This is a genomic window from Pseudomonas sp. QTF5, assembly GCF_000512695.2.
Taxonomy (GTDB): domain Bacteria; phylum Pseudomonadota; class Gammaproteobacteria; order Pseudomonadales; family Pseudomonadaceae; genus Aquipseudomonas.
On the sequence record NZ_AZRW02000013.1, the window covers coordinates 57,112 to 114,782 of the forward strand.

The following is a 57,671-nucleotide window of genomic DNA, read 5'->3' on the forward strand; positions in this document are numbered from 1 at the left end:
GCTCGGTGAGGTTCGGTTCGTACGAATAACTGATTTGCTCATTGGCGGGCGTCGTCCGCGTTGCGATCTGCATCTGGCCCCCGATATAGCTGTAACGCTCGACCCGTGGACCAACGCTACGATGGGTCTGGCGCAATAGCCCGTCAAACCCTTGTGTGCCAGCGGATATCGGATTCTGGTTGAGGGGAGTCAATTGCAACGTGACGGGTAATTCACTCGTGCTGTGTTCGGCAAAGGTACGGCTGATGATGGTTTTATCGGGAAGGGTGGTGGACTGCATCCGATCCCAGTCGTCATGTTCATAATCAGTCGTGCGCGTGAGGCTGCTATCCAGTGTCTCGCTTTGTTGGGTAAGGCGACCTTGGCCATCGTAGACATAGTTGGTCGTCGATAAGATCGGCACCTCGCGACGGCGCAACAAAGCATGGAGGCTTTGCGCTACATCGGGCTGCTTGCCCTGTTTATGAGCAACCAAAAGGTGATCGTACAAAGGTTGAGCGTCGAGCCGTTGAAACGAATCCGGTTTGCCGAAACGGTTGTACTCTGTGATGTTCAAAGCGCTGATTCTGGGAGGTTCTTCAGGGCTCTCCTGCCAGCTGCGCACGACCGGTCCGTTCTTGCCAAAGGGGGATGAGTCCTCGACAGTAGCGACACCGTCAGGCCCAATCGTGCGAAGCGATTCGCCCCAATCGTTGAAGGTATACCGGGTAATCAGCTTCAACGGTTCAATACCATTTGGCCAAAAACCTTCGGCACTGCGTATCGGCACCTCAACGTTTGGCCAGTCAAACACCGTCTCAGCCGTCATATTGCCCAAGGCGTCGTGCTCCGCCTCGTAGGTCTGCACGGGCTCTACAGGCTCCGGCTGGCCCCCGGTCGCGGGCTCAAGCTGGCCCCGGTAAATCACCCGATCGAGGCCGTCGAACCGGGTGAAGCTTTTCACCTTCCGGGCATCGGTTACCACTTCCTCGGCGGGTTTCCCACCGATTGAGGCGGTGTACTCAAAGCAGCGGGTGGCTTCAAACGGCGTACCCGGGGATACCGTCTCGCTGCTCACACGTCCCAAGTCGTCGTACCGGAAAAGCGTTTGCACGTTGTCTAAATCTGCCGAGAAAACTGTTTGGCCGCTGAAAAGGGATCGCTGCCGCAGGATCCTGGCCTGAGCCTCATGCTTGCCTGCTTCATGATCGAACCCCGTCAGCGTCTCGATTGTTTGCAGCAATGTCTCGCCGGCCAAATCGTTGCGAATTTTGCAGTATTCGTAGTTAGTTATCGTGGCGTGGCCATTCATTACATTGGCTTGGCTTTTGACACGACCGTGGAGGAAGTCGTCTGCCGGATCAATAAAGTGGGTGGTGATGCTCTTTTGCAGTTCCGTTTCCTGACCGTCATCGATGCGATAACTGGTTTCGCTATCGACTGCCAACCAGTCCGCCATCCCGCTGCTTGCCAACGCCGGTAGCGCGACGTAGCGATAACGCTTTCTCAGGGTCACTCCCCCACCCTTCACCAGGGACGAGGGAAACACCGTTGTTTCTTTTAGGCTGCGCTGAAAGCCGAGTGGATCGCCGGGCCAATCTTCGTCTGCATCGTTGTAATAGACGTGTGTAGTGGTGATGCCATTCGTGTCAACCTGTTCAACCAAATTGCCATTTTCATCGTAAGTCGTCAGGGCTTGCTCAATGCGCAACTTGGACACATCGTTGTCCATTTCCCAGCGTGTTTCGACTTTTCTGGGCAACTGGAACTGTGGCGGCTGATTCTCAAAGTGAACATTTTCGGCGAAATAAGTTGTCAGAACCCGCTTGACACAATGGTTCTGGGTGGTGACTTCTTCCGTGAGCAGGTGGAAACGGTTGAAGGTTCGCACCACGTTGCGCACCTCTTTGCCATCAGCGACAAGTTTGATCGTGGTGCCGTAATTGTAGGTGTGAGTGACGTTGTACAGAGAGTCCATCCCTTCTACTACGCTGACGGTCGCGCCGTTGCCGAGGAAGTTATGGTGGTTGTTCTGAGCGGAAGAGTAATAGAGGTAGGTCGTCTCCATCACTGGTTGTCCGAATCCGGGAAAGGTGCAGTGACGAGTTACCCGCGGAAGTTTCTGATCTGAGTTACCGGGGAAACTGTGCCCGTCATCGAGGTATTCAACGGTTTCACGGCCGCCGCTTGGTGTGTTGACCTCCGTGATGTGGAGCACGCCATATTTCGTTTCATATCCCAGATGCCAGTAACCTCCCGACGCTGGCAGATGGATGTACTCGAGCCGCCCGCTATTGACTTCCAGTCTGTAGTCGGCGCGCGGTCCTCCGTCAGAACCGCCGTCAGGGTGTAAGAGCAGATTGACCCTCGTTCCAGCATCATTGCGCACAATCTTCAGCACGACCCCCATGTCATCGCTGATGGTATTGAGCATCTGAACACCCAGGACCGAAACATAAGTCAGGGAAATCTTGTGGCCGCTGGGGGCATAAATCTCATGGGGCAGCGCCACTTCGTTTTCAATGCTGCCGCCGGTTTTAAGGATTTCGACCAGGCCGGTTCTATGAGTGACACGGTAGGTGCCGCCCCCCTCATCTGAAAAATGAAAGGTGTCGAGTTTCTTTTCCTTGAAAACCGGAGTGCCGTTTGGCGTGCTTCCGGTAACTTTGAAGCGTTCACCTGTGTTGAGAGACAGTATTTTTTTGCCAGGCGTGAAATGCGTCAGGTTGGTGTCCCAACCCATACCGAATCCTGAATTGGTGGAGTTCATCGGGCTGAAGACCAGCGCAAAAGCGTAGCCAGGCCCGCTGGCTGCGTTGCACTGGATCTCGGGTATCTTGATCGACAAGGTGTACTGCCCCGTTCGTTCGTCGACTCCGTTGTCCAGGAAACTCGAGAAAGACGCTGCCTGTGATTGAGCGGGAAGTGAGGCTGTCATGATTTATCCCTCAACAACTTAAGTGCGTTCTCTGCCTTTTCACGCTCTTCGATCAACTGAGCTTGTGAAGGTCCGATTTGTTCTCTCGTCAACTTGGTGCAGCGGATGCGTGTTTTGCCATTTTCATCGCCCTCGTGTTGCCGTCCAATCATGACTTCGTTGGGGGGGCACTGCATATTGGATTCACTTTCTACTTGTTCATCCGACCATTCACTGCGGATCAGATTTAACGGTTTATTATTAGCATCGACTATGGACGCACACCGGTAGGAGGTGGGTTTTGTTTCGTCGTGCATATGATAGCGGCCATACAAAACTTTATTTCCCGGGCATAGATAGTAGGAGTCCTCTTCGCTGCCAACTTCGACTTCTTGCTTGTCAGTCAGTGTAAAGGGTGGCTCAGATTCCGCGGTGCCGCAGAGATATAGGGTGGGTCCATTTTCATCACCTCTATGTTCTCGAGCTAACATGACCTGGTCGCCTGCGCAAGTAAAATCCGAGTTACTCTCCTTTTCTACTTTGTTCCATGCTTCATTGGGGATAATCCTCACAGGCTCTCGTTTAATCACTTCGGGCGATGAAGCCGTTATTCTTACGCACGACAGTTTGTCGCGGATAGGCGCATTTTGATTCAGGCGTTGTTTAGCTTTCAGCTCCAACCCCCGGTCGATTATTCGTGGGGGCTGAAAGGTATCAATTTCATCAACTTCGAATAGACGAGTCGTAGAGTGTTTTTTGTTTGTTTTAAGTTCAAACCAAAAATTATTGCTGAACTCATCATCCCGTCCATCGAGCTTCTTCGAGCACGACCTGTCATCTGTCAGTAATATTGTTGTTGCTGACGGTAATTCGACGAAGGTTATTTTGAAAGAATTGTTATCCGAGCAGGGGGATTCTGCGTTCGGAAACTCATATTGCCATGTTTGTCCACTTTCTGCTGGTGGGGCGGGTAGGGTGCATGTAGCGCCATCTTTGTCCTCAATGATAATCGACCCTGCAATTGCTTCGGTGGTCATGGAAAAAGACGCCATGAGACTGACGTAAAAGCCAAGACCGCCTAAAGTTGCTGTTAGTGCACGCATTTATTGAGCCTCATGCTGGAGTTGATCGGTGTGATGGGCCATTTGGCAATCAAAACATTCGTCAGAGGTATACTGAAGCCGAACAAATGACTACCAAAGAGTTGCGCACTTATGGTAGGTATGCCCGTTCTCGTCACCGTCATGCTTACGCCCGACAAGAACCTGATTTCCTGCGCATTCAAGCGAATGGTCACTTTCTGCCTGACCAGCCGACCAAGCACCTGGTGCAACCTGCAACTGCCCCATTGGACCGTTCAAAAACGCGCATTTGTAACGAGTGTTACCGTTTTCATCCCCATCATGCTCGCGACCAACCATCACCATATTCGTAGGGCAAACGTACTCACTCCCGCTCTCTTTGATGTTATCGGATGTAAGTGGCTCGTCAGTAGTTACTGGTTTTCCGAATTGGGAAAGGGTTGCGCACTTGTAGTGAGTATTTGCATTTTCATCCCCAGAATGCTTTCTACCGATCAGCACAGTATCCACTGTACACGTAAACCTGGATCCTGATTCTTTAATTCCCACAGTCCACTCTCCCGGAGTGACTTCAGCTTGGTTTTTGGGGCGCGCGGAAGAACCAGTAGTCGGTGAATGGCTTTCTGGCGAGCAACCAACGATCATGACCATTGACAACAAAGACAGTGTCGCATGGCGAATAAGTCGAAGCGGAATATGGCTCGACACAAAATTCTTCATGATGAATCCTCATTTAGATCTTTAATGCCGCGTTTGAGCGGCGGAATTAAATCGTTGTCTCTTGTTCTAGTTGAAGCGTCGTTCATTTCGAATGACTGCCTGGCCGAACCGTTAGTAGTGCTGCGACTTTAGTTGAATGTCTACGCCCAGCTAATCGCGCAACCCTTCTGAAGATAACCTTATCAGCGATTTCACAATACGTAACCTATCAGTTCTGATAGTGGTCTTGTTCATGGCAGCGGTGTACAACTTCGCATCAGTTGTTAATTTTCATGCGCAGTCAAACGGTGGCTAGTTATGGCAAGGCTCAAGGCTCCCACAATTCCAGGCGCCAAACATGGCGAATGGGACGGGCAATGGATTGATCTTCTTGAGTTGGGAAGCGCTAATCTGTTGACTTATATAAAGTACGACAGCATTGCGGTCGGCGATGTGTTGTGGCCCAACTGGCGCGGTTGCAGCGCCGAAGGGGAGGCACAGGATCACGCCCAGGCGCGCGTCGATGTTACGGAAGAAGATGGATATACCCCGGAACTCGGCATGCCCGTGGAAATCCCAAATGAACGGCTGATTTCCCTCGACCAGGGATGGATATTTTATTCTTATGCCGTAGCGGATGGTGAAGACCCCAATGATCGTGGACCGGAGTCGGCGCGGATTTTCTGTTACGTCGGTGAACGACGTACAGCCACGCAACAATTGCCTGTTCCGCAAATCAGGGAGTCACACGATTTGCGCCTGGCTATTGATGCGATCACCTCGGCTGGTGCCACTGGCGTTGTTCCGCCTTATCAGGCCATGAGCGTAGGCGACGAAGTAACGTTTACCTGGCAAGGCTACTATCAGGGGCTGCCAGAACCACCTTGGATTTCACCTAAAAGGTCGATCGAAACAGCGGATATCGGGCATCCGTTGGTGTTCATGATTCCTGAGGCCGACGTGCTATTCAGTGACAGTGCCGAGATCAGCTATAAGGTTGAATATGTTGGAGACCTGGGCCAGGACAGCGTGTCCGAACCACAAATGATAGAAGTTATCGAGCACGATGATGCAATGTTGCTGCCTGCGATCAAGATCAAGGGACACGACGGTGGGCCGCTCAACCCGGCGGATTTCCTTGATGGATTGACGCTGCAAGTTGAACCGGTCTATCCGGGAATCCAGATTGGCGACGGCGTTTTGTTATATTGGGGCGAGGGCAATCAACCACCGGGTGTTATCAAGTACGCCAAAGCCGACAGGTCGACGATTGACAGCGGAGTGCTCGAACTTCATCTCGAACATAAATGGTTAATGCCCTATGTGGGCAAGGTAATAACCGCCAGTTTTCAATACGCCCGTGGTGGCGCCGGGCAATCCGGGCAACCGTTGGCATTGACCGTGAAGCGGCCATTACATCTGCCTATGCCTCATGTTGTTGATGCAAAGGCAGAACAAACGGGTAACGCGTGGTGGCTGGCCAATACCAGTGGCGCCTACGTAGAAATACCTGATGATGCGCAAATAGATGGGGCTCAGGTCGAAGTGCACTGGTACGGCCACCAGGTCAACGGCCGTCATATCGCGCCAAGTCCGGTCGCCGGATACGAACGTCGTTACTTTATCCCGAGCACTGCAATCGCGGCCAATATGTCGAGTGACGACAGCAAGCGTTTTCCCGTGTTTTATCGAGTAACACTGCCTGATGAGAGCCCGGAAGATTCTGCGCGACTGAACTTGCGCATCGAACCATTGGATTCAGACCGTTATCCCGCCGTCCAGTGCCGACAAGGCACGTCTACCGTGAGACTGCGGGATGTAACTAATGGAGCAGATCTTTACTTGGAGAGTTCCCAGCCAGCGATACCCGTATGGCCGTTCATGGCGAAAGATCAATTATTGACGATCAGTGCTACGGGTGTCGCGCATGGTAGCGGCGAAGCCGTTGCGACAACTGTAAGAAATGCCATGAAAGTGACAAGTGATGAATTTATTTTGAAGAAAATAGAAGAAATACTGAATTACTCGTTCCTTAACGGCTTGAAGCGCGACCAGCAGTTTAGTCTTATTTCCAAAGTCAGCTTTGATGGCGGCGAGACATACCAGAGTTTCAAATCTACATACCTGACGTTGACAAATTGAAAAATTTGCTCCGTCCCAATGTTTTCATACGGCGAGGTTAGTGAAATGAATAACGACACGATCAATGACGTTTCACCTGAGGAAATTCTTGAATACTTCAAAGTCAAACCTCGCTCATTGGGATGGGATGCAATCCTTTGCTATAACCGAAAGGATACGAATACGGTGTTGTTGCAGGAATACATCCTGCGTCACAACACAGATAACCAAATGGAGCCGATTACATTTCAGGTTAAAGATATTGAGACGCCAACCTACAAAGCCTACATCTTTGAGTACCGGTTCGATACGCCAAGGCTTTCATTTGAGAATACCAATATTGCAAATTCCCGGGCGAAACTTACGTCGAAGGTGATCGGTGGCACGCATGTAACGTTTGAAATGGCCACTGGCGCAAAAGAGTGGAGTGTTGTGAAGATTGGTAATCATAGCCCGCTTGTGCAGACCAACCTGGAAATGCAGATAGACCTCACAGTCGCCAAGGGGCAGATAGATGGCGAAGGCCGTGTTGTACTGGATATTTCAAAGGGCATCGATAACACTTATACCTTGCAGTACAACGACACTGACGACATGCGCAAAACGGAAGGTGCGGAATTTCAGAAAGCTTTTGCGCGGCTTCCTGTAGAAATTCGAGAGTGGGAGTTAAACCGGGTGGAAGTGGACCCGACTCACTATCTGCAACCCCAGGAGTTTTATATCCGCACCCATCAGCCTGTAAGCGCAAGGGTTAAAGGCGCCTCTAATGCCGAGGAAGGTGCCGTTCTTGTTTTTATCACCATGAAAGGCGGAAAAAACGGAACTACCCCTGTCACAGATGCTGATTTGCCCTATCTGATTCCTGATGGGCACTCCGCAACCCTGGTATTAGGGCATAAGTTCCTGATGGAAAAAATTATCACTGAAGGGTGCAAAGGGATCATCAATACCGAGGATGAGTACAAGATTGAGTTGGAAGGGCCAGAAGAAGGGTTCACTGAAAAACTGACCGTTACAGATGGGTCTCGGCGCACAAACGGTTTTGGGGTCGATTCAGTAGAAGGCCTTACCAGTTTCGAACTGGTGGAACTGGTTTTGGGCTTGGGCAAACAAATTTCCGACATTCTCCCTGGGGATTCCCAGTTTTATATGGATTTCAAGGACAACAAACTGAAACTAACTTGGACGGGAGACGAGAAACAGCCCGTGAACGTGGTCGCGCAATCCGGTACTAATTATAAGGACCCTATTGGAACTCGATGGGCAATGGTTAGGGAGTTTACATTTGAACTGGATGAATCCGGTTCGTTGCGAATGGTAGTGAACCCAGAAGGTGATGAGTTGGCCATCCGAGTCACGCCTGAGGAATATGTAAAGTATGAAGACGTCTCGCCATATTTCGAAGGTATCCATGGAGCCGTCCATCCAAAACTGTTAGCTGAGTTGAATGAAAGCATGACGGCTTTTTTGAACATGTCGAAAGAGATCGATATTTTCAGGTTGAATAGCCTTCTTTTCCGCAATGAGAACTCCGTGAAACTCCAACGAGCAGAGTTTCCAGGTGACGTGGTGACTTTCGGTCAGGTTGGCCCAACGCTGACCGCGTTCACCATTGACCATGATCTGCCGGAGTGGTCAACGGATCGACTGGAGCCAATGATTGGTGTGGGACAAACCCTGAAGTTTGTCACCGTTCCATCTGTCGATGCGACTTGGTCCGTTGAAAACATTGACGGTAATACTGGCGAGACCGGAACCATTGATCCTGCGACTGGCGTTTATGTCGCTCCATCGAAAGATCAGTTCGAAGGAAGGTTTCTTCGAGTAAGGGTTAACGCCGTACAAGGTGAAAACACCAGTTCCGCACTGGTTAGCGTGCTGGTAGACGAGATGGACTTCGCTCCGCAGATCCAGATAGTCGGCGCTGGCAGCGCCCAGGGGCGAGCGCTCAGAGCGGGGGCATTGGGCGGGGAAACATTGACATGGAGCGTGTCCGCGGAAACTGCTGCAAGAGGTGGTCGTGTTGAGCCGGTTCCCGAAGGGGAGGAGGGTGATCACATTTTTTACGTAGGACCACACCAGGAGGGGACACTATTCACTGTGGACGAAGTTATCGTCACAAACTCAATCGGGAGGAGCCAAAGTTCATATCTCTTGGTCCATCATGTGCCTGCCCTATTAACGATAGGCATTGAGCAAGAACTGCCGGATAACAAAATTAAGATAGCAATGATGGGGCCAGACGGACCAATCGTGCAACTACCGGAGTACCCGTGGAAATGGACTGTGCCTATTGGAGCGGGGACAATAGATGAAATGGGTGTCGTGACTTATGATCCTGACGGTGCGTTGCCATTCATTATTGTTACTCTTGAAGTGCCACCGCAGTATCCTGGCCAATCGCCGAGCACAGCGTTTAAGTTGCTACCGATCCCTTTATTCACAGTTCCGGAGACCCTTCGACTTTTACGTGATTAATAATTAACCTCTGAATCAATTACCAAGATGAGTAGGCGTTAATGAAAACTTCACTGAAAGATCTGTTGGAAAATATGAACGGGCGCTCGGTATGCTTTGGTTGGGCTGCGGTCGCAGTATTCAGCCGCACTGCGCTCAATCAACTATTAGCGGACCAATACCTTGATGGTTTGAATGCATCTCGCTTCTTGCCGCCCATGAGTGGTGAGTTGTCCTTAACCCCGGAGAATACTGAGTCTGCAACGTTTGAGTCCATCGTATTTGGCAAGCCAGTATTATCTTTCGAAAAATCCTCGCTGGCAGGCTCCACTGCGTCTTTGACGATGAATATTATCGGCGGTTCGTACACGGTGATACATTCCCCCGTCACAGCGGCGCCCATGCTGTTTTCCCATATGCCTATAACGGAGGACATGGGCTATTTCGTCAAACTCAAAATCAGCTTGATTCAGGTGACCGGCAACGTCGATCAACGCGGTCGAGTTATGTTTGAGGTCGATGCCAATCCAACAGCCGAATCAAATCTGGGGAGCACTGATAGCATCCGGAAGAAAGTTGCAGAATACATAAGGTCTTATTTATCCAATCAACCAGATGATTGGCGAATGTTCGAGTTGGGTTTGCTGGATTTTAACGGTAATAATCCACTTAGCCCGACCCGATTTGTCATCCGCACACAAAAGTCCGTGGAAGACGAAACTGATCCCGATGGGCTGGTAGCAGTGTTTATGAACGTGAAGGCGTTGGACGAGGCCGCTGCGACGCCTATTGAGGGTAGCGGGTTCCCCTTCCTGATTCCTGATGATGTTCTCCAGGGCAAACCGTTGTATTCCGCCGCACTGGTTCTCAATTACCAACTGCGTTCGTTCGTCACGGACGAACAGTTAGATGTGCTCGGCAGTTTGTTGTTTCCGGGCCAAAAAGTGTTCATCGAAAGGCCGGGCGAACAGGACAGGCACACTCCCCATGATCTATTGATATTGGGCAATGTCGTCGCCGAACCCGAGCGGGTCACGATCACACCTTCGTTCATTAGTCTAAAAGCCGGCGCGGAACAGCAGTTTACCGCACGCCGTAGCGACGGTACCGTGGTGAATAACGTTGAATGGAGTGTCAGCTGTCCAGACAGTCCGCTTTCTGAAGGGGCGATGTCCATCGGGGGTTTATACAAGGCCTCCGAACGATCGAAGATGAGTAATGAGCATCAATTCACCGTGGTCACCGCGCGTTATACAAGCGGTGCGCGAGAATATGTTCATTCGGCCCAGGTGATAGCGGTATTTGAAAGCATGGCGATTTCTCCTCAAGTCGCCGTTCGGGGAGTAGGCGCTACCGCGCTTACAGTTGAGCTGGCAGTGTCGACGTTAAGCGGTGGGGATCTAGTATGGCCCACGCTTTCCCCGACTCAAGGCGAGTTGACGGTTATTGACAATAACCATGCGCGGTATACGCCGCCGGCTACTATAGATGGGACCAGCGATGTACAGCGAATTATCGTCACGGACAAGCTTACTAAGGAAACGATTGAGGCTACGGTTGTCTTGCTGGAATGGGAGCATAAGATACAAATAAATCCGTATTTTATTCCCTTTAATTCATTGAGGCCGGTTCAACTAGAGGTCGTTATGGGTGGCCCGGCAGATTATTATGACTGGGAAGTGATAGGGGAGGGTAACGGCACAATTGAAGACGGTCTATTCACTCCGCCCGACAATCCGCTGTCACCAATCAGTGTCGTACGATGTTCGGAATCGAGGTTTGGCCAGCCTATAGCCTTTGGATTCAGCATCATTCGTCTCAGCGAACGCCAAGAAGATCACCCTAAATGGGCTGCGCTTGAGAAATTTTCAATCACCGCTCCCGGCAACCTTAACCGGTGTTTCGCTAATGGCTTCCAGCAAATCGTCGTGGTTGTCGAAGTTGAAACGCAACCCGTCGAGGTCGATCATAATGTGTATGTAGATATCCCACTCAGTGATCTCGAACTATCCACAATGAAACTGGTTGATAAAATATCCGGCGCTGAGGTGCCGTTTCTGCACTTTAGTCAGGAAGGTATTGAATATGGAACCGATAGCTGGGCAGCCAGTAAAAAAAGAAATCGATTTAGGCTGTTCAACGTTTCGAACCTTCCGTCTGCTGATTTTTTGCCATCGACAGCGCCAAAGCATAATCGTACCCGGTACAAGGAATTTTACATCCATCTGGCGGTTGAAGGCAGTCGTACGTTTTATGCACAGTTCCAGGCTGCTAACGGAGCTACCTGGCGTTCAATTGATAAGACGTATGAAAATAATCAAATCGAAGTTACGGGAGTGCAAAGACTTCCAGTGACGGATAGCGAATATTCTTTCGTCGCGCAGCGCATTTCGAAAGACCCGGATGGACATGACGCAGAGCCGTCGCCTGATTATCCAAACGGCGACAATATGAGTTTTTATCGGTATTCCGTAGATTTCTGGTATTTGGAATACCGCCGCGCAGGTATACCGGTCGGATTCGCGACGATGAGTGTAGAAGGTAACGTGTCATCGATTCAGTGGGAAAGTGATCAGGTTGACGAAACGTACTGCAGTTATACCGGATGCGCGTTCAACCCTGCCAACTACACCAATAGCGACAGCCCGGTGGCTAAAAATATATCTTTTGATCCCTATCTGTGGGCGCTCATGAGGGACGTCTATCCTACAGAACTCGACACATCGTTTCGGGGGGGCAACCCGCCGGGGCCAGGGCAGTTAATGGTCAGCCTGCATCGCGTTCACGACATGCCTTATTGGTACGACAAAATGGCAGAGGGGGACGAGCATAAACTTTATCGGGCTCGACTGGACCCGGCGATGATATTTGTAATGTTGGATGAAGAGGGTAATCGGCATAAGTTAAGAATTGGATTTGATGCCCCCACGCTTGACGAAAGCCGAAATCGATTGGTATATAAACCACAATAATATTTGCTGGCGGGTTACCTGCGCTTATTTAACTTAAAGAAGCGTCCTGCATAATTATGCCTGTAACGGGCCGGAGAACTGTAAATGACTACTTCCAGTAAAGTACATTCCCAAGCGTTTGGCTTTATGAGCTATCTGTCGTCCGGTGTCGATGAACGAACAGGCCAGTACACGTTATCGATCAATGTGCCAGAGTTTCAGGCTAACGAACTCAATGGTCCCGGATACCCGTTGGGGCTGGTTTTCAATCCAATGAATACACGTAATTCCGGATTCGGCGTTGGCTGGGATTTGCGTTTCACGCAGTTCACACCGGATAACGGTATTCTGGCCTTAAACACCGGTGAAACCTATAAAGTCACCAGTACTACCGGGGGCATACCATACTTCAAGGAAAAAAAACTCGATAGTTTTCATTTTCAAAATAACCTGGACGGCACCTACCGTGTCGCCCACAAGTCAGGTTTGATTGAAATACTGAAAACCGTGGGGGGTAGTGGCAACCTGGTTGCATTGCCCCACGAAATCGAGGCCCCGAGCGGGCACAAAATCCATCTGGCCTATGACCGTGTTGATCAACTGCTCGATTCGATCAGTGACAGCAACGGCGTGTTACTTCGTGTTCAGCGCAACGAGGCTGGAACGCGAGTCAATCTGCTTGTTCACCCTGATGGCAGTTCTGGCGGTGCGCTTGCCAACTATGAGTTGGAAGTCAACAGCGGAAGGCTCGAAGAGATACATCTTCCTTTCTCCATTGGGGGCTCGTGGCGTTTGAAGTACGAGTTGAAACACGATGTACTTAGCATCAAGGAGGTTGATTCGCCGGTCGGCGGGCGCGAAATCATCGAATACCTCGACGACGGGCACGGCATCCCGAGTTTACCTGGCGAACCAACGCTTAAAATCCCACGAGTGACACGTCACCGCTCGATTCCGGGTTTTGACCAGCCTGAAATCGAAATGACTTACCTTTATTCCTCCAACGACCAGAATAATGGCCATAACTTCCTGGGTTACGGGGCGGAGGTCAGTGTGGAGGTGGGTCTGGACCCGCTTTATAAAGTGAACTACCTCTACAATTACGGGACCACAGTCAATCTGATCGTTGATAGCAAAGTAGTTCGCAGCGTGGTGCGTACCTTCAACCGTTTCCATTTGCTCAAGGAAGAAGTCACCACCCAGAATGATTGCGTTAAACGGGTTTCAACAACCTATCATGATGTGGACGCCGAGTTCGAGCAGCAACCTGCACAGTTTCAGCTGCCGAAGAAAGTCGAGAATCGTTGGGAGTTGGCAAATGACTCGACCAAGTTGCGCACTGAGGAAGTCCTTACCAGCTACGACCTGTACGGCAACCTGACCGAACAGACCGAAGCCAGCGGCATCAGGACTACGTTTTCTTATTATCAGAAGGATGACGTGCCTGGCGATCCTGAAGGCTTCGTGCGTTCCCCAAAAGAAACCATTGTTTACCCCGCATCCGGTGCCTCCGGCAATGCCCAGGTGCTGTGCACACGCCATACATACCGACTGCTTGCACCGTTAACGGGTAGCGCTTCCAATGGCTGGCTAGTTCCCGATAAGGAGTTGCTGCTGGAGTTGCAAGGCAGCAACGAAATCGAGCGCCAATGCACGGAGAATTTTTACAACAGCACTCCAGAGAACGCATTCCTCCACGGTCGACCGTCCAGCCAACGACTGACGCTGAACGGAAAGACAACTTCCACAACATTCGCCTACAACAGGCTTGATAGTGCTTTGGCTGGCGCATCGGTGCTGGAGATCGTTGAGACCCTGACCGGTTTCGACCATCTGGTTGACGGTGAGCCGACACCGCGGCACGTCGAAAAAATCAATACGCGTCAAATTTCTTTGCTGCATGGTCAACCGCTGCTCACCTTTGACGACAATAATGTGGTGATCAAGTACACGTACGATGAGTTGCAACGCGTCAAAAGCGAAACCGTATCGCCGAATACGGAGTACGAAGCGACCCGTTTATACAGCTATACACTGGCGTCACCCGAAGAACCGCAGGCATCCCAGACTATGACCGACGTGAAAGGGGTAACGACTCGCACTAAATTCGATGGGCTCAATCGACCTGTTTACGAAGAGCGCCAGCAAGCTGACCGCAAAGTGCGGGCTGACGAATATCGTCAAACCATGGCATTTGCCTACGATGCCTTGGGTAATCTCGTCGAGGAGAAGGTGTTCGATTGGCCTAATGGTGAAGCAAAGTCACTCAGTGCCCAATGGCCTAATGGCGACACATCACTGGTATTGACCACGCGCTATGAGTTCAACGATTGGAATGAGCCACGGTGCACCATCGGCCACGACGGTATTAAGGTTTTCGAGGAACTCGACCATTTGGGCGTGCCGGAGTGGAAACATGGACCGGTTCAGCGTAGCTGGCGCGAAACACCCGCAGAGCCATCGGCCGTCAGTGGCGAGACCATGACCTATTTGAATCTTTTCGAGAAGCCGGCAAGCGTCAAACGCTTCAATACGCGTGGTGATTCAACACCTATCAGCCACCATCAGTACGAATATGACGGACTGGGGCGCACGGTCAAGGAAACCGATGCCAAAAACGCCGTGACGCTTTTCAACTATGACCATTTCGGGCGAATGACCGAGAACACATTGCCCATGGGCGCGGTTGTGCGGCGCCAATACGCCGAACACAGCGCTGAAGATTTGCCCATACAAATAAGTGTCGATAATTATGTGTTGGGTTTACAGGATTTTGACGGACTGGACCGCAAGAAAAGCGACACGACCGGCGGGCGTATGCAAACGTACAGTTACGACATCGGCCAGGCGCAGCCGGCCAGCGTGACCACCGCAGACGAGCAGCTGATTCGTTACAAGTACAGGCCGCAACTGGGAGAGGAACCCTGGTTGCGTTATCTGCCCGGCGACGCCGGTGAGATCGAGGCTGTGTATGAACACGATGTACAGAATGCCCGGCTAATGCATTGCGAGTCCGAAGGCCTGGGCCTGAGTCGCGAGTACTTCACTACCGGTGAGGTGAAAACCGAAACTCGCACGAGTGTCGACGGCGAATACACAATGATGTACGACAATAGCCTTATAGGACGGCAACTGAGCTATACCGACGTGCTCGGTCAGCTTCAAAGTTATGGCTACGACCTGACGGGAAGATTGGTGAAAACACAATTGGGCACCACCTCTTCAGTTTTTACTTACGATGAATTTGGGCGGCCTTTTACTACTGAAACGCAAGACGGTTCGCAAAAGGTAATTACTACGCTGACATACGATAAATTCGATCGCGAAACAAAGCGCGTATTCAACCTGAATGGTGTCATGCAGGAGCTGACGCAAGTGTACAACGAGGTCGACGCATTGGTTCAGCGCACCTTGAAAGCGGGAACCGAAGTCTTGCGAGACGAGATGTATGATTACGACCCGCGCGGCAGACTCGTGACCTATACCTGCGAAGGGAGCCAGCCGCCAAAGGACCCTTATGGCAATGAGATTCGCAGTCAAGTCTTTAGATTTGATGCAATGGATAATATCACTGGAGTGATTACGAGTTTCGGCGAGAAGGAAAACGTAGCGCGACATTTTTATGAGAACCCAGATAAAACCCAGCTGACACGGATTACTAATACCTATACCAATACTGATGTCAATACTGATGCCAAGTATCCTGCGGAGATCAAGCTCGAATATGACCTGAACGGGAATTTGATTCGCGACGAAGTCGGTCGCAACCTGGTGTACAACGCGCTTAATCAGCTGTTGAGTGTCAATGACTCATCGTTCAAGTACGACCCACAGAATACGCTGACAGGTTCACGCTCTGGCGATGTAGACAGTACGCAGGAGCAGCGCTTTTATCAAAAAGGAGAGCTGGCGAATCGGATTCAGGGGGCCGAGAAGAGTACCTTCGTGCGTGGCGAAGGAGGTGTGCTCGCGGAGCAACAGGTCGGTGCTGACCCAAAGACCCTGGTCTTGGCCGAAGACAATAAAAATAGCCCTCTATGCGAGATGCTTCCCGAGTCGTCCAACAATGTCGCCTATTCGGCTTATGGCTATCGCAGTGCTGAAGCGGCGGTCAATACATCCTACGGATATAACGGTGAACTTCGAGAGGCGGATACCGGTTGGTATTTCCTAGGGAATGGATATCGGGCGCTCAACCCATTGCTGATGCGATTCCATAGCCCGGATAGCTGGAGTCCGTTTGGCGCAGGGGGAATGAATGGATACACGTATGTCTTGGGCAATCCAATCAAATGGAAGGATGAAACGGGGCATATGATTAGCCGTGTAAGCTTCATCAAACAGGCCAAGGCGGAAAACGCGGCTCAGTTTAGCCGTGCATCTACTGCACAAGCTGTCGCGATGAAGGCCAGGGTCAAAAGTGCGAGTAAATCAGCTGCACCTGCTACCCAACAAGCTGATGATTTACTCACTCCAGTGAGCCCAACCTCTCAAAGACCGCCCATGCCATTTCCAAAACCAAAACCGAACTCATACTTACGCCGCAATGAAAAGAATCCAGTAGCTGAATGGGTTGTAGAGAGTAATCCTGCTTTCGACAAACCGAAGAAATTGCTCTCGTGGGAGAATGGGGCGCTGCTTAGCGAACGAGAGTTTTCGACAGTCCCTGCATACACTGTTACGAAAAACTCCGCCCCAGAACAGAGTACGCACGTGCAAAAATCGAAAGCTGCGAATAAACCTTCGGTGAAAGAAATCAGGGAAACGCAAGGGCGCTTCCAGTTCGAGCAGTGATTACAAGTGCTTAAATTTGACGTTCTATTGGATGTATATGGGCAGCTGCTAACGCTGTAACCCACTCACCCGAGCAAACTCCATCAGACCCCCGTCATGGCCAAGCCCCAACTTGTCCATGGCGGTACGCTTTTGCCTGCTAATGGTTTTTTCGCTGCGGTTGAGTTGCGCGGCAATCTGACGGCCGGACAGACCCTGAACAAACAATCTCACCACCTCCAGCTCCCGTTCGGAAAGTCCGGCTACAGGCGCACCCGCTTGCCTGGATACGCTTTGCGCACGCAATCCTTGAGCAAAGGCAGGACTCAGAAACCGGCGTCCCCTCATCACCTCATCCACGCACTGCTTCAATTCGCAAAGCAGGCTGCGTTTATCGAACAAGCCGTCCACACCCAGCTTGAGCAAAGCCTGGTGTATGGAGGGATTGGATAACATGGTCATGACGATTAAGCGCGTTTGATGAAAGTGACGTTTTACGTAATTCATCAAGTTCAGACCATCGGGAAACTGTCCGTCAGGCATTGAGTAATCGCTTATCAGAACGTCGCAGGGTGTGCGCTGTAGATGGCCGATCAACTGGTCGGCACTCTGCGCCTGAGCAACGATGGAGAAGGTAGTGCCGAGCGTCATTTCTGCTCCCATCAGTACGACGGGATGGTCATCGGCGATAATGATGCGTAGCGCTTTAGTTGAACCATGCCCGTGGGACGCTTGCGCGTCATCACGGACACCGATGCGGGGGAGGTCAAGGTGTTTTCGCGTGTGATTCAGGTTCATGAAGGGGCTCGACAGGGGTCAATGATACGCCCGCCGAACAGACGCCGATGCCAGGTCCATGGATGAGGCCTAACTCCCGTGCCATTGTTCCGGCGAGATGGCGCTTGCTCACACCAAATTTCTTGAGTGTCTTGTTAATGTGGTAATTCACGTTAGCTTCGCTACAGCTGCAGATCATCGCGATTTCACATGAAGACTTGCCAGCTTCGCTCCATTGCAAGAACTCCTTTTCCCGGCGCGTGAGATTGATCGATCGAGGTTGAAGGTGCTCTGCGGGTTGATAAGAAGCATCAGGGGTTGATCGATCTGAGACGGTTGTGGTGCGGTGCATATCTGAATCTCCCATTCATCATCATTGACGGCGTGGGCGCGGCAGAATCTTCCTACTTCTAAATGGCATGGTTCGCACGGCCATCCTTCGGGCGCCTGGGCGCGGTTGAAGGAACGTTTTTCTTATATCTCGATTTGGCTTGCGTGTGACCTGTCATAAATTACAGGTGTGGGACTTTAATGAGGCATTGTTGGAAAGACTGTCAGGCAAAGCGACCCTTGTCGTAGGAGAGATCACTGGATTTCCGTCTTGCGCTCACGTTCTGATATTGCTTGCGGTCGTGCCGATACCGCTGACATGCAGTTTCGGTACTGGCGAGCATCGAGATTTGAGATAGGGTTGAGTCAAGGATTCGCGCCAATGGAGAGATACATGCGTTATTCAGCCTTGACCCAACGAATTGACGGCGATGGCGCGGCGGCCTGGCGCATTCATGATCGAGCGCTGACGTTACGCGAGCAGGGTGCTGACGTGTTGCTGCTGTCGGTGGGCGATTCAGACTTCGATACACCACAGCCCATTGTCCAGGCGTGCATCGACAGTCTTCTGGCCGGCGATACACATTATGGCAGGCGCGCGGCAGTGCCGGGCTGCGACGCAGTATCTCGGAGCGTCATCGACGTCTCAGTGGTCAGGTGGTGGGCATTGATCAGGTGATCGTCACGCCTGGCGCCCAATGCGCGGTGTATTCGGTTGCACAGTGCCTGCTCGATCCGGGTGACGAGGTACTCGTCGCCGAACCTATGTACGTGACTTATGAGGGCGTGTTCGGCGCATGTGGGGCAAAGGTGGTACCGGTATCGGTGTGTCCGGAGAACGGCTTTCGCGTTGATCCGGTGGATGTCGCGGCATTGATCACAGTGAAGACTCGAGCCATCTTGATTAACAGTCCGAACAATCCGTCCAGTGCAAGCCTTTCATTGAAGACCTGGCATGAACTCGATCGCTTTGTGTCTGTCACGATCTTTGGTTGATCAGTGATGAGGTGTACAGCGATTTATTGTATGAGGGCGTACATGTCAGCCCGGGTAGCCTGCCCGGAATGGCCGAACGCACAGCGACGATCAACAGTCTGTCCAAATCTCACGCCATGAGCGGCTGGCGTGTAGGCTGGGTGATCGGCCCCAAGCCCCTGATAGACCATTTGGAGCATTTGTCAGTGCATGCTGTTCGGCATTCCTGAGTTCATTCAGCACGCCGCAGTGGTTGCTCTCGATGATGATCTGCCAGAACTGCTGCGTATGCGCCATGAATACCGGTTGCGCCGCGATCTGGTGTGGCTCAGCCTCGGCAACTGCCAGGGCTTGAAGCCTGTATGACCTGATGGCGGCATGTTCGTAATGGTTGATGTACGCCAAACCGGATTGAGCGCCCAGCGATTCGCCGAGCAACTGCTGGAAGGCTACGGCGTATCGGTGCTGGCCGGGGAGGCGTTCGGACCGAGCGCGGCGGGGCATATCCGTATTGGTTTGGTGGTTGACCAGGGAAGGTTGGCAGATGCATGTCAGCGAATTGCGTTGTGTGCCGCGCAATTATTGGATGTACGCCGCGCTTAGCCCCGCTAACGCAACATCAGACTGGTCCAAATAGCACAAATCCCATGGAATGCCACTGATAGATCTGTTAGTGGCGCACCACATCAAGAAGGGTTCTACTTGGGTACTTCTATTTGGTAAAGGGAAATGTCTATGAATCGCTTATCATCCGACGACCATTCCTTGGATAGTGTTATCGCTGTAAAATCGGCGGAGCAAATTTGCTCACCTGGTTATGTGAGCGGTCACCGACTTACGCCAACTACCGTCGTAATGAACTGGGAAGAACGCTACTCGACGTGTTCTCGATGCCCGGATCCCATCGAGTACGAAGTTGTCATCGAAGGTCTCACGAGTATAAAAGTGTCTCACCCCCCTTGCGAGATATCGGGCCTGACGCCAGGGGCCCAATACTTGGTTTATGTATACGCGATAGCAGCGGATAACAATGTATCAAGGCGCTGTACGTATCATTTGAACAAATTCATCCCGGTTATTCCTACCAAACCGGGAACCCCGGAAGTAAGCGATCTGACATGTACTTCGGCAACCCTCACTTGGGCACCATCGACAGACAATGGCGGGAACATTCGCTACAGGGTTTATCTTGATGGACATCTGGTAGGCCAGACCGATCAGCCGACATTCAAACTTTCGCACTTGCGAACCAGCGTCAGCTATCTTGTCGAAGTCGTGGCGTTCAACGAAGGCGGTATCTCCCAGTCAGCCTCTGTAACGTTCAGGACTTTGTTGCGCCCACCGACCAATCTGAAACTGAAACATAATGCCGGGACATGCAGACTTTCCTGGTCTCCGATGTTCTTCAAGTTTCCGGCTCACAAGGTCACGATAAACGGCAAAAAATTTACCGCAGGCTTTTTGGGGTTGAATTTCAGTCTTGCTGAGGTGTCGCCTGGTCCAGCGCCTCATCATTTCACTTTTGAGGTGTACGCCGAACTTGATGGCCAGGTATCGGAGACTACAGAATTTGAGACTACATTGTATGATGTAGAGCCTCCCTCCAGGCCTGGCAAGCCAGTTATTACAAATATCACCGACAGTACTGCTCATATGGAATGGGCGCCGTCGAGCGATAATGGCGGTTTTGTTCAATACAGAGTCGTCTTGAATGGATTGGTCAAATTAGATTATCAAGAGACGCAGTATCAGCTTACAAACATGCAGAGCGGTATCAACCAGCTCGTTTTTGTGCGTGCTGAAGACAAAGATGGCAATCTATCACAGCACAGTGAGCCGATCATATTCAAAACGACAGGTCCGGAGCATTCAGGAGAAGTTCCTTTTCACTCCGCCAGAGTCCTTCCCTTAACTTCAACTAGTGCACAAATACAATGGTTTTACGACCCGATCGTTTTCGTGTTAGGTGCAACGATCCTGATAAACGGCGATGTTCATGCGGTTGCGGCTTTGGTAGGTTTTTCAAACGTCCAGGGTCTGATTCCCGGATTCACGTACACCATAGAGTTGTTTCCATTTGGCTCTCCGTTCAAACATGGCCCCATGACCGTCATCTATGAGGCCAAAGATATCACCCCCCCTACCGTCCCGGAAAATCTAAGCATCACAGAAATGACACCGGATTCGGTTACGCTGAGCTGGGACGAATCAACCGATGACATCGGCGTGCACGAGTATGTCATCTACAACAACAGCGTATATTTCGACAGTACCCCGTTAACCCAGTACACGGCCGTTGACTTAGTGCCCGATACTTATTCGTTTGAAGTGCGTGCTGTGGATTTTTCGGGAAATGCTTCTGAACCGGCTTCGATTCCAATTGAAATCAAGGGCACTCCCTTCAGCGCACCGACAAATATTCTTGTCAGTAGGGGTTTGATGCCTGCTATAAGCTGGGATGCGCCAAGTGATATGGAAGATGTCATCCGCTACGACATCGTTTTGACCGGGCCTGGGAGGGAAGAACTTTCATTCCAGACTACCCGGAATTTCCTGAGGCTCGAAAAGCAGGCGCTCAATCGTTACGAAATCCGCATTACAGCGCTTAATGCCAAGGGACGTTCCGCACCGCTGATTAGCGAATTTACACGCTGAATATTACGCCGATCAGCAGCCATGAACCGATCACGGTCATGCGGTGAAACGTAATGCAGCAGCTTGCGAGTGGTGTCCAGGTCCTTGCTGTCGGCCAGTTCGAGATGATCGAATCGGCGGGAACCAGAATGCCCGCCGCAATGCCGAGGGTAGTCGCGGCTGACAGGCGCGGGTGGGTGTGGGTGAGGAAGGGCATGGAGACTCGATGGAGTCAGGGCATTGCAATCACATTAGCCCAGGGTCGTGTGCTGTGACCATAACCTTCAAGTTTGTGAGATCCCTTGTGAGAGCGAGCCTGCTCGCGAAGGGGTCATCACATTCAACATCCATGTTGACGATTAGACCGCTTTCGCGAGCAGGCTCGCACACATTGGGCCGGTGGTGGTCAGAGATCCTTGTGTCGCCCCCGCACCAGCTCCATCACCACCACAAAAAACACCGGCACAAACACCACCGCCAACGTCGCGGTGATCATCCCGCCGATCACCCCGGTGCCAATGGCCTGCTGACTCGCCGAGCTGGCTCCGGTGGCAATTGCCAGCGGCACCACGCCAAGGATGAACGCCAGCGACGTCATCACAATCGGTCGCAACCGCAGGCGCGCGGCTTGCAGGGTGGCGTCGATCAGGTCGTGGCCTTCGTCGTACAGGCTCTTGGCGAATTCGATGATCAGGATCGCGTTCTTCGCCGACAAGCCAATGATGGTGATCAGCCCGACCTTGAAGAACACGTCGTTGGGCATACCGCGCAAGGTCACGGCCAATACCGCACCGAGCACACCGAGCGGCACCACCAGCAGCACCGACGTCGGAATCGACCAGCTCTCGTACAACGCCGCCAGACACAGGAACACGATCAGCAACGAAAGCCCGAGCAGAATCGGTGCCTGGCTGCCGGACAAGCGTTCCTGCAACGACAACCCGGTCCATTCCTGTCCCAAACCGGCCGGCCCTTGCGCCACTAGCCGTTCGATTTCCGCCATGGCTTCGCCGGTGCTGTAACCCGGCGCCGGCTCACCTGAAATACTGATGGCCGGGTAGCCGTTGTAACGGGTCAACTGCGCCGGGCCTTGGGTCCAGTTGGCCCGGACGAAGGCCGACAACGGCACCATTTTCTCGGTGTTGTTGCGCACGTTAATCTTCAAAAGATCGGCGACCTGACTGCGTTGATCCCCTTCAGCCTGCACCACCACTCGTTGCATTCGTCCTTGATTGGGGAAATCGTTGATGTAGGCCGAACCCACGGCGGTGGACAGCACGTTGCCGACGTCGGCAAACGACACCCCCAGCGCATTCGCCTGTTTGCGGTCGACGATCAGTTGCACCTGCGGCGCTTCGGCTAGCGCACTTTCGCGCACGTTCATCAGGATCGGGCTCTTTTCGGCGGCGGCCAGCAATTGGCTGCGTGCCTGCATCAGCGTGGCATGGCCGAGGCCGCCACGGTCTTGCAAACGGAACTCGAAACCGCTGGACGTACCGAGGCCATCGACCGGTGGCGGCAATACCGCGAAGGCCATGGCGTCCTTGATCTGGCTGAGCGCGATGTTGGCCCGGTCGGCAATCGAACTCGCTGAATCGTCACTACCGCGATCCGACCAATTCTTGAGCGTGGTAAACGCCAACGCCGCGTTCTGTCCGCTGCCGGAAAAACTGAAGCCGAGAATCACTGTACTGTCGCCGACGCCCGGTTCGGTGGCGTTGTGCGCTTCGATCTGCTCGACCACCTGCACCGTACGGTTCTTGCTCGCGCCGGGTGGCAACTGAATATCGGTAATGGTGTAACCCTGATCCTCCACCGGCAGGAACGACGATGGCAGGCGACTGAACAGCAGCCCCAGACTCACCAGCAGTACGACGTAAATCAGCAGGTAACGACCGCTGCGTTTCAGCGCATAGGCAACCCAGCCCTGATAGCGCACGGTGAGTTGCTCGAAACGGCGATTGAACCAGCCGAAGAATCCGGATTTTTCGTGATGCTCACCTTGGGCAATCGGCTTGAGCAGCGTCGCACACAGCGCCGGCGTCAAGGTCAGGGCGAGGAACGCCGAGAACAGGATCGAGGTGGCCATCGACAACGAAAATTGCCGGTAGATCACTCCGACCGAACCTTGCATGAACGCCATTGGAATGAACACCGCCACCAGCACCAGGGTGATGCCGATGATCGCGCCGGTGATCTGCTTCATTGCCTTGCGCGTGGCGTCCTTGGGCGACAGGCCTTCAGTGGCCATGATCCGCTCGACGTTCTCCACCACCACAATCGCGTCATCCACCAGAATGCCGATGGCCAGCACCATGCCGAACATGGTCAGTACGTTGATCGAGAAGCCCAGCGCCAACATGATCGCAAAAGTCCCCATCAGCGCCACCGGCACCACCAGTGTCGGAATCAGCGTGTAGCGGATGTTCTGCAGGAACAGAAACATCACCGCGAACACCAGCACCATCGCCTCAATGAGGGTGTAAACCACTTTGGTGATCGAGACTTTGACGAAGGGGGAGGTGTCGTACGGAATCTTGTATTCCACACCGGCGGGGAAGTAGCGCGCCAGTTCATCCATCTTCGCCCGCACCAGCGTCGCGGTGCTCAGGGCATTAGCGCCCGGCGACAGTTGCACGCTGACGGCAGTCGACGGTTTGCCGTTCAGGCGGGTGGAGAACTGGTATTCCTGACTGCCGATCTCGACCCGCGCCACATCGCCGATGCGCACGGTGGACCCATCAGGATTGGCCTTGAGCACAATCTCGGCGAATTCTTCAGGTGTCGACAACTGACCTTTGACCAGGATGGTCGCGGTGATTTCCTGAGTGGTACGAGCCGGCAAGTCGCCAATGCTGCCGGCGGAAACCTGAGCGTTCTGCGCGACGATGGCGGCGTTGACATCGGCCGGGGTCAGGTTGAAACCCATCAGTTTCTGCGGGTCGATCCAGATGCGCATCGCCCGTTCGGCACCGTACAACTGGGCCTTGCCGACGCCGTCCAGACGCTTGATTTCGTTCATCACGTTGCGCGCCAGGTAATCGCTGAGCGATACGTCGTCGAGCTTGCCATCGCTGGAGGTGAGGGTGATCAGCAGCAGGAAACCGGCGGAGACTTTCTCCACCTGCAAGCCCTGTTGAGTAACGGCTTGCGGCAAGCGCGACTCGACCCCTTTGAGGCGGTTTTGCACATCGACCTGCGCCATCTCCGGGTCAGTGCCCGGCTGGAACGTCGCGGTGATGGTGGCGCTGCCGAGGCTGCTCTGGGATTCGAAATACAGCAGGTGATCAGCGCCGTTGAGTTCTTCCTCGATCAGGCTGACCACGCTTTCGTCCACGGTCTGCGCTGAGGCGCCCGGGTAGGTGGCATAGATTTCGACTTTCGGCGGCGCGACGTTCGGGTATTGCGCCACCGGCAACTGCACAATGGCCAACGCACCGGCCAGCAGGATGAACAAGGCGATCACCCAAGCAAACACCGGGCGGTCGATAAAGAACTGCGGCATAAAAAAGCGTCCTGCTTACTGACCAGAAACCTGGGCAAGTGGAAGAGGGGTGTCATCTATCTGGACTTTTTCACCGGGGCGCGCGTGTTGCAGGCCTTCAGTGACGATGCGGTCGCCGGGCTTGAGGCCATGGGTGACGATCCAGCGATCGTTCTGCACCGGGCCCAGTTCGACCGGTTGCTGGCCGATCCGCTGCTCGGCGTCGAGCAGCAGCACCTGGGCGATGCCGGCGCTGTCACGCTGAATGGCCCGTTGCGGCACGCTGATGCCTTGCTGATTGAACGCTTGCTCCAGACGCACCCGCACGAAGCTGCCCGGCAGCAAGTCGAGGTCCGGGTTGGGGAACTCGCTGCGCAGAATGATCTGACCGGTGCCCGGGTCGACGGTGATGTCGGTGAACAGCAACTTGCCCGGTAACGGGTAGAGGCTGCCGTCGTCCTGAATCAATGTGGCTTTGGCCTGACCTTGGCCTACTTCCTTTAACTGGCCAGAACGGAACGCGCGGCGCAGGTCGTTGAGTTCACGGGTCGATTGCGTGAGGTCAGCGTGGATCGGGTTCAACTGCTGAATCAGTGCCAACGGGGTAGTTTCGTTCTGCCCGACCAGCGCGCCTTCGGTCACCAGCGCTCGGCCGATGCGCCCGGAAATAGGCGCGGTGACGGTGGCGTAACCGAGGCTCAGTTTCGCCCGCTCCACGGCGGCTTTGTTGGCGGCGACATCGGCGGCGGTTTGCCGGGCATTGGCGCGAGCGTTGTCGTAATCCTGAGCGCTGATGGCGTTGCCTTCGATCAACTGGGCGTAACGCTGTTCTTGCAATCTGGCCTGGAACGCGTTGGCCTCGGCCTTGCGCAGTGCTGCTTCGGCGCTGTCCAGGTCGGCCTTGAACGGCGCCGGGTCGATACGGAAGAGAACGTCGCCTTTTTTTACATCGCTGCCTTCACGGAAGGTTCGCTGCAACACTACGCCGGCAACTCGGGCACGGACTTCGGCGATGCGTGGCGCAACAATCCGCCCGCTCAGTTCGCTGCTGATCGACAGGGGGCGGGCTTCGATGGTTTCAATCCGCACAGTGGCCAGCGGGGCCTGTTCTTCGGCGATTGAGGACTGATCACAAGCGCTCAGGGTCAACGCCAGTGAAATCAGGCTGAGCGTGGCAAGCAGATTCTTTGACATGTAAATACCCCAATAATGACCTCCCGCATCCTACGGGGAGCCGGCGAGGCTAGCGGTGAAGCTTTGTAGGTGCTGTGTGAAATTGTGTAAGGGTTTTGCTCATGCGCGCGTGAGGGCGTATATCCTTGGCGGCTTGATTCCTTTGCGCCTGTTATGCCGCCTTCGCGAGCAAGCCCGCTCCCACACTGGATCTGCGTCGCACTGAAGATCAAATGTGGGAGCGGGCTTGCTCGCGAAGAGGCCCTCACAGGCGCCACAGCACTTTCTGGAAACACCCCATGCCCAACATCCTCCTGGTCGAAGACGACTCCGCGCTCTCCGAACTGATTGCCAGTTACCTGGAACGCAATGGCTATTCGGTCAGCGTGATCAGCCGTGGCGACCATGTGCGCGAACGGGCGCGGCAAAGCCCGCCGGACCTGGTGATCCTCGATCTGATGCTGCCGGGGCTCGACGGTTTGCAGGTCTGCCGCTTGCTGCGGGCTGATTCGGCGACGTTGCCGATCCTGATGCTCACCGCCCGCGACGACAGTCACGATCAAGTGCTGGGCCTGGAAATGGGCGCCGACGACTACGTCACCAAACCCTGCGAACCACGGGTGTTGCTGGCTCGAGTGCGCACCTTGCTGCGCCGCAGCAGCCTCAGCGAACCGCAAACCGCCAACGACCGCATCCTCATCGGCAATTTGTGCATCGATCTGTCCGAACGCACCGTGACCTGGCGCGAACAGCCGGTGGAAATGTCCAGCGGCGAATACAACCTGCTGGTGGTGATGGCCCGGCATGCCGGCGAAGTGCTGAGTCGCGACCAGATTCTGCAGCGCCTGCGCGGTATCGAATTCAACGGCACCGATCGCTCGGTGGATGTGGCGATTTCCAAGCTGCGGCGCAAGTTCGACGACCACGCCGGCGAGGCGCGCAAGATCAAGACCGTGTGGGGCAAGGGCTACCTGTTCAGCCGCTCTGAGTGGGAATGCTGAATCGATGTTCAGAATCCTGTTTCGCCTCTATCTGGTGACCATCGTCTCGTTCAGCGCAGCGATCTACCTGGTGCCGGACCTGGTGATCCAGGTCTTCCATGAGCGCTTTGTGACTTACAACCTCGATTACTCCCGAGGCCTGCAAACGCTGATCGTCAAACAATTTCGCGCGGTGCCCGTCGGGCAGTGGCCGGCCCTTGCGGCAGAAATGGACAAGGATTTCCAGCCGCTGCAGATTATCCTGACCCGCAACGACGACCCTGAATTTACCCTGGATGAACGTGGACGCTTGCAGCGCGGTGAGAATGTTGTGCGCATCGGCGACTGGGGTTGGCGCACCCTGGCGGTGACACCGTTGAACGAGCAAATGGTGGTGGAAATGGTCGTGCCGCCGGACCCGACGGACGTCAGTTGGCTGTACTGGAGCATCAACGTCTTGATCGGTGCCACCATGCTCGCCTGCCTGTTGTTGTGGCTGCGCCCGCACTGGCGCGACCTCGAACGCCTCAAAGGCACCGCCGAACGCTTCGGCAAGGGCCACTTGAGCGAGCGCACGCAGATTTCCCCCAGCTCCAACATCGGCAGCCTGGCCAATGTGTTCGACACCATGGCCGGCGACATCGAAAACCTGCTCAACCAGCAGCGAGACTTGCTCAACGCCGTGTCCCACGAATTGCGCACGCCACTGACGCGGCTGGATTTTGGCCTGGCCCTGGCGCTGTCCGACGACTTGCCGGCCACCAGCCGCGAACGTCTGCAAGGGCTGGTCGCGCACATTCGCGAACTGGATGAGCTGGTGCTGGAACTGCTATCTTACAGCCGCCTGCAAAACCCGGCGCAGCTGCCGGAACAGGTCGACGTGTCGCTGGATGAGTTCATCGACAGCATTCTGGGCAGCGTCGATGAAGAGCTCGAGTCACCGCAAATCGTCATTGATGTGCTGCTTCACGGCCAGCTCGAACGCTTCTCACTGGACCCGCGACTGACCGCCCGGGCGATCCAGAATCTTCTTCGCAACGCCATGCGCTATTGCGAAAAACGGATTCAGATCGCTGTGCAAGTGTGCCCCAAGGGTTGTGAGATCTGGGTGGATGACGATGGCATCGGCATTCCGGAGGAAGAGCGGGAGCGGATTTTCGAGCCGTTTTATCGGCTGGATCGAAGTCGCGATCGCGCCACTGGCGGGTTTGGGCTGGGCCTGGCGATCAGCCGCCGGGCGCTGGAAGCGCAGGGCGGTACTCTCACCGCGCAAATGTCGTCGCTGGGTGGGGCGCGGTTTCGGTTGTGGTTGCCGACAGCTGCCTGAATCTTGCCCCAACAATGCCAGTCAGTTAAGCCGCGGAAACTGTAGGAGCATGACCAGTCACAAATTATTGAGCGTTCAGCCGAGTATTTCGGTTGAAGGAATCAACCCAACCCCAGCCACCTGCATCCGGTCAATCGCTGCCGCCAGCGATCCATCCAGATCAATCGCCCGACACGCGTCCATCACCACAAACGCATTGAACCCCGCCGCCCGCGCGTCCAGCGCAGAGAACATCACGCAGAAATCCAGTGCCAGCCCGACCATATAAACCGTGTCGATGCCGCGTTCTTTCAAATACCCGGCCAAGCCCGTGGTGGTGGTTCGATCCGCCTCCAGAAACGCAGAATAACTGTCGATGTCCGGGTTGCAGCCCTTGCGGATGATCAGTTGAGTGTGGGGCAGGTCCAGTTCCGGGTGAAACTCGGCGCCGGGTGTGGCTCGCACGCAATGCTCAGGCCAGAGCGTCTGCTCGCCATAAGGCAACTGAATCACGTCGTAAGGCTTGCGACCGGGGTGGCTGGAGGCGAATGAAGCATGGCCGGGCGGGTGCCAGTCCTGAGCAATAATGACCTGCTTGAACTGACGACCGAGGCGGTTGATCAAGGGCACGATCAAATCACCCTCCGGCACCGGCAGCTGACCGCCGGGAATGAAGTCGTTCTGTACGTCGATCACCAGCAGGGCAGCACGTGAAGAGATTGGCATGGGTGGGGTTCCTCCTTGGAAAGTCAGGTGCAAGCATACTGATAACTTCGCTCGCGCGCTAAGTCGGTTTTATTAAATGGCTGCGTTTGTGACAGTGCAGGGCAGTTGGGTCGGCGGTGTGGCCTTCGCGAGCAAGCCCGCTCCCACATTGAATCCGGGACGTTCCCAGTCTTCCTGTGGGAGCGGGCTTGCTCGCGAAGGGGCCGGCCCGAACACTAAAGATCCATAAGCCAGTCCCGCATTTGGCCGAACCGCTGCCTTACTGCCAACCCTGGTGCCTTGTTATAGTTCGGGCCTCATATTCCGCCCGGTAAAGGATCACTGCCATGACTCAATACACCGCCTTCAGCGTCGAACTGGCCAATAACATCGCCCATGTGCAGATCAACCGCCCGGAAAAGATCAATTCGATGAACGCCGCGTTCTGGAGCGAGATCATCGAGATTTTCCAGTGGATCGACGATACCGATGAAGTCCGGGCAGTGGTACTCAGTGGCGCCGGCAAGCATTTTTCTTCGGGCATCGACCTGATGATGCTGGCCGGTGTGGCCAATGAACTGGGCAAGGATGTCGGCCGTAATGCGCGCCTGCTACGGCGCAAAATCCTTGCACTACAAGCCTCGTTCAATGCCGTCGACAATTGCCGAAAACCGGTTCTGGCGGCGATTCAGGGTTATTGCCTGGGCGGCGCCATCGACCTGATTTCCGCCTGCGACATGCGTTACGCCACCGAGGACGCGCAATTTTCCATCAAGGAAATCGACATCGGCATGGCTGCCGATGTGGGCACTTTGCAACGCTTGCCACGGATAATCGGTGACGGCATGCTGCGTGAACTGGCTTACACTGGTCGCACTTTTGGCGCCGAGGAAGCGCGCACCATCGGCCTGGTCAATCGCGTCTACAGCGATACCGCCAGCCTGCTTGAAGGCGTGATGGGCATTGCTCGCGAGATCGCCAGCAAGTCGCCGATTGCTATCACCGGCACCAAAGAGATGATCAGCTACATGCGCGACCATCGCATCGACGACGGCCTCGAATACGTCGCCACCTGGAACGCCGCCATGCTGCAATCCACCGATCTGCGCGTGGCCATGGCCGCCCATATGAGCAAACAGAAACCCGAATTTCTGGATTGATTAACCATGACTTCACGCTGGACCACCGCAGTACTGGACACCGATCAACCCGGCGGCTGGGCCGTGGCGCGCAGCCCCGAAGGCTTTTTGTTCGATGACAATGGTGCGCTGTTTCCACGGGAATGGCTCAAGCGTCAGGACCTGTCGATTCTGGCCGAGCACGGCATCGGGCACCTGGATGGCGAACCGGTCTACTTGCTGGAGCTGCGCAGTCACAGCGACGTGCCGGGCTGCAACTGGAAAGGCCTGCGGGCGTTCATGCTCGAGGGCGATCACACCGTCTACAAGGTTCTCGGCTATGCCGCGCAAATCGGAACCTGGGCCCGTGAGCACCGCTTTTGTGGCAACTGCGGGCAGGCGATGACGCAGGTGCGGCGTGAGCGGGCGATGTACTGCGAACCGTGCGATATACGCCACTATCCGCGCATTTCACCGAGCATGATCGTGCTGGTGACCCGTGGCGATGAGGTTCTGCTGGCCCGTTCGCCGCGTTTTGTCCCCGGGGTCTACAGCACGTTGGCGGGGTTCGCCGAGCCGGGTGAGTCGGCCGAAGACTGCCTGATTCGCGAGGTCCGCGAAGAAGTGCAGATCGAGGTCAAGAACCTCCAGTACATGGGCAGTCAGTGCTGGCCGTTCCCGCACTCGATGATGCTCGGCTTTCATGCCGAGTACGCCGGTGGCGAGATTGTCTGTCAGGAAGACGAGATCGAAGACGCCCAGTGGTTCAACGTGCACGAACTGCCGCCGTTGCCGGCGTCACGCTCGATTGCCCGTTACCTGATCGACGTCTACGTGGCGCGGCGCTTAGGCCACGCTGAACCAGTGCTGCCAGGCTAACCGGACGGTCAAGCCGAGCACCACGGTGATGAACACCGGGCGAATGAACTTCGCACCGCCGCTGATGGCGGTGCGCGCGCCGAAGAAGGCGCCGACCATCACCGACAGGCCCATGCTCAGGCCGATGATCCAGTCCACCTGCCCGGAAAATATGAACACCGACAGCGCTGCGATGTTGCTGACGAAGTTCATGCTGCGCGCCACGCCGCTGGCCTTGACCAGGTCGACGGGGTAGAGCAGCAGGCTGCTGACGGTCCAGAACGCCCCCGTTCCCGGGCCGGCCACGCCGTCGTAGAAGCCGAGGCTGAAGCCTTGGGTCGATTGCCACTTTTTCTTGATCGGTGCGTCGCTGTCCAGCGGCGCTTTCGGCGTGCCGCCAAACAGCAGGTACAGACCGCAGGCGAAAACGATCACCGGCAGCATCTTGTTCAGCCATTCCGCCGGCAAGTAATGCGCGACCACGGCGCCGGTGAGGGCGCCGACCAGCGTGCCGACGATGGCGTGCTTCCATTGCCCTGGATGGAACAGCTTGCGCCGGTAGAAAGTAAAACTGGCAGTGGCCGAGCCGAAGGTCGAACTGAGCTTGTTGGTACCCAGCACCAGGTGCGGCGGCAGGCCGGCGGTCAGCAGCGCCGGCGTGGTCAACAGACCGCCACCGCCGGCGATGGCGTCGATGAAACCGGCAATGAAAGCGACGAGAGCCAGAACGGCCAGGGTAGTGAGGTCAACGCTGAGTTCGAAAGGCATGGAATGGGCTTATTCGGCAGGGCGCAGAAGAGGGCTGCGGGGAAGGCCGGTATGTTACCCATATCCAAACTCTGCGGCGACCGGTCTGACCCTTTCGCGGGCAAGCTTGCTCCTGCAAGGGAAGCGCATGCCAATGTAGCTGGCTTGCCAGCGAAGGCGTCCTGACATTCGACAACAATGTCGCCTGTCACATCGCTTTCGCTGGCAAGCCAGCTCCTACAGGGGAATGCATTTCAAATGTGGGAGCGGCGGTGCGGCGATTCGACTTGCTCGCGAAGAGGCCATCAAAGACACCAGGAAGACCCAAACCGATCCATGGTGTAAGCTCTCGGGTTCTTCGGATTCGACCCTTTGCGAGCCCTATGCCGTCGCTTTTCAAACGCTCTCTGCTGCCTAAACTGCGCAGTTTTCCGCTGACCGCCGATGCCGTCACCATCCTCTCTGGCGCCGCCGAATTCCGTCGTTGCCTGCTGGAAAAAATCGCTCAGGCCACCCAGCGCATCTATATCGTCGCGCTGTACTTGCAAGAGGACGAAGCCGGGCAGGAAATTCTCGATGCCCTGCACGCGGCCAAACGGGTGCGCCCGGAACTGGACGTGGTGGTGGTCGTCGACTGGCTGCGCGCCCAGCGCGGTTTGATCGGTGCCGGCAAGCAACCGGGCAACTCGGCCTGGTATCAGAAAACGACCCGAACCCACGAAAGCGAAGTGCCGGTGTACGGTGTGCCGGTGCAAACCCGCGAGCTGTTCGGCGTGCTGCATTTGAAGGGCTTCGTGATCGACGATTGCGTGCTCTACAGCGGCGCGAGCCTGAATAACGTCTATCTGCACAAATTCGACAAGTACCGCTACGACCGCTATCACCTGCTGCAGAACCACGCGCTGGCCGACTCGATGCAGCACCTGATTCAGCACGGTCTGATCGCCTCCAAAGCGGTGCATCGCCTTGACCTGCCGAACCTGCCCACCACCCGAAGCCTGCGCAACGACATCGGCGACCTGCGCAGCCGCCTCAAACACGCGGCGTACGACACTACGGCGGGCAGCACATTGAAGGGCGATTTATCGGTCAGTCCATTGCTGGGCGTGGGCAAGAACAACCCGTTGAGTCGGGTGATCTGTGAACTGATCGCCAGCGCCCAACTTCAGCTGACCATCTGCACGCCGTACTTCAATCTGCCGCTGGCGGTGACGCGGGAGATCAACCGCGCCCTGGCCCGTGGCGTGAAGATCGACATCGTCGTCGGCGACAAAACCGCCAACGACTTCTACATTGCGCCGAGCGAGCCGTTCAAAGTGATTTCGGCACTGCCGTATCTCTACGAAATCAGCCTGCGTCGCTTCGCCAAGCGTCATCATCGCAACGTCGACAGCGGCCAGTTGAACCTGCATCTGTGGAAGGACGGTGACAACACCTACCATCTCAAAGGCATGTGGATCGACCAGCGCTACACGCTGCTGACGGGCAATAACCTTAACCCCCGGGCGTTCCGGCTCGATCTGGAAAATGCCCTGTTGATAGACGACCCCAAAGGCGAGCTGCTCGAACCGCGTAGCAAGGAACTGGACGAGATTTTCCAGCACACGACCCGTATCGAACGCTATCAGGATCTGCAGACACTGCCGGAATATCCGGCGGGCGTGGCAAAATTTCTCAAGCGGGTCAGTCGCGTACGGATCGAGCGGTTGTTGTACCGGATTCTCTAAGGCATCCGCTTGCCGAACCTTGCCAATAATCACCGGGTAGAGCGGTTTTTTATAGTTCCTTTCAGGCGCGTCTTCTAGGCTGACGCCGCCGTGCACACGTGCTAAAGGAACTGAATTGATCGTTCTATCTGACCCGACAAATGCCTCCATTCGTACTGCCCCTGCTTCCCCCAAACCCACGGCATTGACAGCGCTGAGCAACAGGGTTTGCAGCGTTCAATCCAGCCCGCGGCGCCTTGACGTCGCTTCGTCCCCAGCGACGCCTCCCGCCCAAAACAAACACATTCAGATCCCGCTGTATTACGCGAGACCTACCCGCGACGCAGACCAAATCAAAGACCTGGACTCGTTTAGCGAGATTTGGGGAAGCTTGTATAAACAGCTGACCACTCAGACGCTGTCGGAGCGGGACGTACTCGACGTACTCAAAAGCGGCATTTTGCAAAGGCGAGTGGGCAGTAACCTGGCGCCTGTGTTTGTCGATGCAATCATGCGATCAGTTCGACCCGTGGGTGATATGACGGTGGCGCGGCTGCGTGAGAGTGTTGACGCCATTTGTCATTTGTCACCAGACAGGTGGGCCGTCCATTTCGGCGAGCATCTCAATTTCTCCGAGAGCACCGACGGTCCAGGTATGGCTGATTTCATACAGAAGCAGTTGACGAAATCGCGCAAGGACATAGACAAAAAGATCGCCAGCGGGGTGCTGCTGACAAATGCTCAATGGCACAGCCTCTGCGAAATCATCGAGCAAAGGCCTTTATTGAAAGAACAGCTGGGGCGACGGTTGCAGGAGCTCGATCCAAGGATGGCGTTCGTTGATGTTGACGACATCCCTCATATCAGGCCATCACTCGATACAGCGCAGTTTTTTCTTAGCAACAGTTTGCAGGTCATAAGAGAGCATGCCGTACATGACTCGATACCGGACGCGTACGAGGACAAGATTCGCCAGCTTATGCGCTGCATCACGCAAGCAACCGATTCGACACGGGAAAACGGATGCAACGAAGGGGAGACAGCACGATTAGAATTCCTGGAGCAGGGCAGAAGCTTTCGATTGCTGAAGGTACTTGAGGAAATCGAGCGCAAGTCTGACTTCCACGACTCCGTCGTCGCCAGCGGTCCCCGGGTGCCGCAAGGGTTTGCGGGTAAATTGGTGTTTGCGCTCAATCTAGTCAACGTTGTGCAACAACTGCCGCCTCCAACAGTTGATCCAGTACCCGAAGCTGCCGCGGATGAGAAACCATCGTTTGCCTCCGATGCAACGGAACAGTTTGAACAGTTCGCCTGGCAAGCGGATGCCTTGCTGACGGAGATCACGCATATCTTGACGGGATGGAGCCCCGTTGCAGCTAATGATGGTCCTGATCCTCGACCACTGCTCAGGCAACTCGTCGAGAGCCTGAATGAAATGGATGTAAGAACGCCGTTGCGCGACATTCCGCATTCGTCGTACGGAGCCCCGGGTAATCCATATGCCACAACGACCGCGAGTCTTACGTCTGGGAACGAGACGCCAGAAGAGGCGGACCTGGAAACGCTGGGCGCCAGATTGGGAACATGGCTGAGCTCGGTCGCCGGTTATCTGGGTGCAACAGGCGCAACCTTGCTGACCAGTGCCGCGGGGGCGGTTCAACACCATCCTCGTGCTGCCGCAACCGTAGCGCTGGTCGCGATTCATGCAGCGGTGAATGAATTTTATGCCCGCTGGTTTCCCGACTCGGCTGGCGCGCAAGCGAAAGCTGTCCATCCGCCTGTCAACCCAGACGCGGAATGGGTCGAGCAACCCGGTTCGTCCGCCCATGAGTACTCCGCTCACCTGCAAATGTCGAAGCACATGGTCGACATCAGCGGAAACGGATACATCGAAGTCGAATATCCACTCGCAAACTCTGAAGGTCTGAGTCAAGCGGAACCTGTCGATAAAGGCACACATCGGGTAATTGAAACAGTGATTGACACGGACACCACCTCGCAGGCTGACCGAACGCTGCAAGCGGCCGTGTTGCTGCAGTTGGAAAGCAACCAGAATACTCCGCTGCCCGTGACCTCAGGCAGCTTGATCGAAGCATCATTCGACCTCTATCGACAAACCTTGAACGACGCCAAAGTGCTTGCGTGGTTTGAATCCAAAGGGTTGGTGCTGGACACGTTGATCATTAAACAGAACTCGGTTTCAGGAAACGTCACTCGGGACGGCGTCAGCGGTGTCCAGACATTCAGTGTGTGGGATACCTCGGGATGGTGGCAGGTCTGCGCGCAAGTGCGCGCTGCCAGCGAATTGCTTGATCCGACCAATGTCGGCCTGCCGTATGTCAGTGAAGACCGCAGGCTCATTCCGCGTGATGTCATTCTTGATTTTTATCGCGAGGCGCGGCCCACCTCTGAACAGGAGGCGAGCGCCATAGCCCAACGCCTGGAATCAGAGGGATGGCCTGAGATCAGCGCCGCTGAAAAAGATGAATTGGACAAAGAAGTAAAGGGCGTCAAGGAGTTGATGCGAGAGGCCAAGGCACGAGTTCTGCTGACCGGAGAACTCGAAAAGATTGTGGGGCAAAAAACAGACAACGAGATAATTTCATTGTCCGGCCAGCGCAGTGAGAGTGCTGATAGCTCCCCGCTGGCGCACAAAAGCCTGGCCATACTTCATTATTTAAATGATTTTTTCGAGTTGCCGGAAATGCTGCAAGTTTGCAACGCCCAAAATCTGGACGGCCGCTCGATGCCGGTCAGGATTAGCGACAACAGGATCCAAGCGCTTATGCAGTCAGGGCATTGGTATGACTTAACGGACCTGGTTGAAGAGCAACCTGCTCTGAAAGCTCCCTTCAATGATTTACTGCAAATGGTTAAAGAAACGGGAGGTGCGCTGTACTCGCCGTTGTCTTTCGACTTGCAGCAAATACTCGCCTTCGCAGGATTTGGTGCGCCTCAAACCGCGGGTGAAGTTCGTAATGTCATCCGATGGCTGCAAACTTCGTTGCCACCCGCCATGCCGTTGGGCGACTTCGGTGCGCAATTGCTGCTGGACACCGGGTCACCGGTGGCGCTGACACCGTCTGACAGGACGAAAATCGTTGACCTGGTCGCCGGGTTTCACAACGGTTTCGCGTCGATTATAGACGCGCTGGGCGCCGAACGGCTGCTTCACACAACCGTAGAATACCGCCGCAACAACGCCGATGAGTTGCTCGGTGAACTGTTTGAAAAAGACCTCGCGGTTTCCTGGGGACACGGGCTGCTGCAGGCGTTGAATTGGTACGGGGCGGATCAGGCGGCTGTGCCGGAGCATTACGAGAAGCTGTTGCTGGCAGCGATCAAACTCGCGATCGACCCCGACGCACCCGGCAAGCCTGGAACCATCGCAGGTTATGAAATTTACCAGCCAGCCAACCTCGGCCGCGATCTCAAGGTGGTGAGAGCGGAAATTGAATATCAGTTGATCGAACAAAAGGGCGTCAGTGCGCAGGCAGCGCCGCTGATAGCGCACTTGTTTCTGGCTGACGCAGCGCCGGAGTTTCTGGCGCAGGACGCCGGTGCGCAGATCCTGGTGGGCACCGCGAGCTGGATGACTTTACGGTTGGGCGTTGCCATCGCGGAGGCCACCGCGCCGGGATGCTCCAGAGCGATGACGACTGACCAGTTGAGGGGCCTGGCGTTGCTTGCGCCTACAACGGATGATCAGCAACAGCTGTTCAAGACGTTAGCAGTCGATATTGTGACGACATGGGGGGTGATGAACGGCGTGATTCAACAGCGCGGCGAATCCGCCTATTCACCGCAGGACTATTCAACTGCAGCGAGCAAGTTTGCTACCCAACGGGCGGAACTGTCTCAAGCGCTGGATGGATTCAAGCGCGAGCTGGTGACGCGAAAACAACTCGCCACGCTGGAGCTTGGCAAGGTCTTTTCTCGATTCACACAGGTTCCGATAGATCAATTGATGATCGAAACCTATAAACCTTGGCTGGACGCAAATCCAAATTCAGAAAGCACTAAAAAATCGCTTGTCGAGGCCTACATGGATGGCGATTTGTTCAAGACCAGTTGGCAGCTGTCAGACGAAACAATCCTGCTGTGGGACGGTGGATTTGACGGGTGCCTGACAAAGTTGCCTGACTTGAATGCTCTTTTGACGGCATCTGTAGACAGTTTTTTTAACGAAAGAAAGCAAAGCTTCATTACCTCCACCAAAGCGTTGTTCGCGACTTTGCCACTGGAAGATCGCCAGTGCCTGGAATGGGGGGAGGTGAAGCTGTTCACCCTCCGTGAAGAAACAGGAAAACTCAAGGAAGACGAAACGCCTTCGATGCGCGCGGCGTTCCGTGGACGACAGGGAACACTATTGCGCTGTGAGTATGGGCAGACAGTAAGTTACTTCGAAGTCTTTCCCGGTCGCCTGTCAATCATCAAACGGACGGACTTGCCTGATGATCTGCCATTGAACGGCGTCATCAAGATCGAAAAGGCTAAAATCAGCAAGGGCTCATCAGTCAACGTTGACGTACAACGTGGTACGACACTGCCGTTCGACTTTGCCGCTTACGCGCAAGGGACCGAACCAACAACCGGCGCTCAATCTGAAAAACTTATTATCGAACAGCTGGGTCATAGCCTGCCTGGCGGTACAGCGCAACGTAACGTGCAAACCGTTCATGTTCCAGACACCTATTTTTCGAACAAGACGGCGCGGATAACCAACGGCATCGTCATCGATAACCTTCTGGAAGGGGAGCAGGAATTTCTGCTGAAAAAGGCGAAAGGGCAGACCACCTCGGAGGAAAACCTGGCGTACCGGGAAAAAATCGAGAACTTTTTACTACAGCTGATTCCCTTTGTGGGCTGCACGGATGACTTGAGTTCCGGGGATCGAATCCGCTTCATCAATGGCGCCTTTGGCTGTTTTGCAGACTTGGTTTCAGGCCTGGGCACCCTCGCTGGCGGGGTGGGTAAGGTTTCCAACGTGCTGAAGTCTGTCGCACCTATCAGTGTCAAGGTCTTTGAAGCCATGAGAATCACCGGCAACAACATCGTCTCCGTTATAAATCCTCTGGACGGCGTGCCGGACTTGGTGGCCGGCGGAGCACGAGCCCTACATTCCGTCAGCAGGATAGTGAAAAGCGGGGTGTTCACTTTGACTCAAACGGGCATCGCGCGCCTGCAAACATGCGCAAACCGGCTCAGGGGCTTCTTTGGAGGGGCGGCCACTGGCGCTGCTTCAATCCAGTTGTCCCACCGCATCAATGCACTGGCCAACGGTGTCGCGGGGACTATCAATGGCACCAGCGTAACCGCGATCCAGGCAAGCGGAAAATGGTACGCACTGGATAACAACGGCCATCCCATGGGACCACCCATCGAACATTTCATCGCCTTGCCTACGCCCCCCCCGAGTCGCACTTAGCATAGAAACGAGAGTGGATTGAGCTACTATGCCCCACACTCAACAACAGGCTTGCCTCGCTCCATGTTGGAAAAAGACACCATCTCCATTCACCTGGTCCGTGAAGCGCTGCTGCAAAGCTGCACACCGGGCGTCGCCACCGACGAGGTATTGAACAAGGTCGGCATCGATGCGGCGCTGCTGCAAACGCCCGCTGCCCGCGTTCCGGCCACCGCTTACGCACGGCTGTGGCGTCTGCTGGCTCGACGCCGTGACGATGAGTTTTTTGGCATGGACCCGCGCCAGCTCAAATCCGGCAGCCTGGCCTTTCTCTGCCGCTGCGCCATGGTTCAGCCGAGCCTGGCTGCCGGGCTGACCTCGGGCCTGAACTTTCTATCATTAATGCTCGAACGCATGCCCGCGCAACTGGTTCGCCAGCAAAGCCTGGCAGAAATCGTCCTGCTGGAGGACGACGAAGACCCGCGCCGCGCCTTCACCTATTTCACTTACTGGATGATCGTGCACGGCGTTGCTTGCTGGCTGGCGGGGCGGCGGATACCGATTTTGGCCATTGAGTTGCGTTGCCCGGCGCCGGATTTTTGCGATGACTATCGGGTGATGTTCTCCGAGAACCTGCGATTCGACCGGCCGCGCACGCGGATGATTTTCTCGGCCGATTGCCTGGATTTGCCGATCAAACGCAGCCCCGAAGAGCTCAAGCGCTTCCTCGCCCATGCGCCGGCGAACATTTTGGTCAAGTACCGCGACCCGGAGAGCCTGGCCAGTCGGATCAAGCATGACTTACGGCAACTGCCCGCCGAGCACTGGCCGGAAACCGAGGCGCTGGCGCAACGACTGTGCATGTCGGCCTCGACCCTGCGCCGACGCCTGGCCGAAGAGGGTCAGACGTATCAAGGCCTCAAGGACAGCGTGCGCAAGGAACTGGCCATCGTCTGGCTGGCCGAGCCTGCCATCAGCTTCGCCGAAATCGCCACCCGTTTAGGGTTTGCCGATACCAGCTCGTTCTACAAGGCGTTTCGCAAATGGTCGGGGTCCAATCCGGGGCATTATCGGAGTTTGATTCTTAACGAGGCGAGCTGATCCGGAACTTGTGGTGATTGGTCTGGCGCCTTCGCGAGCAAGCCCGCTCCCACAGTGGATTTGTGAAAGGCCGCTAGCGGGAACCAACACAAAACCCATGTGGGAGCGGGCTTGCTCGCGAAGGCGTCCGCCCAGGCGACGCATCCCTTGAACCTTGGCCAAACCAGTCACACAACTTGATAACTTTGACCATTGTCCCGCTCCCCGCGCAGAGCGAGTATTTCCCTGTTAATTACGGTTCCCCCAACCTAATAAAAATACAGAGGGATTCTGGCAATGCGCGATTATTTGTCTGCCACGTCACAGTTCAATTATCAGCATACCGTCGATGCCGCGCTTGCAGGGTCGTTGAGCGCGCTCAATGCCTGCGTCGAGTGTTGCGACCGGCATGCCTTGCCGGGGCGCATCGCGCTGTTCTGGGAAGGCCGCGACGGCGCCAGCGCGACCTACACCTTCAGCGACTTGCAGGACAAAGCCGCGCGGCTTGCCAATTTCCTGCTGGCCCAGGGCGTGAAGAAGGGCGATAAAGTCGCCGGCCTCTTGCCACGCAACATTGAATTACTGATCACCGTGTTCGCCACCTGGCGCATCGGCGCGGTCTATCAGCCGCTGTTTACCGCCTTCGGCCCGAAAGCCATCGAACATCGCCTCAACAGCTCCGGTGCCGCCGTGGTGGTGACCGACGCGGTCAATCGCCCGAAACTCGCTGAAGTGGCCGACTGCCCGACCATCGTCACCGTTGGCGGCCCCAAGGGGCAGGGCATTGTGCGTGGCGACTTCAGTTTCTGGGCCGAGCTGGCCCATTATTCCCCCGAGTGCGAACCGGTACTGCTGACCAGCGAAGACCCGTTCCTGCTGATGTTTACCTCGGGCACCACTGGCCCGTCGAAAGCCCTGTCGGTGCCGCTCAAGGCCATCGTCGCGTTCCAGAGTTACACCCGTGACGCGGTGGATCTGCGCCCTGAAGACGCATTCTGGAACGTCGCCGACCCGGGCTGGGCCTACGGCATCTATTTCGGCGTCACCGGGCCGATGGCGATGGGGCACCCGATCACCTTTTACGATGGCCCATTCACCCTCGAAAGCACCTGCCGGGTGATCAACAAATACGGGATCACCAACCTCACCGGGTCGCCGACCGCCTACCGCTTGTTGATTGCCGGTGGCGATGAATTCGCCCGTTCGATCAAGGGCAAGTTGCGCATCGTCAGTAGCGCCGGCGAGCCGCTGAACCCGGAAGTGATCCGCTGGTTCGCCGATAACCTCGACGTGGTGATCCACGACCACTACGGCCAGACCGAACTGGGCATGGTTTTGTGCAATCACCACGGCCTCGATCATCCGGTACACGTCGGCGCTGCCGGTTTCGCCTCGCCGGGCCACCGCATCGTGGTGCTCGACGACGAATACAAAGAACTGGGCGTCGGCCAGCCAGGCATTCTGGCCATCGACCGTACCCAGTCGCCGATGTGCTGGTTCGGCGGTTACGAAGGCGCACCGACCAAGGCGTTCGTCGGCAACTATTACCTGAGCGGCGACACCGTCGAGTGGAACCCGGACGGCAGCATCAGCTTCGTCGGCCGCAGCGACGACGTGATAACCACGTCTGGCTACCGCGTTGGCCCGTTTGACGTGGAAAGCGCGCTGATCGAACACCCGGCAGTGGTCGAAGCCGCCGTGATTGGCAAGCCCGATCCGGAGCGCACCGAACTGGTCAAAGCCTTCGTCGTGCTCAGCCCGCAATACCGCGCCGAACCTGCGCTCGCCGAAGAGCTGCGCCAACACGTGCGCAAGCGTCTGGCGGCGCACGCGTACCCCCGTGAAATCGAATTTGTCAGCGAATTGCCGAAAACCCCAAGCGGCAAATTGCAGCGCTTTATCTTGCGCAACCAGGAAATCGCCAAGGCTCAAGAGGCCGCCGCGAAGAACGTCTCAGCTTGAATCCAAGGAAACAATGATGCAGATCGAAAACAAGGTTTTTCTCGTCACCGGCGGTGCGTCCGGCCTCGGTGCCGCCACCGCTGAAATGCTGGTGGCTGCCGGCGCCAAGGTGATGCTGGTGGACATGAACGCCGAAGCCGTCGCGGCCCAGGCTGCACGTCTCGGCGCGCAAAGCGTGGTGGCGGACATCAGCAATGAAGCTGCCGCACAAGCGGCTGTGCAGGCGACGGTCAAAGCGTTTGGCGGCCTCAATGGTCTGGTCAATTGCGCCGGCATCGTCCGTGGCGAAAAGATCCTCGGCAAGAACGGCCCTCATGCACTGGACAGTTTCAGTCAAGTGATCAACGTCAACCTGATCGGCAGCTTCAACATGCTGCGCCTGGCGGCGGCGGCGATTGCCGAAACCGAAGCCGACGAAGATGGCGAGCGTGGTGTGATCATCAACACCGCTTCGGCCGCAGCCTTCGACGGCCAGATCGGCCAGGCCGCGTATTCGGCGTCGAAAGGCGCGATCGTCAGCCTGACCTTGCCCGCCGCCCGTGAACTGGCGCGCTTCGGCATCCGCGTGATGACCATCGCCCCGGGCATTTTCGAAACGCCGATGATGGCTGGCATGACCCCGGAAGTGCGCGAGTCGTTGGCCTCTGGCGTGCCGTTTCCACCGCGCCTGGGCAAGCCGAGCGAGTACGCCGCGCTGGTCAGGCATATCATAGAAAACAGCATGCTCAACGGCGAGGTGATCCGTCTCGACGGTGCCCTGCGCATGGCCGCCAAATAACGAGGATTAGACATGACACTTTCCAACGATCCGATTGTTATTGTCAGCGCCGTCCGCACCCCGATGGGCGGTTTTCAGGGCGAACTGAAAAGCCTGACCGCGCCGCAGCTGGGCGCCGCGGCGATTCGTGCTGCCGTCGAACGCGCCGGTATCGCCCCTGAATCCGTAGAAGAAGTGCTGTTCGGTTGCGTGCTGTCCGCCGGCCTCGGCCAGGCCCCGGCGCGGCAAGCGGCACTGGGCGCCGGGCTGGATAAATCGACCCGTTGCACGACACTGAACAAGATGTGCGGCTCGGGCATGGAGGCCACGATCCTGGCCCACGACATGCTGATCGCAGGCAGTGCCGATGTGGTGATCGCCGGGGGCATGGAAAGCATGTCCAACGCGCCATTCTTGCTGGACCGCGCCCGCAGCGGTTACCGCATGGGCCATGGCCGGGTGCTCGATCACATGTTCCTCGACGGCCTCGAAGACGCTTACGACAAGGGCCGCCTGATGGGCACCTTCGCCGAGGATTGCGCCGAAACCAACGGTTTTACCCGCGAAGCTCAGGACACCTTTGCCATAGCTTCGACCACCCGCGCCCAACAGGCGATCAAGGACGGCAGCTTCACCGCCGAGATCGTGCCCGTGCAGGTGATGGTCGGCAAAGAGCAGGTGCTGATCAGCCACGACGAACAGCCGCCGAAAGCCAAACTGGACAAGATCGCCTCGCTGAAACCAGCGTTCCGCGACGGTGGCACCGTGACTGCGGCGAACTCCAGTTCCATCTCCGACGGTGCGGCGGCACTGGTGTTGATGCGTCGTTCTGAAGCAGACAAACAAGGCCTGAAACCGCTGGCGGTGATTCATGGTCACGCTGCATTTGCCGACACGCCGGGGCTGTTCCCGGTGGCACCGGTGGGCGCGATCAAGAAGCTGATGAAGAAAACCGGCTGGTCCCTGGACGAAGTCGAGCTGTTTGAAGTCAACGAAGCCTTTGCGGTGGTCAGTCTGGTGACCATGACCACACTGGAAATCCCCCACGAGAAGATTAACGTTCACGGTGGTGCCTGCGCCTTGGGCCACCCGATCGGTGCATCCGGCGCGCGGATCCTCGTGACCTTGCTCTCGGCCCTGCGCCAGAAGGGCCTGAAACGCGGCGTTGCAGCGATCTGCATCGGCGGCGGCGAAGCCACGGCGATGGCTGTGGAATGCCTCTATTAAGGGCTGACGCCAATCCCTGTGGGAGCGGGCTTGCTCGCGAAGAGGCCGTGTCAGTCGACATTAATGTTGAATGACACACCGCATTCGCGAGCAAGCCCGCTCCCACAGGTCCTGTGTTTCAACTGACAGGCATTTTGTACGAAGGCAAATTTTTAAGGACTTGGCATGATCCCCAATGACGAACAACTTCAGATCAGCGACGCGGCCCGGCAGTTTGCCCAGGAACGGCTGAAACCGTTCGCCGCCGAATGGGACCGCGAACATCGCTTCCCCAAGGAAGCCATCAGCGAGATGGCCGATCTGGGCTTCTTCGGCATGCTGGTGCCGGAGCAGTGGGGCGGTTGTGACACCGGTTACCTGGCCTACGCCATGGCCCTGGAAGAAATCGCTGCCGGCGACGGCGCCTGCTCGACCATCATGAGCGTGCACAACTCGGTGGGTTGCGTGCCGATCCTCAAGTTCGGCAACGACGACCAGAAAGAGCGCTTCCTCAAGCCGCTGGCCAGCGGCGCGATGCTCGGTGCGTTTGCGCTGACCGAACCGCAAGCCGGCTCCGACGCCAGCAGCCTGAAAACCCGTGCTCGGCTGGACGGCGATCACTACGTGCTCAACGGCTGCAAGCAGTTCATCACCTCCGGGCAAAACGCCGGGGTGGTGATTGTGTTTGCGGTGACCGACCCGAGTGCCGGCAAGCGCGGGATCACAGCGCTGATCGTGCCCACCGATTCGCCGGGCTATAAAGTCGCGCGTGTCGAAGACAAACTCGGTCAGCATGCTTCCGATACCTGCCAGATCCTCTTCGAGGATGTGAAAGTCCCGGTGGCCAATCGACTGGGTGAGGAGGGCGAAGGCTACAAGATCGCCCTGGCCAACCTTGAAGGTGGCCGTGTCGGCATCGCCTCGCAATCGGTGGGCATGGCCCGCGCCGCGTTCGAAGCGGCCCGCGACTATGCTCGCGAACGCGAGAGCTTCGGCAAGCCGATCATCGAACATCAGGCGGTGGCCTTCCGGCTAGCGGACATGGCAACCCAGATTGCCGTCGCCCGGCAAATGGTGCATTACGCCGCGGCATTGCGCGACAGCGGCAAACCGGCGCTGGTGGAAGCGTCCATGGCCAAGCTGTTTGCTTCGGAAATGGCCGAGAAGGTCTGCTCCTCGGCGTTGCAAACCCTCGGCGGTTACGGTTACCTGAACGACTTCCCGCTGGAGCGGATCTACCGCGACGTGCGGGTTTGCCAGATCTACGAAGGCACTAGCGATATTCAGCGCATGGTCATTTCGCGCAATCTTTGAGAAGGAATCCCCTCTATGAGCAATAAAGAGCTGAACTACGAAACGATTTTGCTGGAAACCCACGGCCGCGTCGGCCTGATTACCCTCAACCGTCCGCAAGCCTTGAATGCGTTGAATGCGCAAATTGTCAGCGAATTGAACCACGCCCTCGATGGTCTGGAAGCCGATTCGAACATCGGTTGCATCGTGCTGACCGGCTCGAAAAAAGCCTTCGCCGCCGGTGCCGACATCAAGGAAATGGCCGAGCTGACCTACCCGCAGATCTACCTCGACGACCTGTTCAGCGACAGCGATCGCGTGGCCAACCGCCGCAAGCCGATCATTGCCGCGGTCAACGGTTTCGCCTTGGGCGGTGGTTGTGAACTGGCGTTGATGTGCGACTTTATTCTGGCCGGTGACAACGCAAAATTTGGTCAGCCGGAAATCAACCTCGGTGTGTTGCCGGGCATGGGCGGCACCCAGCGCCTGACCCGCGCGGTGGGAAAGGCCAAGGCCATGGAAATGTGCCTGAGCGGGCGTTTGATCGATGCGGTGGAAGCGGAGCGTTGCGGCATTGTTGCGCGCATCGTGCCGGCGGATGAGCTACTGGAAGAGGCGCTGAAAGTCGCGGCGCTGATTGCCAAGAAGTCGTTGCCGATTGCAATGATGATCAAGGAAAGCGTCAACCGCGCCTTTGAGGTCAGTCTGTCGGAAGGCGTGCGTTTTGAACGTCGGGTGTTCCATGCGGCGTTTGCGACGCAGGATCAGAAGGAAGGGATGGCGGCGTTTATTGCCAAGCGTGAGGCGGAGTTCCAGGGTAAGTGATGTAGCGTTCTTGCGGACGCTTTCGCGAGCAAGCCCGCTCCCACATTAGTCCTGCGGTGTAAACGGCATTTGTGAACACCCGAGATCAAATGTGGGAGCGGGCTTGCTCGCGAAGCTTTTAAGGCTTCAAACCAGATAGTGCTTGAGCTCCCGGGCAATCACCATCCGCTGTATCTCGCTCGACCCTTCATAAATCTGCGTGATCCGCGCATCCCGGTAGTAGCGCTCCACCGGGTAATCTTCCAGATACCCATACCCGCCGTGAATCTGTATCGCCGACGAGCAGACCTTCTCGGCCATCTCGGATGCAAACAGCTTGGCCTGTGAGGCCTCCGACAGACACGGTTTGCCAGCACTGCGCAACCGTGCGGCATGCAGGATCAGCAAGCGCGCAGCGTTCAAGCGGGTATGCATGTCGGCCAGCATGTTGGCGATGCTTTGGTGTTCGATGATCGGCTTGTCGAACTGCACCCGATCGCGCGCGTAGGCCAGCGCCGCTTCGAACGCCGCACGGGCGATACCCAAGGCTTGCGCGGCGATGCCGATGCGGCCGCCTTCGAGGTTGGAGAGGGCGATGGCCAGGCCTTTGCCGCGTTCGCCGAGCAGATTGGCCTCGGGAACGGTGCAATTGTTCAGGGTGACGGCGCAGGTATCGGAAGCGCGGATACCCATCTTGTGTTCACTGCGATCGACGATGAACCCCGCTGTTTCGGTCGGCACCAGGAACGCCGAAATGCCGCGTTTGCCCAGCTCCGGATCGGTCACGGCAAACACGATCGCCAGTTTCGCCCGTTTGCCATTGCTGACGAATTGCTTGGCGCCGTTGATCACCCATTGGCCGTCGCGCAGTTCGGCGCGGGTGCGCAGGTTGTGAGCTTCGGAACCGGCCTGGGGTTCGGTCAGGCAGAAGCAACCGATGGCCTGGCCACTGGCGAGGTCCGGCAACCATTGCTGTTTCTGATCTTCGGTGCCGTAGTTGAGCACCGGCCCGCAGCCTACGGAATTGTGGATGCTCATTAGCGCACCAGTGGCGCCGTCACCAGCGGAAATCTCTTCCACCGCCAAGGCGTAGGCGACGTAGTCGACATAAGTGCCGCCCCATTCCTCGGGCACCACCATGCCCAGCAGACCCAGTTCCCCCATCTTCGCCACCAGACCGTCATCGATCCAGCCGGCCTTTTCCCAGGCTTGTGCGTGGGGCGCGATTTCGCCGCGGGCAAAATCCCGGGCCATGTCGCGGATCATGACTTGCTCTTCGCTCAATTCGATATCGTGCATGGCTCAGCTCCCGCTCTGGTCGAACCCGGTGAAAAAACTCGCCACGTGCTCGGCGTCCAGCGCCTGCAGAGTCGGCGGGTTCCAGCGCGGGTTCTTGTCTTTGTCGATCAGCAAGGCGCGCACGCCTTCGATCAGGTCGCCGCGTTCGAACCACTGGCGATCCAGGTGCAGTTCGAGGGCGAAGCACTGTTCCAGGCTCAGGTGCCGACCGCGCCGCAGCATTTCCAGGGTCACGCCCATGGCCAGCGGTGAACGGCTTTCCAGCAGGTCGGCGGTGGCCGTGGCCCACTCATGGCTGTCGGCGACGGTCACTTCACGCAGTTGTTCCACCATACTCGGCACATCGGGCAGGGCGAAGAAGTGATCGATAGCCGGCCGCAATGCCGCCAATGGCGCAGCCGGCAGTTGTTGCACGGCGAGTTTCGCCAGCAGACCTTGAAGGTCCTTCAACGGAGTTTCGTGCCATTCGAGCTGATCGAGTTGCTCGTCCAGCGTGCCCAGCTTGTCACTTTCCAGGTACCAGTCAGCGAGGCCGCAATAGAGCGCATCGGCGGCGCGAATCTGCACGCCAGTGACGCCGAGATAAATGCCCAGCTCACCGGGAATGCGCGGCAGGAAGTAGCTGCCGCCGACGTCCGGGAAATATCCAATGGCCACTTCCGGCATTGCCAGACGGCTGCGCTCAGTGACCACCCGTAAATCGGCGCCTTGCACCAGCCCCATGCCACCGCCCAGCACAAAGCCGTCCATCAAGGCCAGGACCGGTTTGCGATAGTGATGGATGGCGAAGTCGAGGGCGTATTCCTCGACGAAGAAGTCTTCGTGCAAGGTGTCGCCGCTTTTGAAACTGTCGTACAGCGAGCGGATATCGCCGCCGGCACAGAACGCTTTCTCACCGGCACCGCGCAAGACCACCGCGTGCACCTGCGGATCCTGTGCCCAGGCATCGAGCCGTTGTTGCAGGCTGCGGACCATCTCCAGGGTAATGGCGTTGAGGCCGGCGGGACGATTGAGGGTCAGGTGACCGATGTGATTGCGAACCTCGGCCAACACTTCGTTTTGCGTGGCATCCATGGGCTGTGTTGTCGGGGATGAAACCTGAGCAGTCATCACTAACTCCCTGCTTTTATTGTTCTTTATAGAGAAGCTCGCACGCGAGCGATGCTGGATCGTATCAGTGCAAATTTGTGATGTACAACCGGGATACGTGCAGGTGCTGTTTGCATTTTTACCTTAGGGCAATATCAAAAGATCGCAACCTTCGGCAACTCCTGCGCAATGGGTGTTCATACCGAAAAATCACGGTGAACGCGGTCAACGCAGGAGTTGCCCAAGGCTGCGATCTGTTGATCTTTTTTTTGATCTTTAACCTCATCCGGCAACCAACGACAGAATCGGCTGTGAAAGGCCTCCGTTCAGCGCAGTTGAGCTGTCTGAACAGGGCCTTACGACACCTGTACCGTCCAGGCAATTGGCATTCTGGCAATCCATTTCAAGCACTTGCGATCAAGAGCCTGGAACGGACTGCACCCCGACGACTGATTAGACCAGTCGAAAACAACAACAAATACGGCTGCGGTGAATGCCGCATCGACTCTCTGCCCCTGTCAAAAAGTGTGGTGCGGCGCAGGCGCCAAGCCGCGATAAATCCAAATAATCCGGGACTCTAGAAGATGAACATCAAATGGCTGACCTTACCGGCATTGGCTTTGCTGTGCTGCTCCACCGGTGCCAGCGCCAAGGAGTGGAAAGAGTTGCGATTCGGCGTCAACCCCAGTTACCCGCCTTTTGAATCCACCACCGCCGATGGCGGCGTGCAGGGGTTTGGCGTGGACCTGGGCAATGCGATTTGTGCCGAGCTGAAGTTGAAGTGCGTGTGGGTCAGCAATGACTTCGACGGGCTGATCCCGGCCCTGAAGGCGGGCAAGTTCGACGCCATCGAATCCTCGATGACCGTCACCGACGCGCGCAAAAAACAGATCGACTTCACCGATCGCCTGTATGCCGGGCCGACCGCCATCGTCACCCGCAAGGATTCCGGCCTGTTGCCCACCGCCGAGTCGCTGCGGGGCAAGACCATCGGTTACATGCAGGGCACGATTCAGGAAACCTACGCCAAGGCAAAACTGGGGCCGGGCGGGGTGAAATTGCGCGCGTACCAGAACCAGGATCAGGTTTACGCCGACCTGGTTTTCGGGCGCCTAGATGCGTCAATCCAGGACAAGCTGCAAGCGCAGATGAGCTTTCTGACGTCGCCGCAAGGGGTGGACTTCCAGAACAGCGAAGGCATCAGCGACCCATTGGTGCCGTCGGAAATCGCCATCGGCATCCGCAAGGACAACGAAGAGCTCAAAGGCATGCTCAATGCCGCCATCAAGGCCCTGCATGAAAAGGGCATCTACGCACAGATCCAGCAGAAGCACTTCGGCGATCTGGACCTCTACAACAACTGATCCTCGCGCCCCGAGCGCTGCGTCCTGGTAACAGGCGCAGCGCTTGAAAGCGGGCGCCTCAAGACAGGTGACTGGCGTGAATTCCTTCCTGAATCTGATCGGGGTCGATCTTTCGGCCCTGCAAGGCTATGGCCCTTTGTTGCTGCATGGCACCTGGGTCACCCTCAAACTGTCGGCGCTGTCGCTGCTGGTGAGCATGGTGCTGGGGCTGCTGGGCGCGGCGGCCAAGCTGTCGCCGCTGAAGCTGTTGAACCTGCCTGCGACCTTCTACACGACGCTGATTCGCGGGGTGCCGGACCTGGTGTTGATGCTGTTGATTTTCTACAGCCTGCAAGGCTGGCTGAGCAGTCTGACCGAGGCCATGGGCTGGCCTTACATGGAAATCGATCCATTTGTAGCGGGCGTCGTCACACTCGGTTTTATCTACGGCGCGTATTTCACCGAGACTTTCCGCGGGGCGATCCTGAGCGTACCGCGCGGCCAGCAGGAAGCCGCTGCCAGCTTTGGTCTGAACCGTTGGCAGCGTTTTCGCTTCGTGGTCTTTCCACAAATGATGCGCTTCGCCTTGCCGAGCCTGGGCAACAACTGGCTGGTGCTGCTCAAGGCCACGGCGCTGGTGTCGATCATCGGTTTGTCGGACCTGGTCAAGGTCGCGCAGGAGGCCGGCAAAAGCACCTTCAACATGCTCGATTTTCTGCTGCTGGCAGGGGCGCTGTACCTGCTGATCACCAGCGCGTCGAACTACGTATTGCGCGTGCTTGAGCGGCGTTATAACCAGGGCGTACGGGGGATGGCGCGATGATCGAGTTGATTGCCGAATACTGGAAACCCTTTCTGTTCAGCGACGGTTATAGCCTCACCGGATTGGCGATGACCTTGTGGCTGCTGGTGGCGAGTATTGTGATGGGGTTCTTCCTGTCGCTGCCTCTGGCTATCCTTCGGGTGTCGCGCTGGGGCCTGCTGCGCTGGCCGGTTCAGCTGTTCACTTATGTGTTTCGTGGCACTCCGCTGTATATCCAGTTGCTGATTTGCTACAGCGGGATCTACGGCATCGCCGTGGTCCGCTCGCAACCGCTGCTTGAAGCGTTCTTTCGCGATGCGATGAATTGCACCTTGCTGGCGTTCACGCTCAACACCTGCGCCTACACCGTGGAAATCTTCGCCGGAGCGATTCGCAGCATTCCTTACGGTGAAATCGAGGCGGCCCATGCTTACGGCTTGAGCGGTTGGCGGCTGTACCTGCGGCTAATCCTGCCTTCGGCGTTGCGCCGGGCGCTGCCGTATTACAGCAACGAAGTGATCCTGATGTTGCATGCCACGTCGGTGGCATTCACCGCGACCATTCCCGACATTCTCAAAGTCGCTCGAGACGCCAACGCCGCGACCTTCATGACCTTTCAGGCCTTCGGCATTGCCGGCCTGCTGTACCTCGCACTGTCGTTCGGTCTGGTCGGCGCGTTTCGTCTGGCGGAGAAGCGCTGGTTGAGCTTCCTCGGGCCGGCGCACTAATTCCTCTTTTCATCCAGAGCAGCGTCGCAGCAGGCGCTGCTGCAGGAGACTTATGCATGTACAAACTCACGGTTGAAAATCTGTACAAACGTTTTGGTGACAATGAAGTGCTCAAAGGCGTCTCGTTGAACGCACGGGCCGGCGATGTGGTGAGCATGATCGGTGCCAGCGGTTCGGGTAAAAGCACCATGCTGCGCTGCATCAATTTTCTGGAGCGGGCGGACGAGGGCGCCATCGAACTGGACGGTGAGCGCGTCATCACTCGCCCGGGCGCTGGCGGCATGCGAGTCGCCAACCCGGCGCAGTTGCAGCGTTTGCGCACACGCCTGGCGATGGTGTTCCAGCATTTCAATCTGTGGAGCCATCTGACCGTGCTGGAAAACATCATACTGGCGCCGTGTCGAGTGCTGGGCATCAGCCGCAAGGCCGCCGAAGAGAGCGCACGGGCGTATCTGGACAAGGTTGGTTTGCCGCAACGGGTGGCCGATCAATACCCGGCGTTTCTGTCCGGCGGGCAACAACAGCGCGTAGCGATTGCCCGGGCGTTGGCCGTGGAACCGGAGATTCTGTTGTTCGACGAGCCGACTTCGGCCCTCGACCCGGAACTGGTGGGCGAGGTGCTGAAGGTGATTCAGGCGCTGGCCGAAGAAGGCCGGACCATGTTGATGGTGACCCACGAAATGGGCTTTGCCCGGCAAGTGTCCAGCCAGGTGTTGTTCTTGCATCAGGGGCGGGTCGAGGAGCAAGGTGATGCAACCATCCTCGACCGGCCAAAGAGTGAACGTTTACAGCAATTCCTATCGGGTCGTTTGAAGTGAGGCAAGACGTACATGGCGGATATCCGCGATCTGTCGATTGTGCTTGATCGTATCGATCAAGCAATTATCGAAGTGCTGCGCCACGAAGGGCGCATCACTTATCAAAAGCTTTCCGAGCGCGTGCACCTGACGCCCAGACCGTGCCTGGAACGGGTGCGCAAGCTCGAACAGCTCGGGGTTATCCGTGGCTACGGGGCCATTCTTGATGAAAAAAAACTGACGCCGGGCCTGTCGCTGCTGGTGTTGGTTGCGTTGTCGAACCAAAGCGGGCGGGCGGCGCAAAAGGCCTTTGAGGCCAAGGTTCGTGGTTGTCCGCAGGTGCTGGAATGCCGTTTGATCAGCGGCGCGTTCGACTACAGCCTGCGCATGCGTTGCCGGGACATGGAGCATTATCGGGTGCTGACCGAAGTCTGGTTCGACGACCCGGAGTTGCACATCGACAAACTGGTCAGCCATCCGGAACTGGCGATGGTCAAGACCACGATGGAATAATGAACACCGCAATCCCCTGTGGGAGCGAGCTTGCTCGCGATAGCGCTTTTACATTCAACATCAATGTCGACTGACCCGCCGCTATCGCGAGCAAGCTCGCTCCCACAGGTTCTGCGCTTTACCTGATCAAACTGTGATTCTTTTGGTTTTTAACCCTTGCCGAATCGGCTGAAAAAGACAAAATCTTCAGCCGTTTTCATCATCACGAAAGCCCTTATCAACCGGGTTTTTCCATCGCCGAAACAGACAATGAGCACCTCTCAACCCTCATTGAATCTGTGCCCATGCAAACCACCAATACCGTTTTGATGATTCGCCCGACACGTTTCTCGTTCAATCAGGACACGGCGGCGAACAACCGTTTCCAGCGCCCGGCCGATGTGTCCGAGGACGTGCAGCTCAAGGCCTTGCAAGAGTTCGATGGCTACGTCGCCGCGCTGCGCAGCCACAGCGTCGAAGTCCTGGTGCATAACGACCTCGAAGCCCCGCACACCCCCGACTCGATCTTTCCCAACAACTGGTGGAGCAGCCACCCCGACGGCACGTTGGTGCTGTACCCGATGCAAGGCCACAACCGGCGTCTGGAGCGCGATAAAGGTGTACTCGACTGGCTGCGGGACGAATACCGGGTCGAGCAGTTGCTGGACCTTTCCAGCCTGGAACAGCAGGAAGTGTTCCTCGAAGGCACCGGCAGCATGGTGCTGGATCGACAGCGGCGGATTTGTTACGCCGGCTATTCCACCCGCACCCACGCTCGGGCGCTGGATCAACTGGTTGATCATTTGGGTTACGAGCTGTGTGCCTTCAATGCGGTGGACCGCCAGGGCGTGCCGATTTATCACACCAACGTGATGATGAGTGTCGGCACGCGGCTGGCCATTGCTTGCCTGGCGTCCGTCACTCATCCAGCTGAACGCCTGGCCCTGCGCTCACGGCTGGAAGACAGCGGTAAAAAGGTGATCGCTCTGGACTGGGCGCAGCTTGAGTCGTTCGCCGGCAACATGCTGGAAGTCCACAACGCCGCGGGCGAACCCTTGCTGGTGATGTCACGCACCGCCTGGCAGTCGCTGGATGCCGATCAGCGCCGTTTGATCGAAAACCACACCACGCCGCTGCCGGTGAACATCGACACCATCGAACGCATCGGCGGCGGCAGCGCTCGCTGCATGTTGGCCGAAGTCTATCTATCTAAACGTCAGTCCAAACCTGCCCAGGAGCAAGTGCGATGATCGTCCGTCCTGCAACACCGGCGGATTTGCCGGCACTGTTAGCCTTGGCCCATAGCGCCGGAACCGGTTTGACCACCTTGCCGGCTGACGCCGCGCGTTTGAGCCAGCGTCTGGAATGGGCGGCGAAAACCTTTGCAGGCGAGGCCGAGCGCGGCGATGCCGATTACCTGTTCGTGCTGGAGAACGACCAGCACGAAGCGGTCGGCATTTGTGCATTGGCGGGTGCCGTCGGCCTGCGCGAGCCCTGGTACAACTATCGACTGGGCCTGTTTGTCGCCGCGTCGAAAAACCTCGGGATCAATCAGCAACTGCCGACGTTGTTCCTCGGCAATGACATGACCGGCCATTCAGAACTGTGTTCGCTGTTTTTGCATGCCGATCACCGCAGTGGCCTCAATGGCCGCTTGTTGTCGAAGGCACGCTTCCTGTTTTTGGCGGAGTTTCGTCAACACTTCGGTGACAAGGTGATCGCGGAGATGCGCGGCTATTCGGACGAAGAGGGCGTTTCACCGTTCTGGGAAGGTCTGGGGCGGCACTTCTTCAAGATGAATTTCGCTGACGCCGACTACCTCACGGGCCTTGGCAACAAAACCTTCATTGCCGAACTGATGCCCAAGTTTCCGCTGCCGACCTGCCTGTTGCCTGAGGCGGCGCGCGCGGTCATCGGTCGCGTGCACCCCAACACCGAACCGGCACTGGGCATGCTCAAGGCAGAAGGGTTCGAGCACCGGGACTATATCGACATCTTTGATGGCGGGCCGCTGATCGAATGCGCCACTGGCGACATCCGTGCGGTGCGCGACAGTCAGGTGCTGCAACTGAGCATCGGTACGCCAGGAGAGCAGGCGGCAACGTACCTGATCCACAACCGCCAGTTTGCCGAGTGCCGGATTACCGCGGCACCGGCGCGGGTGGCTGCGGGGACCTTGATCGTCGATGCGCAAACGGCGAAAACGTTGGGGTTGAGTGCCGGGGCGTCGGTGCGCGCGGTGAGCCTGACGGTGCCGTTGCAGCAGCAATCTGCAGCCTGAACTGTTGTCGAGTCCAACTTCAACCTGTGGCGAGGGAGCTTGCTCCCGTTCGACTGCGCAGCAGTCGCAGGCTCTGTGAAGGGACTGCTTCGCAGCCCGGCGGGAGCAAGCTCCCTCGCCACAAAAGCCTGCTGCTGCCGTTGATAAACTCAGGCTCTGCTGCTCAGCACTTCCCCGATGCTACGGCGCTTGGCATGCAATTCACTGGCATGGATCAGTTGTTCGAGGTCTTCGGGGGTGACGTCGTAGAAGGCCTCCATGTCGGCGAGGGCCAGTTTAAGATCCGCGGCAGTGATCGCCTGGCTGTCGGGGGCGGGCATCATTAGCGGTGCCGGTTCACTGGCGCGTTTGGGGTAACGAATGCGCGTCAGATTGTTGTACGCCATTGCGCTGAGCAGCATTGTCGAGGCGCTGAGCATTACCGGGCCGAGGGCTTTCCACTCCAGGGCGATGGTCGCCGGGTCTGCCACTACCATAAGCAACGCCAAGGCACCGGCCGGTGGGTGCAGGCAACGCAACCAGCACATCAGAATCAGTGCCATGCCTGCCGCGAGGCACGCGCTGCCGAGGGTGCGTCCGAGTACGTGAGCGACCAGCAGTGAAACCACCCCCGCGCAGAGGTAACCGCCAAGAATCGACCACGGCTGGGCGAGGGCGCCTGAGGACACGGCGAACAACAGCACCGCCGAGGCGCCCAGCGGCCCGATCAGATGCAGCGCCACATCCATGCCGAATACTTGGCCGCAGAGCCAGACGCTGCACATCGTCCCCAGCGCCATGCCGATAGCGGCGCGGCTCCATTCTGAAGGACGGGTATTGATGGCGGCAGGTAACCAGCGAGCGAACATGAGGCAAACGGTCCGTATAAAAATCGAGGCAAAAAAAAGGCTTAGCTGGGATACCCAGAAAGCCCTTGAAGGAGTTCCAACTATTGGGGGAGGAACGGCGCACAGTGTGCCGATCAATCCTTATGCTGACAAATTCATATTAATGCTGCCTCAGTGCATTATTTTTGCAGTATTGCCACGCGCCGACCGCTCATGAAGCACAGCAAACCGCCCATCGCCGTCAACGCGCTCAGGGCATAGAACATGGTGGGCGCGGGCGTGTGCAACAGCAGATAGCCACAGATCACCGGGCTCAGCGCGCCGCCGAGGGCCGCGAGATTCTGCGCGCCGTAGTAGCTGCCGCGCAGTTCTTCCGGGGCCAGGGTGTCGACGAAGAGAAATTCGGCCGGGTAAATGATCATTTCGCCGAGGGTGAAAATGAACATCGCCACGCACCAGCTCACCAGGCTGTCAGCCAGGCTGAAACCGATCAACCCGAGGATGAACAGGCTGGTGCCGCCAGCAATCCAGTAACGCAGTTGTTCGCGTTTGAGGAACCGGCCGATCTGGTATTGCAGCAGGATCACGCTGATGGCGTTGCAGGCGAGCAGGGCGGCCATGGTTTCCAGAGCGCGTTTGGTGTCTTGGGTGACCAGCAGGTATTGCGACAGGTACAGGGTGAAACGGCCGTGCACCACGGTGCTGAGCAGACAGCCGCAGGTGAACATGATCAGCGTGCGATCGTTCTTCAGGGTGATCAGGGTTTTGAGGAAACTCTGGGGCTGGCCGATGGCGGGCGTCTGGGCCGGGTCTTTGGGAATCCCGCTCATCAGGAAAATACTGAAGAACGCGATGCCACCGGCGATCAGGAACGGCGCCGTTGGCTGCACCCCGGCGATCACCACGCCGAGCATCGGGCCGGTGGCGTAGCCGATGTTGGTCAGGGTGTAGCGCAGCGAAAAAGCCTTGGCGCGCTGGCCCATAGGCAGGTTCTCGCTGAGGATCGCCTTGGACCCGATCAGGAATAACGCTGAGGCGGTTTCGGTGATCACCAGGGTGGCGGTGGTCAGGTAGAGGTTTTCGGCGAAGGTCAGCAGCACGAAACCGATGGCGCTGGAGAGCATGGTCAGAATCAGCAACCGGTGTTTTTCGAGGCGGTCGATGATATAGCCGCCGTAAAGGGCGAGCAGGGTGGCGATAAACACCGCGATGCCCAGCAACAGGCCGACGTCCTGTTGGTTGAGGCCGAGTTTGTTGCTCAGAAACAGGGTGAGCAACGGGCTGGTAATGGCGCGGCTGACGACGATAGTCAGCGAAACGATCATCAAGCGGCGGATAACGAGGGAGTAAGTGGCCACGGTGGGGCAAATGTCCTTATTTTAGTTTTTAGCGAGGTGTCGCCGCCAATCGCGAGCAGGCTCGCTCCCACAGGGGCACGCATTTCAAATGTGGGAGTGAGCCTGCTCGCGATGAGGCCGGCGAAGGCAGCGCAATATTCAATTTAACCACCGATCAAGGTTGCGAACCGACTCCAGTTCTCGATCCGCCCGGGCGTGGCGATGATCTCCGGGTGCAGCCGCAGCACGTAACACAGCCCGAACCGGTGAAACCCGGCGAAATCCATTTGCAGGTTGCCCAGCGAGTTGCCGACGAATGCCGGACGAAACTGTGTTCATGCCACGACCGAGGCCGCTGGCCATTGCTGATGGGGAATCGGCAGGTTGCGCGATTC

General features: G+C 56.5%; 38 protein-coding genes and 3 pseudogenes (2 of these 41 only partly in view). 25 read left to right on the forward strand and 16 right to left on the reverse strand.

The annotated features are described in order from the left end of the window. The 3 genes from IC37_RS13120 to IC37_RS29260 all read right to left on the reverse strand — a co-directional run. Positions 1-2,917: the 5' portion of an RHS repeat domain-containing protein gene (locus tag IC37_RS13120; RefSeq protein ID WP_051414861.1), read on the reverse strand. It extends 2,183 nt beyond the left edge of the window; 2,917 of the gene's 5,100 nt are visible here — the first part of the coding sequence; it begins with the start codon at positions 2,915-2,917; its stop codon lies off the left edge, out of view. After that, a complete protein-coding gene (locus IC37_RS13125) occupies positions 2,914-3,999 on the reverse strand; it encodes a hypothetical protein (RefSeq protein WP_030131409.1) in 1,086 nt (361 codons plus the stop codon). Before IC37_RS13125 ends, IC37_RS13120 begins: the two co-directional genes overlap by 4 nt. Before the next feature lie 90 nt (positions 4,000-4,089). Continuing rightward, positions 4,090-4,698, reverse strand: coding sequence for a hypothetical protein (locus IC37_RS29260; RefSeq protein ID WP_143519191.1), 609 nt, complete (start codon positions 4,696-4,698; stop codon positions 4,090-4,092). Positions 4,699-4,995: 297 nt separating this feature from the next. On the opposite strand from IC37_RS29260, the gene IC37_RS13130 reads away from it, so the two are divergent. The 4 genes from IC37_RS13130 (at position 4,996) to IC37_RS13145 (ending at position 17,000) form a co-directional block, all read left to right on the forward strand. Continuing rightward, a complete protein-coding gene (locus tag IC37_RS13130; RefSeq protein WP_030131407.1) occupies positions 4,996-6,819 on the forward strand; it encodes a hypothetical protein in 1,824 nt (607 codons plus the stop codon). A gap of 45 nt (positions 6,820-6,864) precedes the next feature. Then, positions 6,865-9,276, forward strand: coding sequence for a hypothetical protein (locus IC37_RS13135; protein ID WP_143519192.1), 2,412 nt, complete (start codon positions 6,865-6,867; stop codon positions 9,274-9,276). 41 nt (positions 9,277-9,317) lie between these two features. Continuing rightward, positions 9,318-12,227, forward strand: coding sequence for a hypothetical protein (locus tag IC37_RS13140; RefSeq protein ID WP_030131405.1), 2,910 nt, complete (start codon positions 9,318-9,320; stop codon positions 12,225-12,227). An 84-nt stretch (positions 12,228-12,311) separates the two neighbouring features. Further along, positions 12,312-17,000, forward strand: a complete 4,689-nt coding sequence (locus IC37_RS13145; RefSeq protein WP_081729387.1) for an RHS repeat-associated core domain-containing protein — start codon at positions 12,312-12,314, stop codon at positions 16,998-17,000. Positions 17,001-17,048: 48 nt separating this feature from the next. Here the strand turns inward: IC37_RS13145 and IC37_RS13150 are convergent, their stop codons facing one another. Continuing rightward, positions 17,049-17,777, reverse strand: a complete 729-nt coding sequence (locus IC37_RS13150) for a response regulator (RefSeq protein WP_030131403.1) — start codon at positions 17,775-17,777, stop codon at positions 17,049-17,051. Beyond that, positions 17,746-18,108, reverse strand: a complete 363-nt coding sequence (locus IC37_RS13155; protein WP_081729391.1) for a LuxR C-terminal-related transcriptional regulator — start codon at positions 18,106-18,108, stop codon at positions 17,746-17,748. The genes IC37_RS13150 and IC37_RS13155 overlap by 32 nt, the downstream gene beginning before the upstream one ends. A 372-nt stretch (positions 18,109-18,480) precedes the next feature. Here IC37_RS13155 and IC37_RS13160 point away from each other — a divergent pair. Together IC37_RS13160 and IC37_RS13165 are read left to right on the forward strand one after the other, a co-directional pair. Then, a pseudogene (locus tag IC37_RS13160) lies at positions 18,481-19,664 on the forward strand (pyridoxal phosphate-dependent aminotransferase). Positions 19,665-19,916: 252 nt separating this feature from the next. Further along, positions 19,917-21,716, forward strand: a complete 1,800-nt coding sequence (locus tag IC37_RS13165) for a fibronectin type III domain-containing protein (RefSeq protein ID WP_371916325.1) — start codon at positions 19,917-19,919, stop codon at positions 21,714-21,716. On the opposite strand, the pseudogene IC37_RS13170 reads toward IC37_RS13165, so the two are convergent. The 3 genes and pseudogenes from IC37_RS13170 to IC37_RS13180 all read right to left on the reverse strand — a co-directional run. Continuing rightward, positions 21,709-21,912: pseudogene (locus IC37_RS13170) on the reverse strand (hypothetical protein); the annotation flags it as partial. The gene IC37_RS13165 and the pseudogene IC37_RS13170 overlap by 8 nt on opposite strands. Positions 21,913-22,101: 189 nt before the next feature. Beyond that, on the reverse strand, positions 22,102-25,200 hold the full coding sequence (locus tag IC37_RS13175; protein ID WP_030131400.1) for an efflux RND transporter permease subunit: 3,099 nt from the start codon (positions 25,198-25,200) through the stop codon (positions 22,102-22,104). A gap of 15 nt (positions 25,201-25,215) precedes the next feature. Continuing rightward, the gene (locus tag IC37_RS13180; RefSeq protein ID WP_030131399.1) at positions 25,216-26,373 is read right to left on the reverse strand and encodes an efflux RND transporter periplasmic adaptor subunit; all 1,158 of its coding nucleotides are present in this window, start codon (positions 26,371-26,373) and stop codon (positions 25,216-25,218) included. A gap of 278 nt (positions 26,374-26,651) precedes the next feature. Between IC37_RS13180 and IC37_RS13185 the strand changes: the two genes are divergently transcribed. Then, complete coding sequence (locus IC37_RS13185) at positions 26,652-27,353, forward strand: response regulator transcription factor (RefSeq protein ID WP_030131398.1); 702 nt, start codon at positions 26,652-26,654, stop codon at positions 27,351-27,353. Positions 27,354-27,357: 4 nt separating this feature from the next. Continuing rightward, positions 27,358-28,659: an ATP-binding protein gene (locus IC37_RS13190; RefSeq protein WP_030131397.1), complete on the forward strand. Its 1,302-nt coding sequence runs from the start codon at positions 27,358-27,360 to the stop codon at positions 28,657-28,659. Between the two features lie 75 nt (positions 28,660-28,734). On the opposite strand, the gene pncA is transcribed toward IC37_RS13190, so the two are convergent. Further along, positions 28,735-29,364 carry a bifunctional nicotinamidase/pyrazinamidase gene (gene pncA / locus IC37_RS13195; protein ID WP_030131396.1) on the reverse strand — a complete coding sequence of 210 codons (630 nt, stop codon included), beginning with the start codon at positions 29,362-29,364 and terminating at the stop codon, positions 28,735-28,737. Between the two features lie 326 nt (positions 29,365-29,690). On the opposite strand from pncA, the gene IC37_RS13200 reads away from it, so the two are divergent. Next, positions 29,691-30,503, forward strand: coding sequence for a crotonase/enoyl-CoA hydratase family protein (locus IC37_RS13200; RefSeq protein WP_030131395.1), 813 nt, complete (start codon positions 29,691-29,693; stop codon positions 30,501-30,503). 6 nt (positions 30,504-30,509) lie between these two features. Continuing rightward, positions 30,510-31,340, forward strand: coding sequence for an NAD(+) diphosphatase (gene nudC, locus IC37_RS13205; RefSeq protein ID WP_030131394.1), 831 nt, complete (start codon positions 30,510-30,512; stop codon positions 31,338-31,340). On the opposite strand, the gene IC37_RS13210 is transcribed toward nudC, so the two are convergent. Continuing rightward, positions 31,308-32,087, reverse strand: coding sequence for a TSUP family transporter (locus IC37_RS13210; RefSeq protein ID WP_030131393.1), 780 nt, complete (start codon positions 32,085-32,087; stop codon positions 31,308-31,310). The genes nudC and IC37_RS13210 overlap by 33 nt on opposite strands. A gap of 362 nt (positions 32,088-32,449) precedes the next feature. Between IC37_RS13210 and pssA the strand changes: the two genes are divergently transcribed. The 8 genes from pssA to IC37_RS13255 all read left to right on the forward strand — a co-directional run bounded on the left by pssA (position 32,450) and on the right by IC37_RS13255 (position 46,302). Further along, entirely contained in the window at positions 32,450-33,793 is a 1,344-nt protein-coding gene (pssA, locus tag IC37_RS13215; protein WP_030131392.1) for a CDP-diacylglycerol--serine O-phosphatidyltransferase, read from the forward strand. Between the two features lie 115 nt (positions 33,794-33,908). Next, entirely contained in the window at positions 33,909-39,200 is a 5,292-nt protein-coding gene (locus tag IC37_RS13220) for a hypothetical protein (RefSeq protein WP_030131391.1), read from the forward strand. Between the two features lie 63 nt (positions 39,201-39,263). Continuing rightward, positions 39,264-40,280: an AraC family transcriptional regulator gene (locus IC37_RS13225; protein WP_030131390.1), complete on the forward strand. Its 1,017-nt coding sequence runs from the start codon at positions 39,264-39,266 to the stop codon at positions 40,278-40,280. 276 nt (positions 40,281-40,556) lie between these two features. Beyond that, positions 40,557-42,221, forward strand: coding sequence for an AMP-binding protein (locus IC37_RS13230; RefSeq protein WP_030131389.1), 1,665 nt, complete (start codon positions 40,557-40,559; stop codon positions 42,219-42,221). 16 nt (positions 42,222-42,237) lie between these two features. Next, positions 42,238-42,999, forward strand: coding sequence for an SDR family NAD(P)-dependent oxidoreductase (locus tag IC37_RS13235; RefSeq protein WP_030131388.1), 762 nt, complete (start codon positions 42,238-42,240; stop codon positions 42,997-42,999). Between the two features lie 12 nt (positions 43,000-43,011). Further along, positions 43,012-44,205 carry an acetyl-CoA C-acyltransferase gene (locus tag IC37_RS13240; RefSeq protein ID WP_030131387.1) on the forward strand — a complete coding sequence of 398 codons (1,194 nt, stop codon included), beginning with the start codon at positions 43,012-43,014 and terminating at the stop codon, positions 44,203-44,205. Positions 44,206-44,370: 165 nt separating this feature from the next. Further along, entirely contained in the window at positions 44,371-45,498 is a 1,128-nt protein-coding gene (locus IC37_RS13250; protein ID WP_030131386.1) for an acyl-CoA dehydrogenase, read from the forward strand. Positions 45,499-45,528: 30 nt separating this feature from the next. Continuing rightward, the gene (locus IC37_RS13255; protein WP_030131385.1) at positions 45,529-46,302 is read left to right on the forward strand and encodes an enoyl-CoA hydratase; all 774 of its coding nucleotides are present in this window, start codon (positions 45,529-45,531) and stop codon (positions 46,300-46,302) included. Positions 46,303-46,428: 126 nt separating this feature from the next. Here the strand turns inward: IC37_RS13255 and IC37_RS13260 are convergent, their stop codons facing one another. Together IC37_RS13260 and IC37_RS13265 are read right to left on the reverse strand one after the other, a co-directional pair. Further along, positions 46,429-47,580: an acyl-CoA dehydrogenase family protein gene (locus IC37_RS13260; RefSeq protein ID WP_030131384.1), complete on the reverse strand. Its 1,152-nt coding sequence runs from the start codon at positions 47,578-47,580 to the stop codon at positions 46,429-46,431. Positions 47,581-47,583: 3 nt separating this feature from the next. Further along, positions 47,584-48,690, reverse strand: a complete 1,107-nt coding sequence (locus IC37_RS13265) for an enoyl-CoA hydratase/isomerase family protein (RefSeq protein ID WP_030131383.1) — start codon at positions 48,688-48,690, stop codon at positions 47,584-47,586. Between the two features lie 563 nt (positions 48,691-49,253). On the opposite strand from IC37_RS13265, the gene IC37_RS13270 reads away from it, so the two are divergent. From IC37_RS13270 to astA, 7 genes are all read left to right on the forward strand, one after another. Then, positions 49,254-50,033, forward strand: coding sequence for a transporter substrate-binding domain-containing protein (locus IC37_RS13270; RefSeq protein ID WP_008008588.1), 780 nt, complete (start codon positions 49,254-49,256; stop codon positions 50,031-50,033). 76 nt (positions 50,034-50,109) lie between these two features. Next, a complete protein-coding gene (locus tag IC37_RS13275) occupies positions 50,110-50,835 on the forward strand; it encodes an ABC transporter permease (protein WP_030131382.1) in 726 nt (241 codons plus the stop codon). Further along, a complete protein-coding gene (locus IC37_RS13280; protein ID WP_030131381.1) occupies positions 50,832-51,542 on the forward strand; it encodes an ABC transporter permease in 711 nt (236 codons plus the stop codon). The genes IC37_RS13275 and IC37_RS13280 overlap by 4 nt, the downstream gene beginning before the upstream one ends. Positions 51,543-51,598: 56 nt before the next feature. Then, complete coding sequence (locus IC37_RS13285) at positions 51,599-52,360, forward strand: ABC transporter ATP-binding protein (RefSeq protein WP_030131380.1); 762 nt, start codon at positions 51,599-51,601, stop codon at positions 52,358-52,360. Positions 52,361-52,372: 12 nt separating this feature from the next. Then, positions 52,373-52,852 (forward strand): Lrp/AsnC family transcriptional regulator, encoded by a 480-nt coding sequence (locus tag IC37_RS13290; protein WP_007900194.1) that lies wholly within the window; start codon positions 52,373-52,375, stop codon positions 52,850-52,852. Positions 52,853-53,136: 284 nt separating this feature from the next. Further along, positions 53,137-54,081 carry a citrulline utilization hydrolase CtlX gene (ctlX, locus tag IC37_RS13295; RefSeq protein WP_030131379.1) on the forward strand — a complete coding sequence of 315 codons (945 nt, stop codon included), beginning with the start codon at positions 53,137-53,139 and terminating at the stop codon, positions 54,079-54,081. Then, positions 54,078-55,112 (forward strand): arginine N-succinyltransferase, encoded by a 1,035-nt coding sequence (astA, locus tag IC37_RS13300; protein WP_030131378.1) that lies wholly within the window; start codon positions 54,078-54,080, stop codon positions 55,110-55,112. The genes ctlX and astA overlap by 4 nt, the downstream gene beginning before the upstream one ends. Positions 55,113-55,261: 149 nt before the next feature. On the opposite strand, the gene IC37_RS13305 is transcribed toward astA, so the two are convergent. The 4 genes and pseudogenes from IC37_RS13305 to IC37_RS13320 all read right to left on the reverse strand — a co-directional run. Then, complete coding sequence (locus tag IC37_RS13305) at positions 55,262-55,960, reverse strand: HPP family protein (protein WP_030131377.1); 699 nt, start codon at positions 55,958-55,960, stop codon at positions 55,262-55,264. 158 nt (positions 55,961-56,118) lie between these two features. After that, on the reverse strand, positions 56,119-57,297 hold the full coding sequence (locus IC37_RS13310; RefSeq protein ID WP_030131376.1) for an MFS transporter: 1,179 nt from the start codon (positions 57,295-57,297) through the stop codon (positions 56,119-56,121). Positions 57,298-57,479: 182 nt separating this feature from the next. Next, positions 57,480-57,581: pseudogene (locus IC37_RS13315) on the reverse strand (polysaccharide deacetylase); the annotation flags it as partial. 30 nt (positions 57,582-57,611) lie between these two features. Next, positions 57,612-57,671, reverse strand: the final stretch of a protein-coding gene (locus IC37_RS13320) for a UDP-glucose/GDP-mannose dehydrogenase family protein (RefSeq protein ID WP_030131375.1). 1,320 nt of this gene lie beyond the right edge of the window; only the last 60 of its 1,380 coding nucleotides appear in the window; its start codon lies beyond the right edge, outside the window; its stop codon occupies positions 57,612-57,614.

Coding starts and splice junctions, on each gene's coding strand:
- IC37_RS13125 (WP_030131409.1), bottom strand. CDS start 3,999: ATGCGTGCACTAACAGCAACTTTAGGCGGTCTTGGCTTTTACGTCAGT.
- IC37_RS29260 (WP_143519191.1), bottom strand. CDS start 4,698: ATGAAGAATTTTGTGTCGAGCCATATTCCGCTTCGACTTATTCGCCAT.
- IC37_RS13130 (WP_030131407.1), top strand. CDS start 4,996: ATGGCAAGGCTCAAGGCTCCCACAATTCCAGGCGCCAAACATGGCGAA.
- IC37_RS13135 (WP_143519192.1), top strand. CDS start 6,865: ATGAATAACGACACGATCAATGACGTTTCACCTGAGGAAATTCTTGAA.
- IC37_RS13140 (WP_030131405.1), top strand. CDS start 9,318: ATGAAAACTTCACTGAAAGATCTGTTGGAAAATATGAACGGGCGCTCG.
- IC37_RS13145 (WP_081729387.1), top strand. CDS start 12,312: ATGACTACTTCCAGTAAAGTACATTCCCAAGCGTTTGGCTTTATGAGC.
- IC37_RS13150 (WP_030131403.1), bottom strand. CDS start 17,777: ATGAACCTGAATCACACGCGAAAACACCTTGACCTCCCCCGCATCGGT.
- IC37_RS13155 (WP_081729391.1), bottom strand. CDS start 18,108: ATGCACCGCACCACAACCGTCTCAGATCGATCAACCCCTGATGCTTCT.
- IC37_RS13165 (WP_371916325.1), top strand. CDS start 19,917: ATGAACTGGGAAGAACGCTACTCGACGTGTTCTCGATGCCCGGATCCC.
- IC37_RS13175 (WP_030131400.1), bottom strand. CDS start 25,200: ATGCCGCAGTTCTTTATCGACCGCCCGGTGTTTGCTTGGGTGATCGCC.
- IC37_RS13180 (WP_030131399.1), bottom strand. CDS start 26,373: ATGTCAAAGAATCTGCTTGCCACGCTCAGCCTGATTTCACTGGCGTTG.
- IC37_RS13185 (WP_030131398.1), top strand. CDS start 26,652: ATGCCCAACATCCTCCTGGTCGAAGACGACTCCGCGCTCTCCGAACTG.
- IC37_RS13190 (WP_030131397.1), top strand. CDS start 27,358: ATGTTCAGAATCCTGTTTCGCCTCTATCTGGTGACCATCGTCTCGTTC.
- pncA (WP_030131396.1), bottom strand. CDS start 29,364: ATGCCAATCTCTTCACGTGCTGCCCTGCTGGTGATCGACGTACAGAAC.
- IC37_RS13200 (WP_030131395.1), top strand. CDS start 29,691: ATGACTCAATACACCGCCTTCAGCGTCGAACTGGCCAATAACATCGCC.
- nudC (WP_030131394.1), top strand. CDS start 30,510: ATGACTTCACGCTGGACCACCGCAGTACTGGACACCGATCAACCCGGC.
- IC37_RS13210 (WP_030131393.1), bottom strand. CDS start 32,087: ATGCCTTTCGAACTCAGCGTTGACCTCACTACCCTGGCCGTTCTGGCT.
- pssA (WP_030131392.1), top strand. CDS start 32,450: ATGCCGTCGCTTTTCAAACGCTCTCTGCTGCCTAAACTGCGCAGTTTT.
- IC37_RS13225 (WP_030131390.1), top strand. CDS start 39,264: ATGTTGGAAAAAGACACCATCTCCATTCACCTGGTCCGTGAAGCGCTG.
- IC37_RS13230 (WP_030131389.1), top strand. CDS start 40,557: ATGCGCGATTATTTGTCTGCCACGTCACAGTTCAATTATCAGCATACC.
- IC37_RS13235 (WP_030131388.1), top strand. CDS start 42,238: ATGCAGATCGAAAACAAGGTTTTTCTCGTCACCGGCGGTGCGTCCGGC.
- IC37_RS13240 (WP_030131387.1), top strand. CDS start 43,012: ATGACACTTTCCAACGATCCGATTGTTATTGTCAGCGCCGTCCGCACC.
- IC37_RS13250 (WP_030131386.1), top strand. CDS start 44,371: ATGATCCCCAATGACGAACAACTTCAGATCAGCGACGCGGCCCGGCAG.
- IC37_RS13260 (WP_030131384.1), bottom strand. CDS start 47,580: ATGCACGATATCGAATTGAGCGAAGAGCAAGTCATGATCCGCGACATG.
- IC37_RS13265 (WP_030131383.1), bottom strand. CDS start 48,690: ATGACTGCTCAGGTTTCATCCCCGACAACACAGCCCATGGATGCCACG.
- IC37_RS13270 (WP_008008588.1), top strand. CDS start 49,254: ATGAACATCAAATGGCTGACCTTACCGGCATTGGCTTTGCTGTGCTGC.
- IC37_RS13280 (WP_030131381.1), top strand. CDS start 50,832: ATGATCGAGTTGATTGCCGAATACTGGAAACCCTTTCTGTTCAGCGAC.
- IC37_RS13285 (WP_030131380.1), top strand. CDS start 51,599: ATGTACAAACTCACGGTTGAAAATCTGTACAAACGTTTTGGTGACAAT.
- IC37_RS13290 (WP_007900194.1), top strand. CDS start 52,373: ATGGCGGATATCCGCGATCTGTCGATTGTGCTTGATCGTATCGATCAA.
- ctlX (WP_030131379.1), top strand. CDS start 53,137: ATGCAAACCACCAATACCGTTTTGATGATTCGCCCGACACGTTTCTCG.
- astA (WP_030131378.1), top strand. CDS start 54,078: ATGATCGTCCGTCCTGCAACACCGGCGGATTTGCCGGCACTGTTAGCC.
- IC37_RS13305 (WP_030131377.1), bottom strand. CDS start 55,960: ATGTTCGCTCGCTGGTTACCTGCCGCCATCAATACCCGTCCTTCAGAA.